Source organism: Actinokineospora sp. (assembly GCF_052390155.1).
GTDB lineage: Bacteria > Actinomycetota > Actinomycetes > Mycobacteriales > Pseudonocardiaceae > Actinokineospora.
Map to the genome: position 1 here is coordinate 1 of NZ_JBQTHF010000009.1, position 57671 is coordinate 57671.

Consider the following 57671-nt stretch of genomic DNA (forward strand, 5'->3'; position numbering starts at 1 on the left):
GACCGCGAGATGATCCTCATCATCTTCGGCGGGAGCGGCGGCGGCGCGGGGGGGGGCATCCATCAATACCAGTTCTCCAACGGGAACAACGCCCGCTCGGGCGCCTCCGGCGGCGGGGGCGGCGGCCCGGGGGGGGGGGGGGGGGGGGGGGGGCGGCCCGACCCCGGGCCCCCCCCCAGCGGGGGCGGGGGGCCCCCGCGCCCGGCGGGGGGGGGGCGGGGCGGGGCCCGCCCCGCCGTTCGCCGTGCCGATCAAGACCGCGAATCGCGCTATGTAACGGATTTGATGGGAATCGAGTACGGGGAGTGAGAGCGCGGACCTGTGTATTATGCGGGCCGGTCGGCGTGGCACCATCGGCGCACGCGCGGGTGGGTCCCGGAAGGAGCAACCGATGAACGATCGGACCGAACAGGTCGACGATCTCCATCTGGTCGCCCTGCCGAGCGCCATCGGCTGCACCGAGATGTTCGTGCGGTTCGCGCTCACCGAGTGGGCGCTGCGGGGCATGCGGGACGTGGCGGCGCAGGTGGCGCGGGCGTTGGCGGGCATCGTCGTGTCGACGGCCGATCCGGCGAAGCCGGGCATGATCACCGCGCGGGTGCGGCTCTCCGGCGGCGACCTGATCATCGAGATCGAGACCGCGCGCCCGGTGCCCCCGCCCCAGACCCCCCAGGGTGTCCGCACCGGAGCCATGGAACTCGAACCCGGTCGCCACGTCGTCTGGTGCACGCTGCCGTTGCCCGGTGGCATGAACGCCGCCGCCGTCCCGCTGCCGCGCCGCCAGCGCAGGCCGTCGGAGTTGACCGCGCAGGGCACCGGGCTCGACGACCCGATGACGATGGATCCTGAGGTCATGCAGCGAATCCTCTACGGACTCAACGGCACGCAGGACCGCCGCGACCACTAGCGGGACGTATCTGCGGCCCCCGCCGCGGCCTCCTCTTTCCATGGGCGCGAGAACTGGCAACGAAGTGAACGGCGAGTCCGTGACGCTTTGTAACGTGGCCGGGGTCTCAATCCGATGGAACCGAGTGACGGGGTCACGCATCCATAGTGGCAACAGAAACGAAGTAGAGATGTCTCCACAACAGGGGGAAACGATGTCCACCACGAGCGAACCGCATGAACTGAGTTACCGCGCGCTGGCGATGCTGCGCGCGGTCCAGGCCGGTCGCGCGCAGATGAGCTGTAGCCGCGAGCCCGACCTCTACATCGACGGCGTCCCGTGCTGCGACCAGTTCAGCGCCCACGTGCTCACCCACGACGGCCTGATCGCGGGCGCCCAGGGCTTGTTCGGCCAGTTGGTGGCCGCCACGCTCACCCCGGCGGGCCACGCCGCGCTGGCCTCGGTGGCCGTAGCCGCCTGACACGACTTCCGGTCCCCCGTTCGACGGCCTCCCAGCGCCATCGGGAGGCCGTCGGCATGTCCGAACAGCGCTACCGGGAGGCCGTCGGCACGTCCAGACCCGGAGAGCCGAACACCGCGCCCTGCGCCCGATCGGCGCCCGCGGCAGTCCACCAGGCCGCCTGCTCAGCCGTGTCGACGCCAGCCACGAGCACCGAGACCTCGCTCTCCCGCACGATCGGGACCAGGTCGCGCACCGCGCGGGCGAACAGCGACGACGGCTCGGGGTTGCCCGCGATCCGGCGCACCACGGCGTCGGCCATCCGCACCGTGTGCACCGGCAGGTCCTCCAGACAGGTCAGGTCGCCCCTGGTGCGGCCGAATCCGGTCAGCACCGACCGCAGGCCGAGGTCGACCAGCACGCCCAGGTTGTCCTCCGCGTGGCCGTCCGCGCCGCACAGGGCCTCGACCGGCATGCCGAACTCCAGCCGGTCGGCCGGAAGCCCGGTGTCGGTGAGCACCGCGTGCACGGCGGCCACGAGGTCGGGGTCGGCGGCCTGCTCCGCGGCCAGGTCGACGTAGAGCCGGGGCCCGTCGCCGAAGCAGGCCAGCCGTTCGGCGGCCCGCGCGAGCACCCAGTGTCCCAAGGGGACACTGAGCCCGGTGTCCAGCAGCACCTCCTGCGAGCGCGCGTGGCCGAGTTGCCCGTGGGTGGGGTGGTCCCAGTGCAGCCGCGCCTGCACGGCGACCACGCGCCGGTCGTGCAGGGTGACCACCGGCTGGTAGTCCAGCTCCAGTTCGCCGCTCTCCCAGGCGCCCGGGACGGACGCGGCAAGCCGGTAGTGCTCGCGGAAGTGGGCGTCCTGGTCGGCGTCGACCAGGCCCCATTGTCTGCGGCCCTGGCATTTGAGCCTGCGCAGGGTGATGTCGGTGGCCCGCAGCAGGTCGGCGGGGTCGGTGTTGCCCGCTGGCGTGCGGACCACCGCGACGGTCGCCGACGCCACCACCCCGTGTCCGTCCACATAGGTCGGTTCGGCCAGCGCCTCGTTGATCGCGGTGGCCACCGCTGCCACGTCCGGCGGGGTGGCGCCGTGGTGCAGCAGCAGTCCGAACTCGACACCCGACAGCCGTGCGATCGTGGCCTCGTGGCCCGCGGTGATCGCGGCCAGCCGGGACGCGGTCTCGCGCAGCAGGTGGTCGCCAGCGTGCCTGCCGATGCCGTCGTTGACGATCGCGAAGTCCTCCAGTCCCAAGTGGAACACCGAGAACTCGTGCCCGCCGCTGAGCGCCTCCTCCAGCCTGCCGATGAACGACTGCCGGTTGGGCAGGCCGGTGAGCACGTCGTGCGTGGCCTGGTGGCTGATCCGGTGTTCGAGCAGGTGCAGGTCGGTGATGTTCTCCACCATCGTGACGTGGTGGTCGGGCCTGCCGTCGGCGTCGCGCAGCACCGACACCGCCACCCGCACCCACGCGGTCTCGCCGTCGGCGTGCACGAACCTGGTGCGCTCGTGGAGTTGGTCGCCGTCGCCGCCGACCAGTTCGGCGTAGCGGCCCCGTAGATAGTCCGCTTCCTCGGGGTGGAACAGGTCGTCCAGGCGTTTGCGGAACAGGGTGCCGCGCTGGTGGCCGAGCATCTCCTCCAGCGCCTCGTTGGCCCGCGCGACGCCGCCGCCGAGGTCGCTGATCACCATGCCCAGCACGGATGTGGCGAACAGCTCCCGAAAACGCGCCTCGCTGGCCGCCAGGTCGCGTTCGACATTCTGCTTGGCCCGCACCAGAGCCTGGCGGATGTCCTCCTGGTCACCGAAGAGCCGCTCCCGGGTGGCCTCGGTGAACCCGGCGGCGACCGCGCCGAGCACCGTCCACATTCGACTGTCTACTCTGGAGAGTTCAGCACCGAGCAGGTCGAGCGTGGTCCGCAGGCAGTCCGGCTCGACGAACCCCGCGGCGACGAGCCGGGCGCCGATGTCGGTCGCGGTCGCCGGGTCGTCCCTGGCGAGCAGCGCGGCGGTGATCAGCTCGCCGAGTTCGGCCTCGACCTCGCCGTGCGCCCGCGGGACGTACGCGACCCGGCGCAGCGCCGCCGCCCACCGGCCCGCCAGCTCAGCACGATCCACGGGGACCGTCCGGATGGCGCGTCATCGTCGTCCTTGTCGGCTGCTCGATTCAGTCTTACGGGGTATCACTCTGCACCCGATCGGGTACCCAGCGCTACCCCGACAATCCACTCAGAGTAGACAAACCTCTCAGTCGACGGGGTGAAGTTCAGACCTTCGGGCGACTCCCGCGTAGAGATTCGAGCGCACGGCGTCGTCGGCGTCCTCCGGCCGCTCAGGGCGCCACTGCGGGGTGTAGACCAGCCCGGGCTCCACCAGGTCGAACCCGTCGAACATGCGCTGAATCTCCGCGCGGGTGCGCGGGAAGATCGGGTCCTGGCTGTTGCGGAACACCTCGACCGCGCCTGCCATCCCCGCGGGCGCGTTGTCCCAGGTGAACGCGGACAACGCGAGGTAGGAGCCGGGCGCGAGGGCCTCGCGGTAGCGGGCGGCGATCGCCCACGGGTCGTCGGCGTCGGGAATGAACTGCACCACACCCACCATGAGCAGCCCCAACGGCTTGTCCAGGTCGAGCAGGCCCAACGTGCGCGGGGACTGCAGGATCTTCTCAGGATCGCGCATGTCGGCCTGCAACACGGTCGCGTTGGCGTTGTCCCGCAACAGCAGTTCGCTGTGCGCCACGGCCACGGGCTCGTAGTCGACATACACCACGCGCGCGTCCGGGTCGGCGGCCTGGGCGACCTCGTGCACGTTGCCCACGGTCGGGATGCCCGAGCCGAGGTCGAGGAACTGGGTGATGCCCGCGTCGAGCAGGTGCAGCACCGCCCGGCGCAGGAACGCGCGGTTGAGCCGGGCCATGTCCCGCGCGGGGACCACGGTGACCAGCTTCTCGGCTAGCGCGCGGTCGCCCGCGAAGTTGTGGCCGCCGCCGAGCAGGTAGTCGTACACCCGCGCGGCACTGGGCAGTTCGGTGTTCACGCCTTCAGGCACCCAACTGGAGGAATCGGTCACGACCCACCTCGGACTCGACGGACAGGAGTCTGATCAGCGTACTGACTACCCCTATCGTCCGATCGGGTCATCCTCGCTAAAGGATCTTCACCGTCCGTCACGTCCGTTGTCGAAGACCACATGTTCCGGGCGAACCGGGACCCGGTCGAGTGCTTTGCCGGTGGCCGCGCGAATGGCGGCGACGATCGCGGGGGTGGCCGAGATCGTCGGCGGCTCCCCGACGCCGCGCAGGCCGTAGGGCGCGTGCGGGTCGGCGAGTTCGAGCACGTCGATCGGCATCGGCGGCATGTCGAGGATCGTCGGGATGAGGTAGTCGGTGAACGACGGGTTGCGCACTTTTCCGTCCACCACCTGGATTTCCTCCATCACCGCGAGGCCGAGCCCCTGCGCGGAGCCGCCCTGGATCTGGCCGACGACCGCCTGCGGGTTCATCGCCCGGCCGACGTCCTGCGCGCAGGCCAGCTCCACGACGCGCACCAGGCCCAGCTCGGTGTCGACGTCGACCACCGCGCGGTGCGCGGCGAAGGCGTACTGCACGTGCGCGGTGCCCTGCCCGGTCTCCGGGTCGATCGGCTCGGTGGGCCGGTGCCGCCACTCGACGGTGTGCTCGATCGCCTTGCCGCCCACCAGGTCCGCCACGTCGGCCACGGCCTCCCCGGTCGCGGAGATCACCTTGCCGCCGTCGAGGTGCAGCGCGCCGTCGACGGCGACCTTGGCCGCCGCCAGCGCCAGCAGGTCCGCGCGGACGGCCTCGCACGCGGCCCGCACGGCGCCCCCGGTGACGTAGCTCTGCCGCGACGCCGAACTGGACCCGGCGCTGCCCACGGCGGTGTCGGCGGGCAGCACGGTCACCTGGTGCACGCCGAGTTCGGTGCGCGCGATCTGCGCCTGGAGGGTGACCAGGCCCTGGCCGACCTCGGCGGCGGCGGTGTGCACCGACACCACGGGCTCCCCGGAGATCACCTCCAGCCGCACGCGCGCGGTCGAGTAGTCGTCGAACCCTTCGGAGAAGCCGACATTCTTGATGCCGACGCCGTAGCCGACACCGCGCACGACCCCTTCGCCGTGGGTGGTGTTGGACACACCGCCGGGCATCTCGCGCAGGTCGTCGGCCGCGGCGGCGGGCATCGGCTTGTCCCGCACCAGGCGCAGCAGTTCGGCGACGGGCGCGGCGGAGTCGATCACCTGGCCGGTCGGCAGGCTCGCGCCCTCGCTGACGGCGTTGCGGATGCGCAGCTCGACCGGGTCCATGCCGAGCCGCTCGGCCAGTCTGTCCATTTGCGACTCATAGCCGAAACATGCTTGTACAGCGCCGAATCCGCGCATCGCGCCGCACGGCGGGTTGTTGGTGTAGAGCCCGTAGGCGTCGATGTGCACGTTGGGCACCACGTACGGGCCGACGCCGAGGGTGGCGGCGTTGGCCACCACGGCGGTGGTGCTGGAGGCATAGGCGCCGCCGTCGAGCAGGATGCGGGCGCGGACGTAGACCAGGTCGCCGTCCTCGGTCGCGCCGTGCTCGTAGCGGATCACCGCGGGGTGGCGGTGCACGTGACCGAAGAACGATTCCTCGCGGCCGTAGACGAACTTCACCGGCTTCCCGGTGTGGCGCGCGAGCATGCAGGCGTGCACCTGCATCGACAGGTCCTCCCGCGCGCCGAAGGCGCCGCCCACGCCGGCGAGCGTGATCCGCACCTGGTCGGTGGGCAGCCCGAGCGCGGCGGCGACCTGCTGCTGGTCGACGTGCAACCATTGGGTGGCAACGAAAAGGTCGATGCCGCCGTCCTCGGCGGGCACCGCGAGGCCGGACTCCGGGCCGAGGAAAGCCTGGTCCTGCATGCCGACCGTGTACTCACCGGTCACCACGACGGGCGCGGTGGGCTCGGGCGCGCCGTGCCGGATGCGCACGTGCCGCACCACGTTGCCGCCCTGGTGGTCGGGGTGCAGCACCGGCGATTCGGTGCCCAGCGCCGCTTCCGGGTCGGTCACGGGGTCGAGCACCTCGTAGTCGACCTCGATGCGGGCGGCCGCGCGGCGGGCGGTCTCCGGGTGGTCGGCCGCCACGATCGCGACCGGTTCCCCTTCGTAGCGCACGACATCCTCGGCGAGCACCGGCTGGTCGGCGTGTTCCAGACCGAACCGGTTGCGGCCGGGCACATCGGTGTGCGTGAGCACCGCGTACACGCCGGGCAGGGTGAGCGCGGGGCCGATCCTGATCGCGCGGATGCGCGCGTAGGGGTGCGGGCTGCGCAGTGTCGCGCCCCACAGCATCTCGTCGGCCCACAGGTCCGAGGAGTACGCGAACTCGCCCTTGACCTTGAGCGCCGCGTCGGGCCGGATGGGACTGTCGCCGACGCCGCCGATGGCCGTGTCGATGCGTTCGGTGGACGATCTCGTCATCGGGTGATCCCCGCCTTCCTGGCCAGTCGGGCACTCGCGGTGCCCAGCGCGCGGGCCACATCGGACTCGGTGACCATGCTGGATTCGTCGTCCTCGATCACCGTGCGCCCGCCTGCGAGCAGCATCGCCAGCGGCGGCAGCGCGCCGAACACCAGCGCGGCCACCGGGTCGGCGATGCCGGCGTGCTCGATGCCGGTCAGCCGCCACAGCGCGACGTCGGCGAGCTTGCCCGACTCCAGCGAGCCGAGTTCCGCGTCGCGGCCGAGGCAGGCCGCGCCACCCATGGTGGCCAGCCACAACGCGCGCCGGGCGTCGCAGGCGCCTGCTCCGCCGCGCAGCCGGGCGAGGTACATCGCCTGGCGCAGCTCGATTCCGAGCCCACCATCCTCATTGGACGCCGCGCCGTCGGCGCCGAGACCGACCGGCGCGCCCGCGGCCAGCAGGTCGGCGACCGGGGCGATGCCCGCGCCGAGGCGGGCGTTGGACGTCGGGCAGTGCGCGACGCCCGTGCGCGTGGTGCCCAGGGTGCGGATGGCGTCGTCGGACAGGTGCACGCCGTGCGCGAGCCAGACGTCGGCGCCGGTCCAGCCGAGCCGCTCGGCGTAGTCGACCGGCGTGCAGCCGAATTCGGCCAGGCACTGCTTCTCCTCCTCGATCGTCTCCGCGAGGTGGGTGTGCAGCCGGACGCCCGCGCCGCGGGCGAGGTCGGCGGCGCCGGTCATCAACTCGGCGCTCACCGAGAACGGCGAGCACGGGCCGACCGCGATGCGCACGAAGGACTCCGGCGTCCGGTCGTGCCACCGGTCGATCGCGTCGGCGGTGCCGGCCAGCGCGGTGTCGGTGTCCTCGACCAGCGAATCGGGCGGGAGCCCGCCCGCGGCGGTGCCCCGGTCCATCGACCCGCGCACGGCGTGCAGCCGGATGCCGACCTCGGCGGCGGCGTCGATGGTGGCGCCGAGCAGGTCGCCGCCGTCGCTCGGGAACACGTAGTGGTGGTCGGCCGCGGTCGTGCACCCGGTGCGCGCCAGGCGAACCAGCCCGGCGGTGGCGGCGGCGCGGGTGATGTCCTCGTCCAGCCCGGCCCACACCGGGTACAGCTCCACGAGCCAGTTGAACAGGTCGGACTGCTGGGCGAAGCCGCGCGTGGCCCACTGGTAGAGGTGGTGGTGGGTGTTGACGAACCCGGGGGTGAGCAGGCAGCCGCGGCCGTCGACGCGCCGGTCGGCGGGCAGGTCGTCCGGGGCGGCGCCCGGTCCGACCGACTCGATGTGGCTGCCGTTCACCACCAGGTGGCCCTCGGCGTACTCGGTGCCCGCCGCGTCGACCGTCGCGATCGCCGCGCCCTCGATCACCGTCCTCACGAGACACCGTCCATCCGGGACGCCGCGAGCCGGACCGCGTCCAGGATCTTCTCGTATCCCGTGCAGCGGCACAGGTTTCCGGCCAGCGCCTCGCGGATCTCCGGGTCGGACGGGCGCGGGTTGTGCCGCACCAGGTCGTGCGCGGCGACGATCAGCCCGGGCGTGCAGAAGCCGCACTGCACCGCGCCGGTCTCCACGAACGCCTCCTGCATCGGGTCCAGATGGTCCTCTGTGGACAGTCCCTCGACGGTGCGCACCGTCCGGTCCTGCACCTGGCCCGCCGCGACCAGGCACGCGCACACCGCGACGTCGTCCAGGTACACCGTGCAGGAGCCGCATTCGCCCTGCTCGCAGGCGTTCTTCGCGCCGGGCAGGCCGAGCCGCTCGCGCAGTACGTAGAGCAGGCTCTCGCCCTCCCACACGTCGTCGGCGACCCGGTCCTCGCCGTTGATCTCCACCCTCACGCGCATCGCGACCAGCTCCCCGTCGAATAGTCCGCCCATGCCCACGCGAGCGTGCGACGGGCGAGCACGGCCAAGGCGTGCCGCCGGTACGCCGCGGTGCCGCGCACGTCGTCGATGGGGCTCGCCGCGGCCCCGACCAGCTCCCCGAACCGGCGCAACACGCTGTCCGGCAAAGTTTTCGGCGATTCCCAGCGGCCGGCCAGTTCGCCCGCCGCGAACTCCTGCGCGTCCGGCGCGCGCAGCGGCGTGGGCCCGGCCGAGCCGATCCCGGTGCCGACCGTGCCGGTCTCCGGGTGCAGCGCCAGGCCGAACGAGCACACCGCGATCACCATCGCGTTGCGGGTGCCCACTTTCGCGAACTGCTGCGGCCCGGTGGCCGCGGGCAGGTGCACGGCGGCGACCAGCTCGTCCGGCGCGAGCGCGGACTTCTTGGGCGCCAGGAAGAACTCCGCCGCCGGGATGCGGCGGGTGCCGCGCACGGAGGCGGCCTCCACGACCGCGCCCGCGGCCAGCAGCGGCGGGTGCGCGTCGCCCGCCGGGGACGCGGAGCCGAGGTTGCCGCCGACGGTGCCGCGGTTGCGGATCTGCGGCGACCCGACCGTGCGCGCGGCCATCGCCAGGCCGGGCAGCCGGTCGCCGAGTTCCTCGATGATCCTGGCATACGGCAGGCAGGCGCCCACCCGCACGCTCGTGCCTTCAGTGTCCCATTCGGACAGTTCGGCCAGCCCGCCGAGATCGAGCAGCGCGGCGGGTCGGCGCTTGTCGAAGTTCAGCTCCACCATGATGTCCGTGCCGCCCGCGATCGGCACGGCGTCGGGGTGTTCGGCCTTGAACCGCAGTGCTTCGGCGAATGACGCCGGTCGTAGAAACTCCATTGTGGACTCCTCCTACCACCAGGCCAGGCCGGCATCGGGCGCGTCGGCGCGGCGCACCGTGCCCTCGATGAGCCCGTAGGGCCGATCCGCCGCGAAGAACACCTCGCCCGGGTTGTCCATTCCGAACGGTGCCAGATCGACCAGGAAGTGGTGCTTGTTCGGCAGTGTCAGCCGAATCTCGGCCAAGTCGTCGGCGCCCGCGAGCACCCGCTCCCCCATCGCGTGCAGGGTTTGCTGCAGCGACAGGCTGTGCGTGTCGGCGAACGCGGTGAGCAGCCGCTCCCGGGCGCCCGCGAACGATGCCGCCCAGTCGCGGGCGTCGGTGCTCCGGTGCCGCCACAGCGCGGTGACGGCGGTGGCGAGAATCCGGTCGCGCGCCTCGGGCAGCGTCGTGTACTCGTCCACGTGGAACCCGTGGAACTCCGAACCGGTTGTGTTGAGCACCACCAGATCCGAGACACCGGACACGATCCACGCGCCGTCGCCGTCGCAGCAGGCGGTGGCCGTGCGGGTGCCCGCGGCGCGGGCGAAGGAGTGGCCGGTCGCGGCGATCCGGTCCCACGCGTACTGCTCGATCCGCACCCGCGCGCGGGTGATCGTCGGCGTCGTGTCCACGAAGTGCCTGGCCAGCCGCAGCGCGAAGTCCTCGATCTCCCCGACGCCGTCGCGCGCGAACGCGTAAACCGTGTTCTTCTGCGTGTCCGTGGGCAGCACGCCGCTGTTGTCGCCGGTCAGGTGCGTGGCGGTCAACTCGCCCGCGAGCGTGGTGGTGACGTTGAGGTCGGTGATCGTGTGCGCGTCCGCGCCGCGGTCGACCCGCACCAACCGGGTCTCCGCCTTGCCGTACTGGTTCTCGCCGAGCTCGATGTCCATCAACTTCCCCGGTAGGTGGAATAGCCGAACGGGTTGATCAGCAGCGGGACGTGATAATGCCCGTCCGACGCGCGGAACGCGACCACGACCTCGGGGTAGAACGCGTCCGGCCCCAGGTAGGCCCCGGTGTCGAAGACGAACCGGTGCTCGCCGGGTTCGGCGGCCCAGCCCGCGATCCGGCCGTCGTCGTCGGTGCGCTTGTCCCCGACTGGCCGCCATTCGCCGTCGCGGCGGGCTTCGTGGCGCACCGCGACACCGGCAGCGGGCTTGCCGCGGCTGGTGTCGAGCACGTGCGTGGACAGCGTCACGGTCACGATTCGGCCAGCTTCCCCAGTCGCAGCGCGACTATTCGACCCAGTTCCGCCCGCACCTCGTCGCGCTCGGCGACCGAGTCGTTGCCCAGTCTGCGGCGCAGGTTCGCGAGCACGGTCGCCGCGGACAACCCGGTGGCGCAGATGAGGAACACGTGCCCGAACTGCTCCTCGTAGCGGATGTTGCCCGCCACCAGGTCCGCGCGGACCCGGTCGTCGGCGGTGGCCGCCGCGGACTGCTCGGCCCGCGACCAGCCCGCCTCGCGGCCCGCCCCCGCGGCGCGGTCGCCGATGCGCGGGTGCGCGTCGAGGGCCTCGCGCACGTCGGTCCAGTCGAGCCCGGCGAGGGTCTTGGCCGAGACCTCGGCGAGCTGCCCGAAGTCGCGATAGGGCCGCCCGGCGACGATCTCGGCCGCCCAGCGGTGCGACGCGCAGCACGCCAGCAGGTCGGCGGTGGCGTCCGGCGGGGCGGCGGTGTTGAACGTGGTGAGGAAGCTGTCGCCCGGCATCCGCACAGTAGACACCGACCGGCCCCCGCCAGCAATACACAGGCACCGAAGGTGGCCTTCGTCGCGCGCGAAGGCCACCTTCGGAGACCGGGTGACTACCGAAGTCGGGCGATTACGCGAAGACCTCGCCCTTCTCGGCCTTCTCGACCAGCGACGCGGGCGGGGTGAACCGGGCGCCGTAGCGGTCGGCCAGTTCGCGGGCGCGGGCGACGAAGCCCGCGATCCCGCCAGGGTAGCCGTTGATGTACTGGATCACGCCGCCGGTCCAGGCCGGGAACCCGATGCCGAAGATGGAGCCGATGTTGGCGTCCGGCACCGTGCGCAGGACGTCTTCGTCGAAGCACTTGACGGTTTCCAGCGCCTCGGCGAAGAGCATGCGCTCCTGCATGTCCTGGAACGGGATCTCGGTGCCGCCCGAGCCGAACGCGGCCTTGAGGCCCGGCCACAGCCCGGTGCGCTTGCCGTCCTCGTCGTACTCGTAGAACCCGGCGCCCGACGAGCGGCCCTTGCGGTCGAACTCGTCGATCAGCCGGTCGAGCACGGTCTCCGACGGGTGCGTGTCCCACGTGCCGCCCGCGGCCAGGATCGCTGCCTTGGTCTCCTCGCGGATCTTGCGCGGCAGCGTGAAAGTCAGCTCGTCCAGCAGTTGCAGCGGCGGCGCGGGGTAGCCCGCCTGGGCGCCCGCCTGCTCGATCGAGGACGGCACCACGCCCTCGCCGACCATCGCGACGGCCTCGTTGATGAACGTGCCGATCACCCGGCTGGTGAAGAAACCGCGGCTGTCGTTGACCACGATCGGGGTCTTCTTGATCTGCAGCGCGTAGTCGAATGCCTTGGCCAGCGCCACATCCCCGGTCTTCTCGCCGACGACGATCTCCAGCAGCGGCATCTTGTCGACCGGGGAGAAGAAGTGCAGGCCGATGAAGTCCTCCTGCCGCTGCACCCCCTCCGACAGCAGCGTGATCGGCAGTGTGGAGGTGTTCGAGCCGAGCAGCGCGTCCGGCGCGACCAGGTTCTCGATCTCGCCGAAGACCTTCTTCTTCAGCTCCGGGCTCTCGAACACGGCCTCGATCACCAGGTCCGCACCGGCCACATCGGACGGATCGGCGGTCGGGGTGATCCGGGCCAGCACCTCGTCGCGCTTCTCCGCGGTGAGCTTGCCCCGGGACACGGCCTTGTCGAGGATCTTGCGCGAGTACTCCTTGCCCTTCTCCGCCGACTCCAGGGTGACGTCCTTGAGCACGACCTCGATTCCCGCGCGGGCACTGGAATACGCGATGCCCGCGCCCATCATCCCGGCGCCGAGCACGGCGACCTTGCGCGCGGTGTACTTCGGCTGGCCCTGCGGGCGGCTGTTGCCCTTGGTGATGGCCTGCAGGTCGAAGAAGAACGCCTTGATCATGTTCTTCGCGACCTGCCCGGTGACCAGGTCCACGAAGTACTGCGTCTCGATCTTCGTCGCGGTGTCCAGGTCGACCTGCGCGCCTTCGACGGCGGCGGCGAGGATGTTGCGCGGCGCGGGCATCGGCGCGCCCTTGAGCTGCTTGCGCAGGTTCGCCGGGAACGCGGGCAGGTTCGCCGCGAACGCCGGGTGCGCCGGGGTGCCGCCGGGGATCTTGTACCCCTTGGCGTCCCACGGCTGCTGCGCCTCGGGGTTGGCCTTGATCCACGCCTTGGCGGCGGCCATCATCTCGTCCTGAGTGGACGCCAGCTCGTGGATCAGGCCGAGTTCCTTGGCCTGCGCGGGCTTGTGCCGCTGGCCTTGCAGCAGCACGCTGAGCAGCGCGCCCTGGATGCCCAGCAGCCGCACTGTCCGGGCGACGCCGCCGCCGCCGGGGAGCAGGCCGAGGGTGACCTCGGGCAGGCCGATCTCGCTGCCCTTGACGTCGAGCGCGATCCGGTGGTGGCAGGCCAGCGCGATCTCGTAGCCGCCGCCGAGCGCGGCGCCGTTGATGGCCGCCACGACCGGCTTGCCCAGCGTCTCCAGGGACCGGAGGTGGCGCTTCATGGTGTCGACGGTCTCGGTGATGGCGGCGGCGTCGGTCGGGCCCGCCGTGCTCATCAGCTTGAGGTCGCCACCGGCGAAGAAGGTCTTCTTCGCCGAGGTGACGACGACTCCGGTGATGGAGTCCTTTTCGGACACCAGCCGCTCGACCGTCGCGGCGAACGAGTCGCGGAAGGTCCCGTTCATGGTGTTGGCCGACTGGGCCGGGTCGTCCATCGTCAGCACGACGATGCCGTCGGCGTCCGACTCCCAGGTGATCATGTTCTCAGTCATGTGTCGCGTTTCTCTTCCGGGGTCAGACTCGCTCGATGATGGTCGCGACGCCCATGCCGCCGCCGATGCACAGGGTGACGAGCGCGCGCCTGGCCTGCCGCCGCTCCAGCTCGTCCACCATGGTGCCCATGATCATCGCGCCGGTCGCGCCCAGCGGGTGGCCCATGGCGATGGCACCGCCGTTGACGTTGATCTTCTCGTGCGGGATGTCCAGGTCCTTCATGAACTTCAGCACCACCGCGGCGAACGCCTCGTTCAGTTCCCACAGGTCGATGTCGTCCGGGGTGAGCCCGGCCAGCGCCAGCGCCTTGTGCGCGGCGGGCGTGGGACCGGTGAGCATGATGGTCGGCTCGGCCCCGGTCACCGCGGCGGCGACGATGCGCGCCCGCGGCGTGAGACCCGAGTCGCGGCCCGCCCGCTCGTTGCCGATGAGCACCAGCGACGCGCCGTCCACGATGCCCGAGGAGTTCGCGGCGGTGTGCACGTGGTCGATTTTCTCGACCCAGTGGTACTTCTGTAGCGCCACCGCGTCGAAGCCGCCCATCTCGCCGATGCCCGCGAAGGACGGCTGCAACTTCGCCAGACCCTCCACAGTGGACTCCGGGCGCATGTGCTCGTCGTGGTCGAGGATCGTCACGCCGTTGCGGTCGCGCACCGGCACCACGGACTTGGCGAAGTAGCCCGCCGACCACGCCGCCGCCGCGCGCTTCTGCGACTCGACCGCGAAGGTGTCGATGTCCTCGCGGGAGAAGCCCTCGATGGTGGCGATCAGGTCGGCGCTGACGCCCTGCGGGACGAAGTAGCTGTCGTAGTTCGTCTCCGGGTCGTTGAACCACGCGCCGCCGTCGGAGCCCATCGGCACCCGCGACATCGACTCGACGCCGCCCGCGACCATGAGCTGGTTCCAGCCGGAGCGGACCTTCTCCGCGGCGGTGTTGACCGCCTCCAGGCCGGACGCGCAGAACCGGTCGATCTGCAGGCCGGCAACGGAGTCGGGCAGGCCCGCGGCGATGGCCGCGCTGCGCGGGATGACCGAGCCCTGGTCGCCGACCGGGGACACCACGCCGAGCACGATGTCGTCGATCTGCCCCGGGTCGAGGTCGGGGTTGCGGGTCTTGAGCTCGTCGATCAGCCCCACGACGAGCGAGATGGGCTTGACACCGTAGAGCGACCCGCTCTTCTTGCCGCGGCCGCGCGGCGTGCGGATCGCCTCGTAGATGAAGGCTTCGGTACTCACGCTCGTCCGATCCTCTCAGGGGATGTGAAAACGGCGGAACTGGCGCTAATGTCCATTAACATACTGCCGGGTATCCGCTGCTTGTCAACGTCCGGCGGCTCATCTAGCGTTGTTAAACCTGTCTCACTAGCAAGGGGGCGCCCGGTGACCGCCGAGACCGGCCGCGCGCCCGCCCGCAGGCCGCGCAACCGCAAGGCGCAGCTCGCCGGGGCGGCGGCCGAACTGTTCGGCAGGCACGGCTTCCACGCGGTCGGCGTCAACGACATCGCCGCCGCCGCGGGCATCACCGGCCCGGCGCTCTACCGGCACTTCCAGCACAAGCAGGACGTGCTCGGCTACGTGCTGCTCACCGGGGTCGACCGGCTCGCCGAACGGGTGCACCCGTGGGTCGCCGCCGCCGCGTGCGACCCCGAGCGCGGGCTGGCGCCCCTGCTGCTGGCCGCCGCCGAGGTGTCCATCGAGCAGCGCGAGCTGACCGCGCTGTGGCGCTGGCAGGGGCGGCATCTGACTCCGGGCGACCAGAAGGAGATCCGCGGGCGGGCGGGCGCGCTGCTGGGCCAGTGGGTGGGCGGGCTGCGCGGGCTGCGGCCCGAGTTGGACGCGGGCGCGGCCAACCTGCTCTGCTTCGCCGCGCTGAGCGTGTTCGGCAGCGTCGGCGACCACCACGCGACGCCGCCGCGCGAGCCGTTCGAGCGGCTGTTGGCCCGGCTCGGCGAGGCGGTGGTGCGCGCGGACATCGCCTCGGGCCCGCCCGCCGCCGCGTGGCGCGCCCGGCCACAGGCCCCGCCCACCCGGCGCGAGGAGCTGCTCTCGGCGGCCACCGGGCTCTTCCGCGAGCACGGGTTCCACGCGGTGAGCATGGAGGACATCGGCGCGGCGGCCGGGATCGCGGGGCCGAGCATCTACCGGCACTTCGCGGGCAAGTCCGACATCCTGCTGGCCGCGAGCAGGCGGATGGCCGACCGGCTCGCCCTCGGCGTGGCCGACTCGCTGGCCACCGCCGTCGACGCGGAGGACGCGCTGCACCGGCTCGCCCGGTCCTATGTGGACACCGTGCTGCGGTCGGACGACCTGATCGCGGTGCACACCAGCGAGGTGATCAACCTGCCCGAGCGCGACGGCAAGGAGTTGCGCCGGTTGCAGCGCGGGTATGTGGCCGAGTGGGTGCGGCTGCTGCGCGAGGTGGCGCCCGCGCTCGCCGAACCCGAAGCCCGTGTCGCGGTGCACGCCGCGCTCACGATCGTCAACGATCTGCCGCGCACTGGTCGGATCCGCACCCGCCCGGCACTCGGCGCGGAGCTGGCGGGCCTGGCGGTGGCGGTACTGCGGGAAGCGGCGCACGGCAAGGAATAACTCGATCGGGGAGGCACGATGTCGACGGTGGCGAGGCTCGACCGATGGCTCACGGACCGGCCGTGGCCGGTGTCCGACTTCGCGGCGCCGCCGCCGGGCAGCGACCTGCGACCCGTGGTCGGCGACGGCGGCCTGCCGCTGCTCGGCCACACACTCGGCATCCTGCGTCAGGGCGTCGACTTCGGAATGCGCCGCTACCAACGGTTCGGGCCGGTCTCGTGGGTGCGGGCGTTCGGCGTGCGGATGGTGTCGGCGACCGGACCCGAGGCCACGCAAGAGGTGTTGGCGAACAGGGACAAGGCGTACTCCCAGTTGGGCTGGACGTACTTCATCGGCCCGTTCTTCCACCGCGGCCTGATGTTGCTCGACTTCGAGGAGCACCTGTTCCAGCGCAGGCTCATGCAGCAGGCGTTCACCGCGGAGCGCGTCAGCGGCTACACCGCGCGGGTGGCCGCAATCGCCGAGCGCGAGATTCCGCGCTGGGCACCGGATTCCGCGTTCGAGATGTACCCGGCGCTGAAGAAGCTGACCCTCGACGTGGCCTCCGATGTGTTCATGGCCGCCGAGCTCGGCCCCGACGCCGACAAGCTCACCAAGGCGTTCATCGCCACCGTGCGCGCGGGCACGGCGGTCGTGCGCATGCCGGTGCCCGGCAGCCGGTGGGCCGCGGGCCTGCGCGGGCGCCGCGTGCTGGAGGAGTTCTTCCGCCGCGGCCTGCCTGCCAAGCGCGCCGGTGATTCGGCCGACCTGTTCGCCGCCCTGTGCCACGCCCGCGCCGACGACGGCGCCGAGTTCTCCGACGACGACGTGGTCAACCACATGATCTTCCTGATGATGGCCGCCCACGACACGTCGACCATCACGACCACGGCGGCGGTGCACTATCTGGGCCTGCACCCGGACTGGCAGGAGAAGGCCCGCGCCGAGTCGATGGCCATCGGCCCGGTCACCACGTCCACTTTGGACGAACTGGGCACGCTGGACCTGGTGATCAGGGAGTCGATGCGGTTGGTGGCACCCGTGCCGTCCCTGGCCCGCAAGACTGTCCGCGACACCTCGCTGCTGGGACACTTTGTCCCCGCCGGGACAATGGTGTACGTCTCGCCGTGGATCAACCACCTGCTGCCGGAGTACTGGTCCGATCCGTCCACTTTCGACCCGCTGCGCTTCGCCGAGGGCCGCCGGGAGGACAAGTCGCACCGCTACGCCTGGATGCCCTTCGGCGGTGGTGTGCACAAGTGTCTCGGGATGCATTTCGGGATGTACGAGGTGAAAACCCTGCTGCACGAGCTGTTGCGGACGTATCGGTGGTCCCATCCCGAGGGGTACGCGGCGCGGTGGGACCAGACCGCGCTCCCGGTGCCGAAGGACAACCTTCCTGTTCGCCTGGAACGGTTGTAGGGCCTTGGCTGCCCGGCGTCAGTCCTGAAGTCGGGCAGCGATCCAGTCCGTGACAGCGGAGTTGAAGTTCGGGGGCTGGCCCGGCAGCGTGTTGACAGCGCCTGCGAACTGCGTGGGGGTGTGCAGGTCGCAGGCCAGGCCGGGTGTGCTCGGTTTGTCGACGCACAGCCGCATGGTCTTCGACTTGCTCGCACCGCCCTGGGCCGCGATCGCCGCGCGCAGCGGTTCGTGCAGGCAGTCGACCGCACCCATCGTGGGGGTGGAGCCGTTCCGCAACGGGCAGCTCATCGGTCGCGAACCGCACAGGACCTGATCGTTGATCGACCACAGAGCGAGGATCGGCACCGTGAGCCTGCCGGTCGAGACGAGTTGGTCAGGATCGTTCCCCTCGGCATCGATGTCCGGGTGCATCCGGCGCTTGATGATCGCCTGCGCCTCGGCGGACTGACCGCACAGGCCCAGATCGACCTGGGCCTGTAGCCACGCCTTGTTGAGCACTCCCGAGTCGGCGACCAGGCCGGCGGGCCGCAAACCCTGCTGCTGCAACCCCCACGCGACATGGAAGGTGCCGAAGGCGCCCGCGCTGGTGCCATACAGGAAGTAGTCTCCGGTGGGGAACCTCGTGTGGGCGAACTGGACCGCCGCCTTGGTCGCGAAGAACCCGTTCACGGTGCGGATCTTGCCGTCGGGCGTGGTGTTGCGGTTGTTCGGGTCCGCGATGTCCGGGCCGGCATAGATGTCGCGGTTGCACATCGACACCGCCAACAGTCGGAATCCGTCGCTCGACCGCGCGATGTCCTGGGTGAGTGCACCGGTTTGCAGCTTGGTGCGCTGATAGTCCGCGGGTTCTTCGGTCATGTGCTTGGTGTTGGGTTGCGGGCTACCCGACGGGTCGAAGTACCCGATCCCGCCGCCGTGCAGGTACACCCACAGCGGTTTGCGGGCAGTCGGCGACGAGCCGACCTTGGTCCCCAGGGTGAACGTCTGGTAGCCGGTGATGCTGCACGGATACGCGGTGTTGCGGTAATAGTCGTACTTCCAACCGTCCGCCACGGTCGAACTGATCAGCGTGATCTTGGTGGTGTCGCCGGGCGTCCGCATCGGCGCCACGGCGGTTGGTGCCTGTTCCGAAGGTTGTCCAACGGCGACCGCCGACCCGACGAACGCGAGTGCGATCGCCATGATCGGCGGCAATATCTTCCAGGCTCGGCGCATAGTCTCTCCAGGTGGGAGCCGGTGTAGCGGCGGGAGGCCGCTTCGGACCGCCCATGGTGTCCGCACCCGACCCGCCGATCAAGCCTGCCCGCGATGATCTGATCTTCCTCGAACATTCGCCGATACCCACCACCCGTCAGCTCGGTCAGCGGTGGTTGGAGTACCGGAGGAACGCCGTCAAGGCTGAGCGGTAGCCGACAGGATGGCTACTGTCCTTTCATCGCAAGGAATCGACCGCTGGTCGCACGGCGTGGCTTGCCCGGCCTGGGGCCCGGTCACTGGGCCGGAATTGTCGGTGGCCTGGTCGATACTGGTGTCATGTCGGACTTCGAGATCCACCACAACGACCCGGACAGGTTCTGGTCGTCGCGTGGCCCGGAGCTGGCCGACGCCCTGGTCGCCAAGGTCCGCGAGATCCGGCTGCTCACCGGGCAGGTGCTCGACCTGGTCGGCGAGCTGGACCGCGACGAAGTCCACCGGCTGGCCGGTTATGGTTCGCTGCCTCAGTTTCTCGCCGCACTGGTGCGGGTGAGCCCGCGACAGGCACGGCAGTTGATCGGACAGGCCGCGCAGGTGTGCCAGACCCCGACGCCGACCGGACACCGCACTCCGCCACCGTTGGCGGCGACCCGCGCGGCCCTGCTCGACGGAGTCATCGACGGCGAGCACATCGACATCATCGGCAAGGCGATGCACGAGATCCCCCACTGGGTCGACGCACCCGCCCGAGCCGAGTTCGAGTCCGCGCTCGCCGAGTCGGCCCGCGCCGCGAACCCCACCGAACTCCGCGCCCGCGCCGACCGGATGCTCGCCGTACTGGACCAGGACGGTCCCGAACCCGACGACACGGTCCGACCGAAACCGCACAACACCCTTTCCTGGCAACGCAAACGTGACGGTCGGGTGCACGGCCGGTTCGAGTTGGGCCCCGGCGACGGCGCCGCGTTCGACACCCTGATGCACGCCATGGCCTGCCCCCGACCCGACGACCCGCGCGGCCAGGCCGAGCGCAACGGCGACGCCCTCGCCGAGGTCTGTGCCCTCGCCCTCGCCGACCCGAGTCTGCCGACCGAAGCGGGCGACCGGGTCCACCTGCACCTAACCGCCGACATCGAGACCCTGCGCACTGGCGTCGGCCACGCCACCCTCGACAGTGGCGTGGCCCTGTCCGCCGCCGAGGTGCGCGTCCTGGCGTGCGACAGCGCGGTGATCCCCTATGTGCTCGACGGCGGATCACGGCCGCTGGACGTCGGCCGACTGCGCTACACCATCCCCACGCACCTGCGCCGCGCGCTCATCTTGCGCGACAAGGGATGTGCGTTCCCGCACTGCGACCGGCGACCGCGATCCTGCCACGGTCACCACGTGCGGCACTGGGCCAACGGCGGTCCGACCTCTTTGGACAACCTGGTCCTGGTCTGCGCCCGCCACCACCGACTCGTGCACAACAGCGACTGGCAGGTGGCGATAGTCGGCGGGCTGCCCGAGTTCACTCCACCGTCCTATCTGGACTTGCGCCGAAGACCATGGCGAAACACGCTGCACACCAACACGTCTCGCACCAGAACCGCGTGACGCGTCAGGCGACCTTGTTCGCGGCGTCGGGGGTGTAGGTGGCCTCGTCCTCGGGGTCCACCCACGCCTCGGCGTCCGCGATCGCCGCCGTGGCCAGGGCGACGAAGCGCCCAAGACTCTTGGTGTTGAAGGCGAACTCGAACCCGAGATGCCGTTGCCCCAGGGTGAAGAAGATGTCGTCGGGGCAGTTGACGCGGTAGGTCATGGGGCAGTTCTCCTCGACGGTCAACCAGGCCCCGAGGTCGAGTGTGCGGTCCATCATTTCTCCTTCGATCGTGTACCTCCGGCGCCCGCGCGCCGCCGGTACTGTTCTGGTGATCGCGGCTCTTCCCGCTGATGCCAACCGAACGTAATCCGTTGACCGCAGTGACAGAAAGTCCGACTTGGAGGAAAAGCACAGATGGGTGGGAAACACCGGCCCGGAACACCGCGAGACCGTGCGCTCGGCGCCGAGTTGCGGGCCATTCGCGAGCAGGCAGGGCTGAGCCTCACGCAGGTGGGCGACGCGATCCAGTGGAACAACTCGACCCTGAGCCGCCTGGAGCGCGGCCAGCGGCACATCTCACCCGAAGCGGTGATGGGCCTGTCCGTGGTCTACCAGTTGCCCGCCGAGCGAAGGGACGAACTGGTCGCCCGCGCCAAGGAACCCGCCACCCTGGGCTGGTGGGACCGCCCCCCGGCAGGCGTCCCCAGCGAACTCGGCGCCCTCGCCTCCTACGAACACGAGGCCGTCCGCATGGCCAACTGGAGCCCTGGAATCATCCCCGGTCTGCTCCAAACCGCCCAATACGCCGAGGCGATCTTGCGGGAGCGGGAGGTACCCGAGCACGACATACACCCACGACTCCGAGCCCGGCGGCAGCGACAGGAACTGCTGAACCGCAGGCACGTTGACTACACGGCGCTGATCGGCATGGCGGCCATCCAGAATCAGCTCTGCGGCGCTCAAGACTTTGGCGCCCAACTGCGCCACCTGGCGCGCATGTCGCGGCACGAGGGAGTGACCGTGCGCATCGTGGAGGAACCTACCGCGCTTGCCATGAGTGGTTGGTATCTCATGGACTTTGAGAACACGGGCTCCGTGGTCCTCGTTGAGCACTACGACTCGTCGACCTTCCTGTTCGACGAGGAAACTGACCCCTACGTGGCGGCCAAACGTCGGCTCCAAGCCCGTGCTCTGTCAGTGCGGGCAACACAGGATAGGCTCGAAGCCGAGATCGAACGAGTCATCATCGGAGGTTGACCATGCACCCGGAGCCCTTGCGGTTCAAGAAGTCACGCCGCTCCGGCGCGAACTCCGACTGTGTCGAGGTGGCCCACACGCTCGCTCACCTGCGGGACAGCAAGAACCCCGCAGGGCCGCTGCTCAGCGCGGACGCCGATCGGCTGATCCGGTTCGTTCAGCGCGGCCGTTGACCAACGACGCGCCAAGCATCGCGGCCCACTCGGTGAGCACCCGGTTGCGGCGCTTGGTGTCGTCGGTCAACAAGTTCGCCAAACCCAGGCCCCGCGCCATGTCCAGCGTCGCCTGCACCGCCTCGCGCACCCCCGGCCGCGACTCGTCCACGCCGAGCGCCGCCACCGTCAGCCGGTGGGCCTCGCGGCCCACGTGTGCCTCCAGCGGCACCACCTGCGCCCGAAGCTGATCATCCGAGCTGGCCGCCACCCAGAGCTGGAGCGCGGCCCGGAACAGCTTGCCCGCGTACATCTCGCCAATGGTGTGCACCACGAACTCCGTGCGGTCGCGACCGGGCGGCAGGTCCGGCAGCCCCTCGCGCAGACCGGCCAGCCGGACCTCCGTCACGTACTCGATCGCGGCGGTGAACAGATCCTCGCGGGTCGGGAAATGGTGCTGCGCCGCGCCCCGCGAGACACCCGCGCGCTCGGCGACCACCGCCACCGTGCTGCCTGTCCACCCGACCTCGGCGAGGCACTCGATGGCCGCCGCCAGCAGCCGCTGCCGGGTGACCCGACTGCGGTACTGCTGCGGCTGCCGGACTGCCTCGCTGCTCACATCACTCCTGGTAGGACGTGGGACTCCTAATAGGACTTGGGCAGTCCCAACGAGAACTGCGCCACGAAGTTCAGGATCATCTCACGGCTCACCGGCGCGATCCGCGTCAGCCGGGACGCCGCGACGAGCGCGCCGAGGCCGTACTCGCTGGCCAAACCGTTGCCGCCGTGGGTCTGCACGGCCGCGTCGACCGCCTTGACCACCGCCTCGCCCGCCGCGAACTTCGCCATGTTCGCGGCCTCGCCCGCCGCCATGTCGTCGCCCGCGTCGTAGAGCGCGGCGGCCTTCTGCGTCATCAGCTTGGCCAGTTCCAGCTCGATCTTGGCCTGTGCCAGCGGATGCGCCACCGCCTGGTGCGCGCCGATCGGCTCCTTCCACACCGTGCGGGTCTTGGCGTACTCGACCGCCTTGTCCAGCGCGAACCGGCCCATGCCGATGGCGAACGCGGAGGCCATGATGCGCTCCGGGTTCAGGCCGGCGAACAACTGCATCAGCGCCGCGTCCTCGGACCCGACCAGCGCGTCGGCGGGCAGCCGGACGTCATCGATGAAGACCGAGAACTGGTAGTCCGGCGAGACCACGTCCATCTCGATCCGCTGGAACTCCAGGCCGGGCGCGTCGGTGGGCACGATGAACAGCGCGGGCTTGAGCTTGCCGGTCTTGGCGTCCTCGGTGCGCCCGACCACCAGCACGGCCTGCGACTCGTCCATGCACGAGATGTAGACCTTGCGGCCGTTGAGAATCCAGCCCTCGCCGTCGCGGCGGGCGGTGGTGGTCAACTTGTGCGCGTTGGACCCGGCGTCGGGCTCGGTGATGGCGAACGCCATCCGCACGGAGCCGTCCGCGAAACCGGGCAGCCAGCGCTGTTTCTGGTCGTCCGTACCGAATCTGGCCATGATCGTCGCACAGATCGCGGGCGAGACGACCATCTGGAGCAGGCCGGTGCCGGTGGCGCCCAGCTCTTCGCACACCGCCGCGAGGTCGCCGATTCCGCCGCCACCGCCGCCGAACTCCTCCGGCACGTTGACCCCGAGGTAGCCGAGCTTGCCCGCCTCGTTCCACAGTTCGGTGGTGTGCCCGCCGGAGCGGGCCGCCTTGAGGGTGTACTCGTGGCCGTACTTGCGGCCCAGTTCGGTGACCGCCTTGCGCAATGCCTGGCGTTCTTCGGTTTCGGTGAAGCTCATGACTCCTCCTCGGACTGCACGACAGCGAGCACGCGGCCTAGGTCTACCTGGTCCCCAGCGGATACAGTGAGTTCGGTGACGACGCCGTCGACGGGCGCGTCGATCCGGTGTTCCATCTTCATCGCCTCCAGCCACAGCAGCGGCGTTCCGGCGCGCACCCGCTCCCCCGCCGCGACCGCGACCCGCACCACGGTGCCGGGCATCGGCGCGAGCAGCGACCCGGCCGCGACCTGCGATGCCGGGTCGGGGAACCGGTCCACCACGGTCAACGCCACCGAGCCGAGCGGCGAATCCACACACGACAGTCCCGAATAGACAGAGATGTCGAAGCGCCGCAGCACACCGGAGACTTCCAACTCGACCACGGTCGGCGTGGCCGACACGAGCCGGACACCCTCGATTCCCTCGGCGACCAGGCCGTCCCGGGTGACCCGGTAGCGCACCTCGTGCTCGCCGTAGCGCTTCACCTGCGGCTGCGACACGACATTGCGCCACCCACCCGGGACACGGCCGAGCACCCGCGCCGATGCCCGATTGGCCGCCGCGTCCGCGAGCGCCGCCGCCAGCGCGGACAACTTCTCAGATTCCTTGTCCACCAAGGGTTCCGCGAGGATCGACAGGCCGTGTCGGTCGAAGAACGCGGTGTCGGTCTCGCCCGCGAGGAACGCCGGGTGGCGCAGGACGCGGACGAGCAGGTCGCGGTTGGTGCGCACGCCGTGGATTCGCGCGCGGGTGAGCGCCCCCGCCAGCGCGCGGGCGGCCGTGGTCCGCTCGGGCGCCCACGCGATGACCTTGGCCAGCATCGGGTCGTAGTGCACGCCGACCACGGAACCGTTCTCCACACCGGAGTCCAGCCGCAATCCGGCCTCGCCCGCGCCCGCGAACCGGTGGGTCACGCCGGGAATGTCCACGCGGTGCAGGGTGCCGCTCTGCGGGCGCCAGTCGTGCGCGGGATCTTCGGCGTAGAGCCGGACCTCGATGGCGTGGCCCTGGCTCGCGGGCGGCTGGGCGGGCAGCGTCGCGCCCTCGGCGATGGTGAGTTGCAGCCGCACGAGGTCGAGGCCGGTGACGCATTCGGTGACCGGGTGCTCGACCTGGAGCCGCGTGTTCATCTCCAGGAAGTAGAACCGCCCGGACTCGTCGGCGAGGAACTCGACGGTGCCCGCGCCCGCGTAGCCGATCGCGGCGGCGGCCGTGCGGGCGGCGGCGAACAGCTTGTCCCGCATGCCTTCCGTGCGCTGGACCAGCGGCGAGGGTGCTTCCTCCACGACTTTCTGGTGCCTGCGCTGGATCGAGCACTCGCGCTCGCCGACCGCCCAGACCGTGCCGTGTCCGTCGGCCATGATCTGCACCTCGATGTGCCGCCCGGCCTCCAGGTACGGCTCACAGAACACCGTCGAGTCGCCGAACGCCGACGCCGCCTCCGACCGCGCCGCCTCGATTTCGCCCGCGAGATCCGCCAACGCGCGAACGACGCGCATCCCCCGTCCGCCGCCACCCGCCGATGCCTTGATCAGCACCGGCAGGTCGGCTTCCACCACAGCGTCCAGTTCGGACAGTACGGGCACGCCCGCCTCGGCCATCAGCTTCTTGGCCTCGATTTTGGAGCCCATCCGCTCGATCGCCTCGACCGGCGGCCCGACCCACGTCAAACCGGCGTCGAGCACGGCGCGGGCGAACGCGGCGTTCTCCGACAGGAAGCCGTAACCGGGGTGGATCGCGTCGGCTCCCGCGTCGATCGCCGCCTGGACAAGCAGTTCCGGCCGCAGATACGTCTCGGCCGCAGTGTTGCCCGGCAGCCGCACCGCCGCGTCGGCGTCGCCAACATGCGGCGAATCGGCGTCCGCGTCGGAGTACACCGCGACGGTCCCGAGCCCGAGTTCGCGCGCGGTGCGGAACACGCGGCGGGCGATCTCGCCCCGGTTGGCCACCAGCACTGTTGTGATCATCGGGCTCACATTCGGAAGACGCCGAAGCCCCCGGCGCCCTCGATCGGTCCACTGTGGATCGCGGACAGCGAGATACCGAGCACCGTGCGGGTGTCCCGGGGGTCGATGATGCCGTCGTCGTAGACCATGCCGGAGAGGAACATCGGCAGCGACTCGGCCTCGATCTGTCCCTCCACCATCGCCCGCATCGCGGCGTCGTGCTCCTCGTTGTAGGTCTGGCCACGGCCTTGCGCCCCTTGCCGCATGACGATCGACAGCACCCCGGCGAGCTGCTGCGGCCCCATGACGGCGGATTTCGCGCTGGGCCAGGCGAACAGGAATCGCGGGTCGTAGGCCCGGCCGCACATGCCGTAGTACCCGGCGCCGTAGGAGGCGCCCATCAGGATGGAGATGTGCGGGACCTTCGAGTTGGACACCGCGTTGATCATCATCGCGCCGTGCTTGATGATGCCGCCCTGCTCGTACTCCCGGCCCACCATGTAGCCGGTGGTGTTGTGCAGGAACAGCAGCGGGATGTTCGTCTGGTTGGCGAGCTGGATGAACTGGGTCGCCTTCTGCGATTCGGCGCTGAACAACACCCCGCGCGCGTTGGCGAGGATGCCCACCGGGTAGCCGTGCACCTGCGCCCACCCGGTGACCAGACTGGTGCCGTACAACGGTTTGAACTCGTCGAAGTCGGACCCGTCGACCACCCGCGCGATCACCTCACGCGGGTCGAACGGCACTTTGAGATCGGTCGGCACGATGCCCAACAGGTCTTCAGGATCGTGCTCCGGTTCCGCGTAGTCGGCGGCGGGCGCGGGCCCGAGCTTGCGCCAGTTGAGCCGGGCGATGATGCGTCGACCGAGCCGGATCGCGTCTTCCTCATCCACCGCGAGGTAGTCGGCCAGCCCCGACACCCGGGCGTGCATCTCCGCGCCACCAAGGGATTCGTCGTCGGATTCTTCCCCGGTGGCCATCTTCACCAGCGGCGGCCCACCCAGGAACACCTTGGCGCGGTCTTTGACCATCACCACATGGTCGGACATCCCCGGCAGATAGGCCCCACCCGCCGTCGAGTTGCCGAACACCACCGCGACGGTGGGGATTCCCGCCGCCGATGCCCGGGTGAGGTCGCGGAAAGTGCGCCCACCCGGGATGAAAATCTCTTTCTGAGTCGGCAGATCCGCCCCACCCGACTCGACCAGGTTCACGGTGGGCAGCCGATTCTGCGCCGCGATATCAGCGGCCCGGAATCCCTTCCTCATCCCCCACGGATTGATCGCCCCACCTTTGACGGTCGGGTCGCTGGCGTTGACCATGCACTCGACACCCTCGACGACCCCGATCCCCGTGACCAGACTCCCCCCGACCTGATAGTCGGTCCCCCACGCGGTCAGCGGCGACAGTTCGAGGAACGGCGAATCCGGGTCGAGCAGCAACTCGATCCGCTCCCGCGCGAGCAACTTCCCCCGCCCCCGATGCCGGGCGACATACTTCTCCCCACCCCCCGCCACCGCCTTGGCGTGCTCCCCCGCCAACTCGACCAACTTCGCCAGCATGCCCTCACGATTGGCCCGAAACTCGACCCCACTCGCGTCCACTGTGGACCGCAGGACACTCACGAGGTGTACCCCAATCGCTTGGCGGCCAGGCCGGTCATGATCTCGTTGGTGCCGCCGCCGATACCGAGAATCCGCATGTCGCGGTAGTGGCGTTCGACTTCGGACTCGCGCATGTACCCGAGCCCGCCGTGCAATTGCACCGCCTGGTGCGCCACCCACTCCCCCGCCTCCACCGCCGTGTTCTTCGCGAAACACACCTGCGCGACGACCTCCTCCCCCGCGAGGTGCCGCAGCGCCACATCCCGGGTGTAGGTCCGGGCGACGTCGATCTTGCGGGCCATCTCCGTCACGGTCGTCTGCACCGACTGCCGAGAGATCAGCGGCCGCCCGAACGTCTCCCGCAGCCTGCACCACGCCAGCGTCAGATCGAGCGCCCGCTGCGCGGCGGCGTACGCCTGCACAGCCAACGTAAGCCGCTCGGCGACGAAGTTCGTCGCTATCTGCACGAAACCGGTGTTCTCCGCGCCAACCAGATTGGCCGACGGCACCCGGCAGTCCATAAAGGACAACTCGGCCGTATCCGAGCAGTGCCAACCCATTTTCTCCAGCTTGCGACCGACGATGAACCCGGGCGTGTCCCGCTCCACCACCAGCAGCGAAATCCCGTGCGCACCCGCGTCGCCCGTGCGAACCGCCGTGGTGACGAAGTCGGCCCGCACGCCCGAGGTGATGAACGTCTTGGCGCCGTTGACCACGAACTCGGCACCGTTACGCTTGGCCGACGTGCGCAGACCGGCGACATCCGACCCGCCATCGGGCTCGGTAATCGCCAATGAGCCGATCAATTCGCCGGCCAAGGTGGGGCGTACCCATTTGTCGATCTGCGCCGGATCACCCGCCATCGCCAGGTGCGGCACCGCGATCCCGCACGTCATGAGTGAGGCGATCAGACCGCCGGACGCGCCCGCGTAGTGCATCTCCTCGACCACGACCATCGCGTCGATCAGGTCGCCGCCACCGCCGCCGACCGACTCCGGGAAGCCGACGCCGAGCAGGCCGAGCGCGCCTGCCGCGCGGTGCAGGGAGCGCGGGAGTTCGCCCGCACGCTCCCAGGAATCCAAGTGCGGCAACACTTCAGCAGCCATGAACCGGCGCACGGTGGCCCGCAGCTCGCGCCGCTCGGGAGTGTCGAACGGGCTCACCGGAACACCTCCGGGAGGTCGACGTGCCGGGAGCGCAGCCATTCGCCGAGGGCCTTGGCCTGTGGGTCGAACCGGGTCGCGGCGGCGACGCCCTCGCCGAGCAGGCCGTGCACGACGAAGTTGAGCGCGTGCAGGTTCGGCAGCAGGTGGCGGTCGATGTCGAGATCCTTGGTCTCCGGCAGCAGTTCGCGCAGTCGGTCGACGGTCAGTTCGCGCGCCAGCCAGCCGAACGCGTCGGGTCGGCGGACCCAGACGCCGAGGTTGGCGTTGCCGCCCTTGTCACCAGACCGTGCGCCGACGATCGTGCCGAGCGGGCCGCGCCGGGTCGGCCCGAAGTCGGTGTCCGGTTCGGTCCAGCGGACCGACCAGTGCGCGGCCTCGTCGATATCCGGCCACGGGATCACGCGGCGTTCCCCGTCGGGCAGTACCGCCGTGTGCTCGACGGCAGCGCGGTCGACGTACTCGGGCCGGTAGACGCCGATCGGGGTGCCGTCGGCGGGCGGCGCCGTGAGGGTGAATCCGGGGTAGCCTGCGAGCGCGAGTTCGACCGTCGCGCGCGAGAATGCCTTGGCACGCAAGGGATCAGCCACCTTGATCGTGGCGTGCAACAGTGCGCTGGCCGCTTCCTCGGTGTCGGCGTCCGCGTGGTCGGTGCGCGCCAGTGTCCACGTGAGACCGTCCACACCGATCGCGCGTTCGAGCTGACGCCGGACCAGCGCGGCCTTGGCCTCGATGTCGAGTCCACAAAGGACAAAGGTGGCGCTGTTGCGGAACCCGGCGAGGGTGTTCACACACACCTTGACCGTCGCGGGCGGCGGACCGCCCCGCACGCCGCTGATCAGCACCCGGTCCGGGCCATCGTCCGCGAGGGCGATCGAGTCGAACCGGGCGGTGACGTCGGGACCGAGGTAGTCCGGGCCCTGGATCTCGTAGAGTAGTTGCGCCGTAACGGTTTCCGTGGTCACCGCGCCACCCGTGCCGGGATGCTTGGTGATGACCGACGAGCCGTCCGCGTGGATCTCGGCGATCGGGAAGCCCAGGTGGTCGAGGCTGTCCAACTCGGTGAAGAACGCGTAGTTGCCGCCCGTGGCCTGGGGTCCGCACTCGATGACGTGCCCGGCGACGGTGGCGCCCGCGAGCGCGTCGTAATCCCCTGGCCCCCAACCGAAGTGCGCGGCGGCGGGGCCGACGACCAGCGAGGCATCGGTGACCCGGCCGGTGACCACGATGTCGGCGCCCGCCCGCAGGCACGCCGCGATCCCCCACGCGCCAAGGTAGGCGTTGGCGGTGAGCGCGCCGCCGAACCCGAGATCGGCGGCACGCGGCAGCAGGTCGTCACCCTCCACATGCGCCACTCGCACGGCGATGCCGAGCTTGTCGGCCAGCGCGCGGATCGCGTCGGCGAGCCCGGCCGGGTTGAGCCCGCCCGCGTTGGCGACGATCTTGACCTGCCGGTCGACCGCCACCCCGAGACACTGTTCGAGCTGACGCAGAAACGTCTTGGCGTAGCCGCCCACCGGGTCTTTCAACCGTTGGCGACCGAGGATCAGCATGGTCAACTCGGCCAGGTAGTCGCCGGTCAGGACGTCGAGTTCGCCGCCGGTCAGCATCTCGTGCATGGCCGAGATCCGGTCGCCGTAGAAGCCGGACGCGTTGCCGACGCGGATCATGCGGTCTTCGCCCGCCCCGCGCCCGGCAGCCCGGCGAACGCCTGCGCGATACCCAGCCACTCCCGCGCGTCGGCCCCGGTGGTCGTCAGCGCGGTGTCGTCGCGGTGCACGCGCTGCGTGACCAGCAGGCAGAAATCCGCTGCGGGCCCGACGATCCGCTGCGCGGCGTCGTCCGGCCCCCAGGTCCACAGCTCCCCGTCCGGCGCGGTCAACTCCACCCGGAACGGCTCGGCGGGCGCGGTGAGACCCCTTACCAGATAAGCGAAATCGCGGGTGCGCACACCGATGTGCGCCACGTGCCTGATCCGCGCGGTCGGCTCACGCCGGACACCGAGCGCGGCAGCCACGTCGCCGGCGTGCGCCCACGTCTCCATGATCCGCGCCGTCGCCATCGACGCCGGACTCATCGGCGGCCCGTACCAGGGAAGCTTGGTCCCCGGCGGCACGGCGGCGAGCGCGTACTCCAGGTCCGCGCGCAGACCGCGCCAGTGCGCCAGCAGCTCGCCGGGCGATCGCGCGGCACCGCGCTCGGCCCCCTCGTCGACGTAGCGCTGCGGGTCGCCGCCGGACAGCGCCTGCGTCATCTCGGCGGTGAACCGCTCGGCGTCGGTGGCCGCGAGCAGCGACTGTTCGTCGGTCCACGCCAGGTGCGCGATCTGGTGCGCGACCGTCCATCCGGGCGCGGGCGTCGGCCGCCCCCACCCCGCATCGGTCAGCCCGGCAACCCACGCGTCGAGTTCGGCGCCTTCGGCCCGCAGGTCGGCGAGCAGCGAGGTCAGGTCGATCACGGCTCAACCGTGGCACGACCCGGCCCGCTTTTCAAGCATTCGTGCTTGATTGTTTCAGCGACGACACATCGGTTCGGGACCGATCCCGAGCAGACCGCCTAGGGTTGCCGTATGAGGTTTGGCAAGCGGGCGAAGGCTGAACGGGCGACTCGGCAGGCCGCCGAAGCCGGTGACCCCCAAGCGATGTACGACCTGGCCAAAGCCCTGCTGAGCAGCCGGTCGACCACTGCCGAGGCCGACGCATGGTGTCGTCGGGCCGCGGACAGCGGCCATGTCGAAGCCATGAACAGTCTCGGGCTGACCCTGCACGCGCGCGGGGAACTGGCCGAGGCCGAGACATGGTTCCGAAAGGCTGCCGCGCATGGCCATGTCGAGGCCATGCACAACGTGCCACTCCTCCTCCAGCTCCGTGGGGAGTTCGCCGAGGCCAAGTCGTGGTTCCGGCGTGCGGCGGCCAACGACCATCCGCGAGCGATGTACAACCTTGGCGTTCTCCTTCGCGACGAAGGAAGTACCGAGGCCCAGACGTGGTTCCGGCGGGCTGCCGACCGGGGCAACGTCGATGCCATGTTCAACCTCGGCGCCCTGCTGTTCGACCGCGGGGACTACGCACAGGCCGAGGTCTGGCTGCAGAAGGCCGCGGACAACGGCGACGCGGACGCCAAACACAACCTCGGGGTCGTTCGGATGGCCCAACTCGACAACATGCAGGTGATCGACCTCCGGCACGTGCGGCCCGACGAAGGCTGATCAGGCCCGGAGGTCGCCCCTGGTGCGCTGCCAGTCGGTGACGGCGTCCAGGCCCGCGTTCAACTCCTCCCCCAGCATCGCCTCCCGGTGCTCCACCACCGCGTCGCCCAGCATGGCTCGGGCGGGTTTGGAGGCGGAGAGCCGGGCGAGCGCGTCCCACGGGGTGCGGGCCAGGTCGCCGACGACCTTGCCCTCGGCGGGCAGCGGCAGCCGCTCGTGCACGCCGGACAGGCCGGACGCGAGCAGCGCGGCGACCACCAGGTGCGGCTGCGCGTCGGCGCCCGCGAACCGGGCCTCCATGCGCAGCGACGGGCCGCGGCCGACGAGGCGGAGGGCGGCGGTGCGGTCGTCGGTGCCCCACCGCAGGGTGCGCGGCGAGAACGGCGCGGTGCGCAGCCGCACGTAGGAATTCCAGGTGGGCGCCCAGAATGCGGTCAGGTCCGGGGCGGCGCGCAGGATGCCCGCCAGGAAGTGACCGAACAAAGTGGACGGTTCGGTCGGCCGGGCCCCCGCGACCAGTGGCGCGCCGACCGGGTCCGACAGGGACAGATGCACGTGGCACGAGCCGCCCGTGCCGGTGCTCTCGGCGGCGAGGTAGCCCGCGCGGACGCCGTGGGCGGCGGCGACCCGGCGGATGGCGAGCTGGTGCAGCATGGCGTCGTCGCAGGCGGCTAGGGCATCGCGGTGGCGCAGCACGATTTCGTACTGTCCAGGGTGGACTTCGCCCCTGGCCGACTCCGTGCCGAGGCCGAGCTGATCGACGGCTTCGGTCACGGCCGAGAGCAGGCCCGACAGCGGAGACAACGCACCGACGGCGTAGTCGAGCCCGGCAGACGCGAGCGGAGTGCCGTCGGTGCCGGTGAAGGTGACCTCGTGTTCGAGGCCGATCGACGGCACCAGGCCGAGCTGTTCGGCGGCGGCCAACTGCTCCCGCAACGCCGTGCGCGGCGCCTCGGCGACCGGGCGGCCGTCCGGCCACTCGACATCGCAGACGACGAGCCAGGTATCAGGTTCACCCGGCGACGGCGCGAGGGTGGCGAGGTCGGGTCGCAGCCGCAGATCGCCGTAACCGCCGAGGAACTGGTCCACCGCCGAGGCGTTCACCGATTCCCGCGCGGGGTTCCAGCCGAACACGTACGCGCACAGGCCGTAGCCCGCCGCCAGCACAGTGTCCACAAAGTACTCCGCGCCCAGCTCGACGGCGGCGAACCGGGCGTGTGGATCGGGAACCAGACACACCACCCGCCGGACCGCGCCGCCCGCGACCGCGCCGCGCAGGGCGCCGGAGTGGGCCGACGCGGCCTGCGCGCGGGCGGCGAGGGTGCGAGCGCCGACCGGGCGGCGGTGCTCAAGCATGCTCACCAGGCACCGCCCGGGTCCGGTGCGGCGAGCGGATTGAGCGCCCGCCCGAACCGGACGTCGAACTCGTCGTCGCGGTCGATCTTGTCGAAACCCTGGCCCGCCAGGTGTTCCCGGTTGAGGCAGACGCGCTCGACGTCGGGCGCGAACAGCCCGCACGCGTCGAACCGGGTCGCGGTCTCGGGGTGGCTGTCCCGGTAGGCGCCGACGATTTCCCTTACCAGCGACCACAACCGGGGACGGGCGAACCCCAGCTCGTCGTCCAGGATCTCGGCGAGGAAGCGGAGCTGACCGGCGAACACCGAGCTGAACAGCGACTGTGCCAGCAGATACGCGGGCCACCGCAGCATGTCCGCGCGCGCGGCGGCGCCGAGCAGGTCGTAGCCGGGCAGGTGTTCGTCCAGCAGGTCGACGCCCTGGGCGAAGTCCTTGATGGCCACCCGCAGCGGGGTTCCGTGGTCGTCGGTGATCAGGATGAGGTTCTGTCCGTGCGGGCAGAACCCGACGCCGTGCGCGAGCAGCCAGTGCAGCAGCGGCGTGAGCAGCAGGTCGAGCGTCCGGCGCAGCCATGCCTCGGTGTCCATTCCAGACTGTCCGATGAGGTGGGCCACGACCGAGCCGTCCGTGCCGCGATAAGGCAGGGCGGCGAACGAGATGGCGCGCTCTCCCGGCGCCAGCCGAGTGCGGATCGGTTCGCGCCAGAGCGCGCCCAAGGTCTCGTGGAACCGGTAGGGCAACTCGTCGATCGCGCCGAACAGCGGATGTCGCACCGAGACGCTGGCGACCTCGCCGAGCAGGTCGAACCGGTAGCGGTCGCGCAGCAGGTCGTCGCTGTCGTGCACCTGCCGCAGCCAGGTGGTGACCTCCGGCGCGGCCAGCGTGGCGGCGGCAGCGAGTCCTCTGTAGACAAGCGTGTTACGCACCGATACAGCGGTCTTCACGTCGCGGCGGGTCGGATGGTCGGCGTTGGCCAGCGTGCGGACTGTCTGATGTGGACGGTACTGGTCGCGGCTCGCGCCAACGTGGACGACCAAGCCGGTGGCGAGTTCGGCGGCGTAGAGGGTGCCGACGATCTCGTCCGACTGCCACGGGTGCACGGGCACCAGCGCGTAACTGTCAGGATCGGACAGGCCGGACCGGAACTCGGCCAGCAGCTCAGGACCCAACTCCTCGGTGAGCAGCCGGTCCTCGGTGAGGTCGGCGGTGCAGCGGAACGACGCGAGATCGCGGTGCACCGCAAGCCACGGCAGGGCGAACGTGGTGCCCGCCTCTGGGGCGTAGCGGGCGCGGTCGGCGGCGGCGAAACCGACCCGGCCCTTGTTGAGCACCAGCCGTGGATGGCCGGTGAGCCTGCCATCGGCCGTGTCGTAGTCCACTGTGGTCAGTTCGGCGGCGGTCGTGGCGTGCGCGAGTCGGGCGGCCTCGTTGGCCACCGTGGCGGTCAGCTCGGCCAGCACGTCCGCGAGACGCAGCCCGGTGAGACCGAGTTCGCCGCGCGCGTCGACCACGAGAACACGCGGGTCGTCGGCAGGCGTGCCGTCGCGGGTGGCGGTGCCGGGGCGCACGGCCCACGACTCGAAGGCGCCGCGTCGTGCGGAGAACCGGTATGTCGCGCCGCCGACCAACTCCAGCCGCCATCCCTGGTAGCCGTCCTCGGCGGCAGTGTCCGGTTCCGGGCGGAGCAGGCCCTCGTAGCTCAGCTCGCCGAGCATCTTGTGCACCACCAACGCGCCCGCGTCGCGCCACGCAGCCGTCACGTCGACCCCCACCCTTCTCCGCCGGTCGGCAATCCGAACGTCGTGAACGCCGTGCGCTTGGCCAGTCGGTGGATTTCCCGGCCGCACACGGCGTTGAGGATGGTGGCCGACCGCCACGCCGCCAGGCCCAGGTCGGGCGCGCCGACGCCGTGCGTGTGCCGCTCGGCGTTCTGCGCGAACACCGCGCCCCGGATGTCCGCGCGCAGGCCGACCCGGAAGTCGGCGTCGACCGCGATCCGACCGGCGGTGTCGCGCTCGATCGCGTCGGAAATGGGGCCCAGCAAGCTTTCCAGGTTGCGCTCGGCGTACCCGGTCGCGCAGACCACGGCGTCCGTGCGCAGCGTCGCCACCGCGTCCTGCTGCTCGTGGCGCAGCGTCAGCTCGACGCGGCCAGCGTCGGCGCGGGCTGCCGTGACCGCGACACCCGGGGCGAGGGTGACCTCGGGCCAGCCGCCGCCGATGGTCCGCCGGTACAGCTCGTCCTGGATGGCGTCGATGGTGTCGGTGCTGATTCCCTTGTAGAGTTGCCATTGCGCGGGCACCAGTCGGTCGCGGGTGGGCTCGGCGAGGTCGTGGAAGAAGCGCACATAGTCGGGGGTGAACTGCTCCAGACCGAGTCTGGAGTACTCCATCGGCGCGAACGCCGGGGTCCGGGCGAGCCACCGCAGCCCGCCGGAATGTCTGCGCCGCAACAGGTCCAGGAACACTTCGGCGCCGGACTGCCCGGATCCGACCACTGTCACGTCGCCCGCCGCGACCAGGCCGTCGCGCGCGGCGAGGTAGTCGGCGGAATGCAGCACGCGCACGGCGGGGTCGGCGGCGAGCGGGCGCAGCGGCTCGGGCAGCACCGGGGCGGTGCCCACCCCGAGCACCACGTTGCGGCTGAGCACCCGACCGGCTGGGGCGACGTCCAGCTCGAACGCGCCGTCCTCGGCCGACCAGCGCACCTCGCGCACATCGTGTCCGAAGTGGACAGAGGGAAGCCGCTCGCTCGCCCAGCGGCAGTAGTCGTCGTACTCGGCGCGCGGGATGTGGAAGCGCTCGGCGAAGTAGAACGGGAACAGCCGGTCGCGGTCGCGCAGATAACTCAGAAACGACAGGGGATGCGTGGGTTCGACCAAGGAAACCAGATCGGCGAGGAAAGGCACCTGCACCGTGGTGCCGTCGATCATCAGGCCGGGGTGCCAGCGGAACTCGGGGCCGCGCTCGAAGAACCGGGCGCGCAGGCCGACGACCGACGAGGCGAGCGCGGCGAGCGACAGGTTGAACGGCCCGACCCCCACGCCCGCGAGGTCTAATGCGGGGCTCACCACGGGGCCGCCGCCACGGCCGGGAGTTCGCTCCGCGCGCGGCGGGCGACGAGGTCGAGCAGCGGCAGATAGTCGGCGATCTGGGCGTGTGGGTGCAACAGGGTCAGCTTGAGCCACAACCGGTCGCGGCCGTCCCAACCCTCCGAAGTGGACGATCCGAGGGTCGCCCGACCCAGCACCGCGGCGCCGTCGTCGAGCAGACCGCGGCGCACCCGAGCCACCAGCGCGTCACCCGCCGCGAGCCCGAGTTCGGTCTCCAGCTCATCGGCCGCCAACGGTCGCAGAAGGACAGTGGACAGCGTCGGCGCGGCCCACAGCCGCAGATCGGCGTGCGCCTTGACCGCGGCGGCGACCCGCGCTGCGGTGTCGCAGCACCGGTCGACCAACTCGCCGAGCCCGGCCCGGCCGAGCGCGCGCACGGTGACCGCGATCTTGAAGGCGTCCGGGCGGCGGGACGTGCGCAGCGAGCGGCCGAGCAGGTCGGGCAGCCCGGCCTCGGTGTCGTCGTCGGCGTTGAGGTAGTCCGCGCGCACGTCGAGCGAGCGCAGCACGTCGGCGTCGCGGCAGGCGAGCAGCCCGGCGGCGATCGGCTGCCAGCCGAATTTGTGCAGGTCGATGGCCACGGAGTCGGCCCGGTCGAGGCCGGCGAGCAGGCCGCGGCGGCGGTCGCTGAACAGCAGCGCGCCACCGTAGGCCGCGTCGACGTGCAGCCAGGCGCCCGCGCGGGCGGCGATGTCGGCGATGGCGTCGAGCGGGTCGAGGGCGCCGCTGTTGGTGGTGCCAGCCGTGGCGACCACGACGGCCGGGCCGTCGAGCCCGGCGAAGGTGGCGGCCAGCGTGGCGGGGTCGATCCGGTCGCCGACGCAGTCCACCGCGATCGGCGCCGGCAATCCCAGCACCCATGCGGCACGCGCCACGCTGTGGTGGGAATTGCGGCCGCACACCGGCACGACGCGCCCGAGCGCCTGCCGGGCGAGCAGCAGACCGTACAGATTGGACTCCGTGCCGCCGGTCGTGACCAGTGCGTCCGGCCGCGCGGCCGCGGGAAAGCAGAGCCTGCCGACCTCGTCGGTCAGCTTCCGCTCGATCGCGCTCGCGGCGGGCGCCTGATCCCACGAGTCCATCGATGGATTGAGCGCACTGGCAACGAGATCGGCCGCCGCGGCCACCGCCAGCGGCGGACAGTGCAGGTGCGCGGCACACCACGGGTCCACCGGATCGGCCGACCCCGCCGCCAACACCCGAGTCAACTCCGCGACGGCGGCCTCGGCCCCGATCCCCTCGGCCTGCCACCCCGCGACATCCCCCAACACCGCCTCGACGCCCGCCGGACCGCCCGCGGGCACCGGCCCGCCGCGCGCCCGAACCCCCTCGTCGAGGGCATCGAGCGCGACCGAGACGAGTTCGCGCACCGCACGCGCACCGGCCAGCGCCGCCGTCCCCGGACCGCGCCCAGCGGACGGACCAGGCGCGGTCTCGCCGCCGCGGTGGTCTGTGTCCTGCGAAGCCGTCATCGGTGCAGCCCCTTCTTAGGTGTGCCTATCCTCGGCAGGATAGGAGCGGTCACCCACCCGCCACCAACGGGTGACCCGCTACCCCGTCGGCGCCAGCCCGCGCACCAACTCCGCCGGGTCCGCCCCGGTCGGCAGGACCGCGATCACGGGCGTCGTGAGCCCGGCGTCCACATAGGACGCGATGTGCTCGCGGCACTCGGCCAGGCTGCCGTGCACGATCAGGTCGTCCACCACCTTGTCCGGGATCGCCGCGTTCGCCGCGGCCCGGTCGCCCGCCGCCCATGCCTGGTGCATCGGGGCCAGCAGGTCGCCCCGGCCGAGCCAGTCGTGGAAGGCGGCGTAGACCGGGACGGTCAGATAACTGCTGATCAGCAGCCTGCCCAGGCCGCGCGCGGCGTCGGCGTCCTCGGTCGGGCAGACGAAGATCCGCCCCACCAGCTCGGTGTCCGTACCGACCTCCGCGCGCACCGTCGGCACGTCGGACGAGGCCAGCCAGTTGGTGATCGCGCCGTCGGCCTCGCGGGCGGCGAGGCGCAGCATGCCCGGGCGCAGGGCGGCAAGCATGATCTCCGGCGGCGGGGTGGGCGGGCGCTCCAGGCGGAACTTCGAGATCGAGAACGTGTCGTAGCTCTGGGTGATCTTCTCCCCCGCCAACGCCGCCCGAAGGAACCGCAGCGTGTCCCGGGTCCGCTTGACCGGCTCCGCGAAGTCACCGCCGTTCCAGCCCGCCACGATCGTCGGCGACGACGTGCCGATGCCCAACACGAACCGGCCCGGCGCCAGCTCGGCGATGGTCGCCGCGCTCATCGCCAGCAGGCCCGCGCCGCGGGTGTAGACCGGCACGATCGCCGTGCCGAGCCGCAGGCTCGGCGCCCACTCCGCGACCAACGCCAGCGGGGTGAACGCGTCGGTGCCCGCGGCCTCGGCCGACCACACGTCGGTGTACCCGAGGTCGGGCAGTTCGCGGACCAGTTCCCGGTGTGCCGCCAGGGGAACCCCGGTCAACGGCAGCGTGATGCCCCACCTCGACATACGTCCTCCTCGATCTTCGTCCGCGAAATCTAGCCGATATCCAGTGCGGACCTGAGCCAGCGCACCTGCATCAACATGAAGTTCTCCGCAACGTCATCGTCCTGCGGCGTCATGTGCGTGACCCCCGGCAGCGGCAGCAACGCGTGCGGGCGACCGGCCGCCACCAGCGCGCTGGACAACCGAATGGAGTGTGCGACCACAACGTTGTCGTCGGCGAGGCCGTGGATGATCAGCAGCGGCCGGTCGAGCTTCGGTGCGTCATCGATCAGCGAGTTGCGGTCGTAGACCTCCGGCCGCTCGTCCGGGTGACCCAGGTAGCGCTCGGTGTAGTGGGTGTCGTAGAGCCGCCAGTCGGTGACCGGGGCGCCCGCGATGGCGGCGTGGAAGACCTCCGGCGCGCGCAGCACGGCGAGCGCGGACAGGTAGCCGCCGTAGGACCAGCCGCGGATGGCCACCTTGGCGAGGTCGAGGTCGGGGTGGTCGGCGGCGACCGCGTGCAGCGCGTCGACCTGGTCGGCGAGGGTGGCGCCCGCGAAGTCGAACGCGATCTCCCGCTCCCACACCGGCCCGCGCCCGGGGGTGCCGCGGCCATCGGCGATCAGCACGGCGAAACCCTGGTCGGCCAGCCATTGCGGGCCGAGGTAGGCGTTGCGGGTGGACAGCACGCGCTGCGCGTGCGGGCCGCCGTAGGGGTCCAGGAGCACCGGGAGCCTGGCGCTGCCCGGCACGTGGCCGGTCGGGTAGAGCAGGGCGACCCGCAGGTCGCGTTCGCCGACGGTCAGCAGCGTGACCCGCGGCTCGATCGGCGGCTCGACGGCCAGGCTCGCGACCTCGCCGATCGGCGCGCCGCCGCGCAGCACCTGGACCCTCGGACCGGACCAGTCCAGCGACCACGAGGTGAGCACCGTCACGTCCCCGCCGCGCGCGGCCGAGTGCACACCATCCACAGTGGACAATCGACGGACGTCTTCGCCCGCAACGTAGATGTGCACCTGCGTCGGGTCGTCGGCGGACGCGCTGAACAGCACGTCGTCTCCGACGTCGAGCACCGCGCGCACCTGTAGGCCGTCGCCGGTCACCACGTCGTCGCCGACCACGAGCCGGTTCGCGCCGTCGACCGCGGCGATCCGCACGAGCCGCCCGTCCGGGGTCCACGCGGGGACGCCGGGGGCGATCTCGACCCACGTGTCGTCGGTCTCGGTGTGCAGCAGCTCGGTGGTACCGGTGTCCGGGTCGATCGAGCGGACCTGCACGGTGCGCTGGTCGCGCGACTGCACCGCGATCAGCGGCGGACCGCCGGTCGACCAGTGCGCGGTGACCAGGTACGGCAGGTCGACCCCGTCCCAGTCGACGTCGATACGCGAGCCGTCGAGCCCGACCACGGCCACCGAGACGTACACGTTCGGCGTCCCCGCGGCCGGGTAGGCGACGGTCTTCGGCGGCGTGCCCGGGTTCGCCGGGTCGGCAATGTGCCAACGCTGGACCTCGCGTCGGTCGGTGCACGCGACGAGCAGGCGGGTGCCGTCCGGCGACCACCAGTAGCCGCGCGAGCGGTCCATCTCCTCGGCCGCGATGAACTCGGCCACGCCGCACGCCCGGTCCTCGCCCGCGGGCTCGGCCAGCGCCCGGTCACCCGTACCGTCGACCCCGACGACCCGCAGCGCGTCACCGGACACGTAGGCCACGTGGGTGCCCGTCGGGTCGGGTCGCGGGTCGACGATCGGCGTCGCGGTGGCCAGCTCGCGGGTCGCCCCCGTGTCCGCGTCGGCCACGAAAAGCTTGCCGGACAACGCGAACGCCGCGATCCGCGCCCGCCCGTCGGTGGCGTTGCCGATCACCCCGCCGCCCTGCTCGCGGCTCCGCTCGCGGCGCGCACGCTCCTCGGCGGACAGTTCCTCGGCACCGCCGAGCAGCGCCGCGGGGTCGCCGAGGCGGGTCTGCTCGCCGGTGGTCAGGTCCTGCTTCCACAGGATGTGCGTGCGGTCCTCGCCGGAGGCCGAGCGCAGGAACAGCAGGTGACTGCCGTCCGGTGCGATGCGGAACTCGCGGGGCGAGCCGAGGGTGAAGCGCTGGGTCCGGGCCTGGAGGCGCAGGAAGGAGGTCTCACTGGTCACCTCGCCAACCTAGCCCGGAAGCCGCCGCCGAGGCACCGCCGCACGAATCGGCGAGCAGTCGGTCGACAGCGAGCCGCAGGACGTGGCTCCGGCTCTTGGCACCGTGGTCCGCCGCGATGAAGTAGCTGCCGATCGCCAGCGAGTAGGCCAGCATGCAGCGGATCTCGACGTCGTTCTCGTCGGCGCAGAACTGCCCGAACAGTGCGCGCAGGTATCCCATGCGTCGGTTGTCGACCCGGCGCACGCGCTCGGCGACGTCGGGGTCGCGCCGGGACCAGTCGCGAATCGCGAGATCCACGGCGAGCGACGGGATCAGCTTGAAAAGCTGCTCCAGCTTGGCTCGCGGGTCGCCCGGCTGACTCTCGACCCGGGCGATGAGGTCGTCGGTCCCGGCCTTCTCCCAGGTGTCGAGCATCTCGTCGAGCAGCCCCTGGCGATCGGTGAAATGCCAGTAGAAGCCGCCTTTGGACACCCCGAGGCCCGCGGCCAGCGCCTCGACGCGCACGGCGTCCGGGCCGCCGCCCGCCAGCGCCAGCAGCGCGGCGTCGACCCAGGTGCCGCGCGGAGTCCTGACTTTGGCCACCGGCACATCTATACGGCACCGTATTGACAGCCGCAAGCTGTCCGCCTAATATCCATACGACGCCGTATGGATCGAGGATCAGCATGAGGCTGCCGAACGTCGCACACGAGGCTCGCCCCTGGCGGATACGCGACATCGCGCCGGACTTCACGCTGGAGGACGTGTGGGCCCTGCCCGTGCACGGCGGCGCGGACGATTTTCCCACCCTCCTCGAACTGATGGCCTCCGCCGATCCGACCGACACGAAGTCCCTGCCGACGCGCGTGCTGTGGCAGGCCCGCGATCTCCTCGGCCGCTGGTTCGACCTCGGCCGGATCTCGGCCCCCGGTCGCGCGGACGACCTGCCGATTCCCGGCACGACCGAAACCTCGCTGGCCGACCGACTGCCCGCCGACCTGCGTGACACCGCCGCCGACGTGCGTTTCCACTCTGTGCCGTTCATCCCCCTCTTCCGCACCGACGACGAATTCGCCGCGGAACTGTCGAACCAGACCGTGCACGGCGTGCTGCACCTGGCCTGGGTCGATCAGGGCGACGGCCGCTACCAGGGGCAGATGGCCGTCTACGTCAAGCCGCGCGGTCCGCTCGGCAACGGGTACATGGCGCTCATCAAGCCATTCCGGCATTGGATCGTCTACCCGGCGCTCATGCGCCAGATCGAGCGGACGTGGAATACCCGCGGTCCCGATCCGCTGCCGCCCGGCCAGCGCGTGATCGGCGGATTTCCGCGGTTCGGCACCCATTTGTCGCGACCCGCGCCCGCCGTTCCCACCGATCCCGTCATTGCGATCCGCGGGGCGGTGACGCTCGATCTGCCCCTCACCACCGTGTCGACGCTTCCCAGACAGGAGCGCGTCGCCGACTTCCACTGCGTGGCGGGCTGGTCCGCCACCGGCCTGCGCTGGGCGGGCGTCTCCTTCGAGACCGTGTACCGGACCTTGATCGAACCGGCACTCCCGCCCGGGACGGCGGTCACCCACCTCGTGTTCCGCGGCCTCGACGGCCACCGGTCGACCGTGGTGATCGAGGACGCCCTGGCCGACGAGGTGCTGATCGCCGACCACCTCGACGGCCGCCCGCTCGACGGCGACCACGGCGCGCCCGCGAGGCTGGTCAGCCCCAACCAGTACGGCTACATGAGCACGAAGCACCTCTGCCGGATCGACGTGCACACGTCCGCGCCGAAGCAGACCTACCGGTCCTTGATCGACCAGGTGTTCGCGCGGGTGATCCGTCGCCATCCGCGGGCGCGGGTCTGGCACGAGGAACGTCATCCCGACGTCCCGCCGCGGCCGCTGCGACCCGTCTATCGAGCCTTCATCGCCCCCGTCAGGCATCTCAGCGCCCGCCGGCCACGACGGTAAGTGCCTCGATGACGATCTCGGCGAACGCGGTGTCGCCGATGTGATGGTCGGCGGGCCACCACGTCAAGACTCATCGGCTTCAGCATCCCGATCGACGCCGCGAAGACCGCGATCGCCCGACTGACCTGAGTCACGTGTTGCGGGGGAACCCCAGGTTCACCCCACCGTGCGACGGATCGAGCCACCGGCTGGTGACCACCTTGGTGCGGGTGAAGAAGTGGATACCGTCCGGGCCGTAGGCGTGCGTATCGCCGAACAGGGAATCCTTCCAACCACCGAACGAGTAGTAACCCACCGGGACCGGGATCGGCACGTTCACCCCGACCATGCCGACCTCGACCTCGTTCTGGAACCGCCGAGCCGCGCCGCCGTCGTTGGTGAAAATGGCCGTGCCGTTGCCATACTGGTTGGCGTTGACCATTTCCAGAGCGTCCGCATAGGACTCGACGCGCACCACCGACAGCACCGGACCGAAGATCTCGTCGGTATAGAGCGACATTGCGGGCTCCACCCGATCGAACAGCGTCGGGCCGAGCCAGAAGCCGTCCGGCTCCCCGTCGATCTCGTGGCCGCGGCCGTCGACCACCAGGTCGGCGCCCGCGTCGACTCCAGCGTCCACATAGGACGTGACCTTGTCCCGGTGGGCGCCGGTGACCAGCGGGCCCATCTCGCAGCCGGGCCTGCGGCCGTCGCCGACCTTGAGGTTCGCGATCCGCTCCCGGATGCGGGCCACCAGGTCGTCGCCGATCGGGTCGACCGCGACGACGACCGACACCGCCATGCAGCGCTCCCCCGCCGAGCCGAACCCGGCCGACACCGCGGCGTCGGCGGCGAGGTCGAGGTCGGAGTCGGGCAGCACCACCATGTGGTTCTTGGCCCCGCCCAACGCCTGCACGCGCTTACCGTGCCGCGTACCGGTTTCGTAGACGTACCTGGCGATCGGGGTCGAGCCGACGAACGAGATCGACCGCACATCCGGGTGTTCGAGCAGGCCGTCGACCGCGACCTTGTCGCCGTGCAGCACGTTGAGCACGCCGTCAGGCAGCCCGGCCTCGGCGAACAGCTCCGCGATGAACACCGACGCCGACGGGTCCTTCTCACTCGGCTTGAGCACCACCGCGTTGCCGCACGCGATCGCGTTCGGCACGAACCACAGCGGCACCATGGCCGGGAAGTTGAACGGCGAGATCACCCCGACCACGCCGAGCGGCTGGCGGATCGAGTACACGTCGACCCGGCTGGACACGTTCTCGCTGAACCCGCCCTTGAGCAGCGCGGGCACCGCGCAGGCGAACTCGACCGCCTCCAGCGCGCGCTGCACCTCGCCCGCCGCGTCGTCGAGCACCTTGCCGTGTTCGGCGGTGACCAGCTCGACCAGCTCGCCCTTGCGGGCGTTGAGCAGTTCGCGGAATCCGAACAGGACAGTCGAGCGCTTCGCCAGGGAGGCGTCGCGCCAGCCGGGGAACGCCGCGCGGGCGGCGGCCACGGCGGCCTCGATCTCCTTGGTACCGGCGAAATCGACGTGCGCGGCGACCTGGCCGGTGGCCGGGTCGAACACGTCGCCGGTCCGCTCGGCCAGGCCGCTCCAGGGCTTGCCGTCGATCCAGTGGCTGATCGCGCGCATCAGCGGGCCTCGCCGTCGGCCGCGGCGATCGCGTGGCCGAGCGCGTCGAGCGCCTCGTCCACCTCGCCCTCGGTGAGCGTCATCGGCGGTGCGAGCCGAATGACGTTGTTGTGCATGCCGCCCTTGCCCACGAGCAGGCCGTGCGCGCGGGTCTGCTCCAACACGGTCATCGCTGCCTTCGCGTTCGGCGTCCTACCACCGGGTTCGACCAGTTCCACGCCGATCATGAGCCCCTTGCCGCGCACGTCGCCGACGACCGGGTGGCGCGCGGCGATGTCGTGCAGTCCCTCGGTGAGCCGGACGCCGAGCTTGGCCGCGTTGCCCTGCAAGTCGTTGTCCAGCAAGAAGTCCAGCGCGGCGTTGGCGCCCGCGGTCGCGACCGGGTTGCCGCCGAAGGTGGAGATCGAGTTCGCGGTCAGACAGTCCATGACGTCGGCCCGGGCCACGAGACCGCCGATGGCCAGCCCGTTGCCGAGGCCCTTGGCGAAGGTCATGATGTCGGCGGTGACGCCGTGGCTGTCCATGCCCCAGAAGTGTTCGCCGGTACGGCCCCAGCCGGTCTGCACCTCGTCGGACACCAGCAGGATGCCGTACTCGTCGAGGACGTCCTTGAACGCGGCGAACAGTCCGTCCGGCGGCGTGCAGAACCCGCCGACACCCTGGATCGGCTCGGCGATCATGCAGGCGACGTCGCCGGAGGTGGTGGTCTGCAGGATCTCGCGCAAGTCGTCGGTGCACGCCCGGATGTAGTCCACATCGGACAGATGGCCGAACGGGCTGCGGTAGGGGTAGCCGCCGTGCACGTAGCTGACCTTCACCGGGGACAGCGAACTCGCCGACCAGCCGCGGTTGCCGGTGATGGCGACGGTGCCGAACGCGCGGCCGTGGTAGGAGTTGCGCAGCGCGAGAACCTGGTTGCTGCGCCGGAACTGCGTGCACAGCATGAGCGCGGTCTCGTTGGCCTCGGTGCCGGAGTTGGTGAAGAACACCTTGGCGTCCGGGATGTTCGAGAGCTTCGCGATCTTCTCGGCCAACTCCACCTGCCCGCGGATCAGGTACAGCGTGGAGGTGTGCAGCACGCCCGTGTCGAGCTGGCGCCGGATGGCGTCGCTGATCTCGGCGACGTCGTAGCCGATGGCGTTGGTGAGGATGCCCGCGAAGAAGTCGAGGTAGGTGGTGCCGGTCGAGTCGGTGACGTGCCTGCCCTCGGCGCTGACGATCTCGATCGGGTCGGCGTAGTACAGGGCGAGCCAGCTCGGCAGCACGGCCCGGTGGCGATCGACTAGCGGCGTCTGGTTGTCGTCCATGTCCGCGAGTCTGGTCGCCCGCGGCCATGCCCGCCAATGGACAAGGTGTATCGGTAGTACTCGGCGAGGCTTACAGTGTGTCGATGTATCCCACGGTCTCGGAGATCCTGGCGCTGCCCGTCGTCCGGCAGGGCGCGCCCCGGGTGGTGGCAGGCGCGGCCGGGCTGGGCGGGCGGGTGCGCTGGGTGCACGCGGCCGAGGTCGCCGACATCGCGCACCTGCTGCGCGGCGGCGAACTCGTGCTCACCACGGGAATCGCGCTGGCCGACGACGCCGAGTCGCTGACCAGGTATGTGGACGAGCTGGCCGGGATCGGGGCCGCCGGGCTGGTCGTGGAGCTGGTCCGGCACTGGAGCGAGGCCCTGCCGTCCGCGCTGGCCGCCGCCGCCGAGCGGCACGGTATGCCGCTCATCACGCTGTCCCGCGAGACGCGGTTCGTCGCGGTGACCGAGGCGGTCGTCGGGCTGATCGTCGAGGCGCAGGTCGCGGAGCTGCGGGCGGCCGAACAGATCCACGAGACGTTCACCGCGCTCACCGTGGCGGGGGCCGAGCCCGCCGAGGTGCTGCGCGAGGTGGCGCGGACCTCGGGGCTGCCGGTGGTGCTGGAGACCCTCGCGCACGACGTGCTCGCCTACGACACGGCGGGCGGCCCGCCCGGCGAGCTGCTGACCGACTGGGCGCGGCGCTCGCGCGGGGTGGCCGTGGCCGAGCGGACCGCCTACCACGCGGTGGCGGGCTGGCTGGTCACCGTGGTCGGCGCGCGCGGCAACGACTGGGGTCGGCTGGTGCTGCTGTGCCCCGAGCCGCCCGCGCACCGGCACGTGGTGATCGCCGAGCGGGCGGCGTCCGTGCTGGCCGTGCACCGGCTCGCGGCCCGCGAGCGCGAGGGCCTGGAGCGGCACGCGCACCGCACGCTGCTGACCGAGCTGCTCGCCTCCCCCACGCCGCCGAGCGATCTGGTGGCCCGGGCGACCGGGCTCGGGGTGCCGTTGGAGAACCGGCAGCTCGTCGGCGTGTCGGTGCGGCCCGGGGCGGCGGTGCCCCTCGTGCCCGCGATGGCCACCCAGGAGGTGCTGCGCGACCTCGCCGAGGCCACCGCGCTCGCCGCGCGCCGGGCGCGGGTGGCGGCCCTGGTCGGCATCGTGGACGACACGAGTGTGCGGGCGCTGCTGTCGATCACCCCGCAGGCCGACACCACGGGCATCCTGCGCCGCCTGGCCCGCGAGATCCACCAGGCGCCGCCGCGCGCGGTGCCGGTGGTGCTGGCCGTGGGCACGACCGTCGACACCGTCACCCAGGCGCGGCGCAGCCTGGTCGAGGCGGCGCACGTGGCGCAGGCCGCGCTGCGCTCGCCGACGGTGAAACCCTTCCACCGCTTGGCCGACGTCCGCCTGCGCGGCCTGCTCCACCTGCTGGCCGACGACGACCGGGTGACCGCCTTCGCCGACCGCGAACTGAGCACCCTGCGCTCCCGCGACGCCGCGCACGGCAGCAGGCTGATGGACACGCTGCGCCAGTTCGTCGACCACGGCGGCAACAAGTCCGCCGCGGCGGCGGCGGCCCACATGTCGCGCACGGCGTACTACCAGCAGCTCGCCCGGATCGAGCAGATCCTCGGGGTTTCCTTGGCGGACCCGGAATCCGTGCTGTCCCTGCACGTCGCGCTGCTGGCACTGGACGTGCGGCCCACCTGACCGGCACCCGGACTGTTCACCAGGTGGCCATCCAGCCGTGTGCGGGGTTCCGGTTGATCGTTCGGTCTGGTATCGAAGGGTGGAGGTCCAGCACGCACAACTGAACCAGGGAAGGCTTCGACAATGCCCAGTCGTAAAGCCAAAGCCGCCGGAGCACTGGCAGGCGCGGTGATCACGGCGGCGACCGTGATCGCCGTCGTCGGGTCCGCGCCATCCGCTTCAGCGGCAACCAGCACGTTCGCCCCCGTCGCCGACACCTACGTCGACAGCGGCGCCACCGGGTCCAACTACGGCACGTCCGGCCAGCTCGGGGTGGACAACTCGCCGGTCAAGCGGATGTTCCTCCGGTTCGACGTCAGCGGCCTCACCAGCCCGGTGACGAACGCCAAGCTGCGCATCCACACCGACAACGTCCTCGGCGCAACCAGCCCCAACGGCGGCACCTTCAAGGCGATGTCGAACACCACCTGGTCGGAGACCGGGGTGACCTGGAACAACCAGCCCGCCATCGACGGCGCCACCCTCGGCTCGCTCGGCGCGGTCAGCCGCAACACCTGGTACGAGGTGACCGTGACCTCGGCGGTGACCGGCAACGGCATTCTCGGCATCGGCGTGACCTCGTCCAGCGGCGACGGCGCCGACTACGACTCGCGCGAGAGCGGGGCGGCCACCGCGCCGCAGTTGGTGATCACCACCGGCAGCCCGACAACAACGACCCCACCAACGACGACCCCGCCGCCCCCGGGTGACCCGGTGCTGGTCGGCGCGGGCGACATCGCCGCGTCCGGGACCGGCGACAACCAGACCGCCGACCTGCTCGACGGCATCCCGGGCACCGTGTTTACCACCGGCGACAACGTCTACAACAATGGCACCGCCTCGGAGTTCACCACCTACTACAACCCGACCTGGGGCAGGCACAAGTCCCGCACCCGGCCCTCGCCGGGCAACCACGACTACAACACCTCCGGCGCCACCGGGTACTACAACTACTTCGGCGCCAACGCGGGTCCGTCCGGCCAGGGCTACTACTCCTACGACCTCGGCAACTGGCACGTCGTCTCGCTCAACAGCGAGGTGAGCAAGTCGGTCGGCTCGCCGCAGGAGCAGTGGCTGCGCGCGGACCTCGCCGCGACCACCAAGCCGTGCACCATCGCCTACTGGCACAAGCCCCGGTTCACCTCCGGCCTCAACCACGCGCCGGACACCTCGACCGGCCCGCTCGTGCAGGCGCTCTACGACTTCAACGCCGAGGTGATCGTCACCGGGCACAACCACCACTACGAGCGGTTCGCCCCGATGACGCCGAACGGTTCGCCGGACACCGCGCGCGGCATCCGGCACTTCGTCGCGGGCATGGGCGGCGTGGGCTTCTACGGCTTCGGCACCATCGCCCCGAACAGCGAGGCGCGCAACAACAACACCTTCGGCGTCCTCAAGTTCACCTTGCACGCCAACGCTTACGACTGGCAGTTCGTCCCGGTCGCGGGCAAGACCTACTCCGACAGCGGCACGACCGCCTGCCACTGATCGGATCGCCGGTGCCGGGTCCCGCGCGGACCCGGCACCCCCTTGCTCGCCCGGAGGCGGGATGTACCTTTCCACGATCAGCACACCGGAGACCCCCGAGCCGCGCGACCGTCGCAAGTGGATGGTCGGCGGCAACGTGGTCGCGCTCGGCTCGGTCAGCCTGATCACCGACATCTCCTCGGAGATGGTCACCGCGATCCTGCCGCTGTACCTGGTGATCGGGCTGAACATGAGCCCGCTGGCCTACGGCGCCATAGACGGCGTCTACACCGGCGCCACCGCGCTGCTGCGCCTGGTCGGCGGCTATGTCGCCGACCGGACGAGCAGGCGGAAAACGGTGGCGGGGCTGGGTTACAGCCTGTCCGCGCTGGCCAAACTGGGGTTGATCGCGGCGGGCAACTCGGCCGCCGCGATCGGCGTGGCGATCACCGCCGACCGGGCGGGCAAAGGTTTGCGCACGGCACCGCGCGACGCGCTGATCGCCCTGTCGACCCCGCGGGACCGGCTCGGCCGCGCGTTCGGCGTGCACCGGTCGATGGACGCCATGGGGGCGTTCGCCGGGCCGCTGATGGCGTTGGCGGTCCTGGCCTTCGCGGGCAGCCAGGCGTTCGACGCGGTGTTCTTCACCAGCTTCGTCATCGCCGCGTTCGGCGTGGTCGTGCTGCTGCTGTTCGTCCGCGACAAGCGCGCGGCGCGGGCGCAGGTCGCGGTGTCTCCCCGCGCGGCGGCCGGTCTGCTCAAGTCGAGCGGCGTCCGGCGGCTGTTGTTCGCGGCGAGTCTGCTCGGGTTGGTGACCGTCGGCGACGGCTTCGTCTACCTGCTGCTGCAACGCCGGGGCGAGCTGGCGCTGGGCTGGTTCCCGCTGCTCGCCGTGGGCACCAGCCTGGTGTACCTGCTGCTCGCCGCACCGCTGGGCGCCCTGGCCGACCGGATCGGCCGGGCCCGGATCATGCTCACCGGCTACGGCGCGCTGGCGGGTGTGTACCTCGCCCTGCTCGGCCCGGTGGGCGGCTGGCCGCTGATCGTCGCGGTGCTCGTCCTCTACGGCGTGTTCTACGCCGCCACGGACGGGGTGCTGATGGCCCTGGCCGCGAAGGTGCTGCCGGAACCGTTGCGCGCCACCGGAATGGCGTTGATCCAGACCGGCCAGGCGCTGGCGTACCTGGGCTCGTCGGTCCTCTTCGGACTCTCCTGGCAGCTCTGGGGCCCGACCGCCGCGTGCGCCGCCGCCGCGATCGCGGTGCTGGTCGCGATCGTCGTCACAGCGCTGCTGTTCGCCAGGATGACCCACTCGACCGAGGAGCCGCGATGACGCTGCGGGCCCGCATCCTGATCGCCGTCGCGGCGGCCGCGCTGCTCGGCGGCGCGGCCGTCCTCTACGTGGCCCGCTCCGCACCCGCCGTCAGCACGCCGGAAAGCACCGGCACGGTCCGGCCCGGGCCACGGCTGCAAGTGCTCACCAACGGCGTTCTGTCGACGGTGTCCCTGGCCGATCCGCGCGGCCCGCGCGCCGTCACCGACCGCAGGTGCGACCGCGCCTACGCCGCGAACGGCATGCTCGCCTGCCTGCTCCCGGTCGACGCCCTCACCGCGACCCGGCTCGTCGTGCTCGGTCCCGACCTGCGGGAACGCCATTCCGTCGCGCTCACCGGGTTTCCCAACCGGCTGCGGGTGTCGGCGAGCGGCCGGATGGTCTCGTGGACCGTGTTCATCGACGGCCACTCCTATGCCACGACCGGGTTCTCCACCCGCACCGGCATCCTCGACACCCGCACGGGCGCCCAGGTCGAGTCGCTGGAGGAGTTCACCGCGACCATCGACGGCCGCCCCCATCGGGCGGTGGACACCAACTTCTGGGGCGTGACCTTCGCCGCCGACGACACCCGGTTCTACGCCACGATGTCGACCGGCGGAAAGCGCTACCTGGTCGAGGGCGATCTCGCGGCCAAGACGGTGCGCACCCTCGCCGAGAACGTCGAATGCCCGTCCCTGTCGCCGGACGGCACGCGCATCGCCTACAAGGCGGCCGTCGACGGCGACCCCCAGCGCGGCTGGCGCCTGTCGGTCCTGGACCTGCCCACCCTGCGCGTCACCCCGTTGGCCGAGCCGACCAGCGTCGACGACCAACCGGCTTGGCTGGACGACACCACCGTCGCCTACGCCCTGCAACGCGACGACGGCACCAACAACGTGTGGTCGGTCGCGGCGGACGGCACCGGGGAGCCGCGCCTGCTCGTCGAGGGCGCCAACTCGCCTGCGGTAGTGCCTAGTTGAACTATAAAAAGAAGGACTGCACCGCGCAGCCTGCACGCGGAACAGCCCTTCTCTTGACCTACGGCGATGCCGTCAACCGTGCTTGCCGGGTTCGTCGTCGCCGAGCGGGACGACATCGCCGGCAGCTTCGGAATAGATCAGACACCGGGGCGACTTGTCACGCGCCCATGCGATTGCTTCCGTACGCGTCCCATCGAATTCGCCGAGAGCTTCACGCTCTCCCTGCCACACCGCGTGCCACACATCTTGACCCCGAAGCCTCCCGATGACGACCGAGTCCTCAAATGGACGATCGTCATGCACATGATCTTCGCGATGGACGCTCCCCTGCGGATCCAAATCCCCCGGGGAAGACAAGTAGTCGCGATAGCGCGGAGGAAATTCATTCATGAACGCCAGCCTGCTCCGTATGCGTTAGCCGGAAGCTGATTGACCGAATAAAACCTGTAGGTCACCTTGTCCGACGTGCGGGTACAGATACTCTTGATATAAGCGTACCAGTAGCCGCTGTAACCGCTGGTCTTCCATGACCACTGATGCACCTGACTGTGATCCCACATGGTGTTGTCGTACGACTTATACCCGTTCGGACTCCACGATCGGGTGAGCCCGCCCGGCACGCTTCCCGCGTTGTAGATGCTCCACTTCCCCGGAACGGGGTTGCCCGTTGCACCAGGCGCAGAGTTGATCAAGTCGCCCGTGAAAACGACCTCCGTGGTCGATCTCGTATTCTTGTATTGGACAGGCTTGCTCCACGTTTGCGCACCGGTCAACTGGAAAGATGCGTACAGGTCAACGCGCCCCAACACCGAGCCGCCATAACCCCAATTGCCCGACACGGTAACATCCGATTGGAAGTCATTGTACCTGTTCCAACAGTTTCCACTGATGCAGTAGCTCGAGCTCACACCGTCCGGGCTGAGCGTCTGCTCAGGTTTACCCCCGGTATTGACGCAGAACCAGTTCCCCTTTCGCTTGGACGTTTCGAGGTCACACTGATCCGATCCAATGCCGGACACGACCGCCGTCGACCCCAGATAGTCTCGATACTTCCCAGCGGGTACTGATTGTGATCTATCTGCGGAAGCCTCACCGACAATCAGCAGAGGAACCGTTAAAGCGGCCAATACGGCCGCGAGGATTCGCGTGTGCAAGATTCGTCCCACGACGTCGCCTTTCCCCAGGTGTAGCGCGAGAACGTGTCAAAATAACCTTGCCAATCCCCGACAGGTTGACAGTGCCGGGGACACCAACCTTCAACAAGATTGTGTGACAGAAGTCACATTCGATCACCTCGACCACCACCGGGCGCAACGCAGCGCACGAACCGCACGAGACGAGTTCGTAGCGCACGAAACGGCCATGGGGTGGCTCACGGCGGGGCAACGCGATTTGCTGTCCGCTGTTGCTGCCGGCCCCGGAACAACCCGGCAACAGCACGCCGCGACCACGACGCGGACCGTGGCCGTGCTGACGCCGTCGTACGGACCCCTTGCGGCCGGTGTCGTGCACGTCGCTGCCGAGTTTCGGTGGGAAGCCAGACGTTGGATTAGCCACTCGCCTGCGGTACTGCCTGGTTGATCAGCGGGCGACCGCGAGGAGACCGGTCCACTGCCGGGGGGTGACGATCAGGGTGCCGCCGTCGCGGTTCTTGGAGTCACGGATCGCGGTCGAGGTGCCGACCAGGGCAATCTCGACGCAGTTGCCGCTTCCGTTGTCGCTGAAGCTACTCCTGCGCCACCGGGCACCGGACAAGTCGACGGTGCTCATCGGCGCGCCGCCGTCCGGCGGAAGGAGGCCCACTGGCGCCCACTGATTACCAGGGTGCCGCCGTCGCGGTTCTTGGAGTCGCGGATCGCGGTCGAGGCGCCGATCAAGGCAATCTCCACACAGTTGCCGTTGCCGTTGTCAGTGAAGCTACTCCTGCGCCACCGGGCACCGGTCAAGTTCGGAGCGGACATGCCGCACTCCCTTTCGCTTACAGGTCATCGGCGATCTCCTTGATCAGCGCGAGCGACCTGTTCTGGTCCAACGCGGCCTCCCGCAAGGCCGCGAAGTTCAGCGTATACACCTCGACGTCGGCTGGCTCCTCCACGTAGAGACCTTGAGTCAAGTTCTCCACGTAGGCGACCGTCTCGTAGTAATCCTGGTCGAAGGACAGGATCTGAAACGAGGCGCCCAGGCCGGGCAGCGCGCCGCAACCCAGCGGCAGCACCTGAATATCGATGTTCGGCAGTTCCGCTCGTTCGCGCACCCGATCAAGCTGCGCGGCCATCACCGTGGCCCCGCCGACGTTCTGCCGCAGGGCGGCCTCCCACACCACCACTTCGAGCTTGATGGGGTTGGCATCGACCAGCCGCGCCTGGCGGGTCGCGCGTGCCTGGGCACGCTGTCGGATCGACTCCTCGGAAGCCATCGGAATCGCGACCCTGCCCAACTCGGCGGCGTAGCGCTCGGTCTGGAGCAGGCCGGGGATCAGGTCCGGCTTGAAGGTCTGTAGCAGCGCGGCCTCGGATTCCAGCTCAACGAAGTCCTGCGCGACCGAGACGAGGGTGCCCTCGTCGTACTCGTGCCACCAGCCTCGGTCGAGCGCGGTCAAGGACGCCGTGAAGAGGCGGTTGCGTTCCTTCTCCTTGATGTCGTAGACGATGCCGAGGGCCAGCACGTCCACGCCCTGGATCGGCTGCTGAGCGTTCTCGATCTTGCTCAGCTTGCCCGGCGACCACCGCGCGCGGCGGGCCGCCTCCGCGTTCGTGATGCCGATCCGCTCCCGCCATCTGCGCAGCTCACGGCCGACCCGCCGCATCCGAACGCCTGCTCTGAACTCCTCCGGCACGGCTGCCCCTCTCGCTGGAAACGTGACCACGGAAGCCTATGAGACCACCGGAAACCAGCACAGTCGCCCGATCGGGTGAACACGAAACATTTCGTCAAAACATGACTTGCGCAACGGCGAATCTTTATCCAAGCTGGGAATCGCCCTCCCGACCAGGACGTGCCCGTACAGGTCCCGGTCGGGTTCCGGCGGGCGGCGCCGCGTCAGAGCCGACGCGACACCCGCCTCCACGGCTCCGCGACGCCGCCCGCCACTCCGCAGAGGGGGCGTGACCATGACCTGCCGCTATTGCGCGTCGGGCGAGCACGACTGCCACACCGACCACCCGCAGTACGACCAGCGCCATGCTGTCTGACCAGCAGACCGTCCTCATCGGACTCCTCGCCGAGCTGCGCGCCTGCGGCTGGACTTTCGTGGCCATCAACGCCGACGACACCACCGAGGTGGACGCCCTGTTCGGCGCCTACTTCCACCCGACCTGCGTGGACACCCTGCACGTCCGCTCCGAGTCCGAGTCCCACGCCGCCCGGCTGCGCGGCGGGCAGTCCGAACTGGTCAGCCGCAAGGACGTGCTGTGGACCTTCACCGGGCCGCTGGTCGACGCGATCGCGCACCTCGTGGACCTGCCAGAACCGGACACCCGGACCGCCCCGAACCTCGCCCGGTCCACCAGCGGACTTTGGCTGCCCTAAAGACCGTCGTCCGCAAGAGGCAGTGTGTTCACCGAGTGCGCCAACACTTGACACTGTGACACTGCCGGGTGATACCGCCTACCTCCACGATGCCGGGATGGAACTCTGATCCACGAGCATCGGAGTAGACGATGGCGATAGCGGAACAGTCCACTCAGTCGGACGGCCGGGTCGATCTGCCCGACCACGGCACGATCCGGGACAGCCCGTACTACAACGACGAGCTGGCGCCGGTGCCGGTCGAGAAGCGGACCTGGACGACCTACAACTACTTCGCGCTGTGGATGGGCATGGCGCACAACATCCCCAGCTACACCCTGGCCGCGTCGCTGATCGCGCTCGGGATGGACTGGCTGCAGGCATTCCTGACGATCACCATCGGCAACCTGATCGTGCTGGTCCCGATGCTGCTCAACAGCCACGCGGGCACCAAGTACGGCATCCCGTTCCCGGTGTTCGCCCGCGCCTTCTACGGCGTGCGCGGCGCGAACGTGGCGGCGCTGCTGCGCGGGTTCATCGCGTGCGGCTGGTTCGGCATCCAGACCTGGGTCGGCGGGCAGGCGCTCTACGTCATCGTCGGCAAGCTCACCGGCGACGGGTGGATCAACTCGACCGTCGTCCTCGGGCAGCACTGGACGCTGTGGCTGTGCTTCGCGGGGTTCTGGGTGGCGCAGATGCTCATCATCTGGCGCGGCATGGACGCGATCCGCCGGTTCGAGAACTGGACCGCGCCGCTGGTGTCGGTGGGCTTCCTGATCCTGCTGGGCTACGTGCTGGTCAAGGCGGGCGGCCTGGGCCCGATCCTGTCCGCGCCGTCCAAGCTGGGCTGGGGCGCGGAGTTCTGGGCGGTGTTCGCGCCGTCGCTGATGGCGATGATCGCGTTCTGGGCGACGCTGTCGCTGAACATGCCCGACTTCACCCGCTTCGGCGGCAGCCAGCGCAAGCAGATGCGCGGGCAGATCCTCGGCCTGCCCACCACGATGTCGTTCATCGCGATCGTGGCGATCCTGACCACCTCGGGCGGACAGGTGCTCTACGGCGAGGCGATCTGGGACCCGGCGCTGCTCGCGGCCCGGTTCGACAGCCCGATTGTCGTGGTGATCGCGCTCGTCGCGCTGGTGCTGGCCACGGTGTCGTGCAATCTCGCGGCGAACGTGGTGAGCCCGTCCTACGACTTCTCCAACGCCTTCCCCAAGCGGATCACCTTCGCGATGGGCGGGCTGATCACCGGGATCATCGGCGTGGCGGTGATGCCGTGGCGGCTGATCTCGGACCCGAGCATCTACATCTTCGCCTGGCTCAACTTCTACGGCGGCGTCCTCGCCGCGGTGGCGGGCGTGCTCGTGGCCGGGTACTGGTTCGTGGTGCGCACCGAGCTGAACGTCACCGAGCTGTACCAGGACCACGGCCGCTACTGGTTCAACGGCGGCTGGAACATCCGCGCGGTGGTGGCCACGCTGGTCGGCGCGGTGCTCGCGGTCGGCGGCGCGTACACCGCGGCGGGCACCCCCGGCCCATACCCCGCCGACGGCCTGATCCCGCTGCTGCGACCGCTCTACGACTATAGCTGGGTGGTCGGCGGCGTCAGCGCGTTCGTCATCTACCTCGTACTGTCCATTCAGGATCGCAAGACCGCGGCTGTGCACCACTCGGAGTCAGCTCACCAACCGGAAGGAGAGGCCCGTGCCTGAAGTCGTGAGGGCCGGCCTGGTCCAGCAGAAATGGACCGGCGACAAGGAGTCCATGATCGCCAACGCGGTGGCGGCGATCGGGACGGCGGCCTCGCAGGGCGCGCAGGTCGTCTGCTTGCAGGAGTTGTTCTACGGCCCGTACTTCTGCCAGGTGCAGGACGCGGACTACTACTCCTACACCGAGGGCATCCCGGACGGGCCGACCACCGAGTTGATGTGCGAGGTGGCCGCGCGGCACGGCGTGGTGCTGGTGGTACCGATGTACGAGCAGGAGCAGCCCGGGGTCTACTTCAACACCGCCGCCGTGATCGACGCGGACGGCACCTACCTCGGCAAGCACCGCAAGAACCACATCCCCCAGGTGAAGGGGTTCTGGGAGAAGTTCTACTTCCGGCCCGGGAACATGGGCTACCCGGTGTTCGACACCGCGGTCGGCCGCATCGGCGTCTATATCTGCTACGAGCGGCACTTCCCGGAGGGCTGGCGCGCGCTCGGCCTGGCGGGGGCGAAGATCGTGTTCAACCCCTCGGCCACCAGCCGCGGCCTCTCGGAGTACCTGTGGCGCCTTGAGCAGCCCGCGGCGGCCGTGGCCAACGAGTACTACGTCGGCACGATCAACCGGGTCGGCGTGGAACCGTTGGGCGAGAACGACTTCTACGGCCAATCGTACTTTGTGGACCCGCGTGGGCAGCTCATGGGCGACGCGGCGTCCGACACCGAGGAGGAGATCGTCATCCGCGATCTCGACATGGACATGCTCGCCGAGGTCCGCGACCTGTGGGCGTTCTACCGCGACCGCAGGCCCGACACCTACGAGTCGCTGACCAAGCCCTGAGAGGACCAGATGCGCACGCTCATTCGCAACGGGACGGTCGTCAACGCGACCGGCAGGCTGACCGCCGACGTCCTCGTCGACGGCGAGACCATCGCCGCGGTCGCCGCCCCGGGCCTGTTCACCGAGGCCGACAACATCATTGATGCCACCGGGAAATACGTGATCCCCGGCGGTATCGATGCGCACACGCACATGGAGATGCCCTTCGGCGGCACCTCCTCGAACGACACCTTCGCCACCGGCACCACCGCGGCGGCGTGGGGCGGCACCACCACGATCATCGACTTCGCCGTGCAGGCCAGGGGCACCTCCCTGCTGTCCACTTTGGACAAATGGCACGCGAAGGCAGGCGGGCACTGCGCGATCGACTACGCCTTCCACATGATCATCTCCGAGGTGGACGACAACTCGCTCAAGGAGATGGCGCCCTGCATCGACGCGGGGGTCAACAGCTTCAAGATGTTCATGGCCTACCCCGGGGTGTTCTACTCCACCGACGGGGAGATCCTGCGCGCGATGCAGCAGGCCACCGAGACCGGTTCGATGATCATGATGCACGCCGAGAACGGCATCGCGATCGACCAACTCGTCGCCCAGGCGCTCGCCGCGGGCTACGGGGACCCGGTGCACCACGGGCTGACCCGCCCGCCGGAGCTGGAGGGCGAGGCCACCTCGCGGGCGATCCAGCTCGCCAAGGTGACCCGGGCGCCGCTCTACATCGTGCACCTGTCGGCGCGGCACGCGCTGGCGGCGGTCGCGGAAGCTCGCAACGCCGGGCAGAACGTGTTCGCC

The 57671-nt window shown here is 70.3% G+C and carries 51 protein-coding genes (1 of these 51 running past the window's edge); 17 read left to right on the forward strand and 34 right to left on the reverse strand.

Annotated elements, in window-relative coordinates; genetic code table 11:
* The first annotated feature begins 391 nt into the window (after positions 1-391).
* Positions 392-907, forward strand: coding sequence for an ATP-binding protein (locus ACT4N7_RS04490; RefSeq protein ID WP_444827287.1), 516 nt, complete (start codon positions 392-394; stop codon positions 905-907).
* 193 nt (positions 908-1100) lie between these two features.
* Positions 1101-1367 (forward strand): hypothetical protein, encoded by a 267-nt coding sequence (locus tag ACT4N7_RS04495; protein ID WP_444827288.1) that lies wholly within the window; start codon positions 1101-1103, stop codon positions 1365-1367.
* A gap of 70 nt (positions 1368-1437) precedes the next feature.
* Here ACT4N7_RS04495 and ACT4N7_RS04500 read toward each other — a convergent pair whose 3' ends face one another.
* The 11 genes from ACT4N7_RS04500 to ACT4N7_RS04550 form a co-directional block, all read right to left on the reverse strand.
* Complete coding sequence (locus ACT4N7_RS04500) at positions 1438-3462, reverse strand: EAL domain-containing protein (protein WP_444827289.1); 2025 nt, start codon at positions 3460-3462, stop codon at positions 1438-1440.
* Positions 3463-3591: 129 nt separating this feature from the next.
* Entirely contained in the window at positions 3592-4413 is an 822-nt protein-coding gene (locus ACT4N7_RS04505; RefSeq protein ID WP_444827290.1) for an SAM-dependent methyltransferase, read from the reverse strand.
* A gap of 87 nt (positions 4414-4500) precedes the next feature.
* Positions 4501-6810, reverse strand: coding sequence for a xanthine dehydrogenase subunit D (pucD, locus tag ACT4N7_RS04510; protein ID WP_444827291.1), 2310 nt, complete (start codon positions 6808-6810; stop codon positions 4501-4503).
* A complete protein-coding gene (locus tag ACT4N7_RS04515; protein ID WP_444827292.1) occupies positions 6807-8171 on the reverse strand; it encodes an 8-oxoguanine deaminase in 1365 nt (454 codons plus the stop codon). Before ACT4N7_RS04515 ends, pucD begins: the two co-directional genes overlap by 4 nt.
* Positions 8168-8641, reverse strand: a complete 474-nt coding sequence (locus ACT4N7_RS04520) for a (2Fe-2S)-binding protein (protein ID WP_444827293.1) — start codon at positions 8639-8641, stop codon at positions 8168-8170. Before ACT4N7_RS04520 ends, ACT4N7_RS04515 begins: the two co-directional genes overlap by 4 nt.
* Entirely contained in the window at positions 8632-9510 is an 879-nt protein-coding gene (locus ACT4N7_RS04525) for an FAD binding domain-containing protein (protein ID WP_444827294.1), read from the reverse strand. The genes ACT4N7_RS04520 and ACT4N7_RS04525 overlap by 10 nt, the downstream gene beginning before the upstream one ends.
* Before the next feature lie 12 nt (positions 9511-9522).
* On the reverse strand, positions 9523-10383 hold the full coding sequence (gene pucL, locus ACT4N7_RS04530) for a factor-independent urate hydroxylase (protein WP_444827295.1): 861 nt from the start codon (positions 10381-10383) through the stop codon (positions 9523-9525).
* Positions 10383-10691 (reverse strand): hydroxyisourate hydrolase, encoded by a 309-nt coding sequence (gene uraH, locus ACT4N7_RS04535; protein ID WP_444827405.1) that lies wholly within the window; start codon positions 10689-10691, stop codon positions 10383-10385. Before uraH ends, pucL begins: the two co-directional genes overlap by 1 nt.
* Positions 10692-10693: 2 nt before the next feature.
* Positions 10694-11203, reverse strand: a complete 510-nt coding sequence (gene uraD / locus ACT4N7_RS04540; protein WP_444827296.1) for a 2-oxo-4-hydroxy-4-carboxy-5-ureidoimidazoline decarboxylase — start codon at positions 11201-11203, stop codon at positions 10694-10696.
* Positions 11204-11315: 112 nt separating this feature from the next.
* Complete coding sequence (locus tag ACT4N7_RS04545) at positions 11316-13481, reverse strand: 3-hydroxyacyl-CoA dehydrogenase NAD-binding domain-containing protein (RefSeq protein ID WP_444827297.1); 2166 nt, start codon at positions 13479-13481, stop codon at positions 11316-11318.
* A 22-nt stretch (positions 13482-13503) separates the two neighbouring features.
* The gene (locus ACT4N7_RS04550; protein WP_444827298.1) at positions 13504-14718 is read right to left on the reverse strand and encodes an acetyl-CoA C-acetyltransferase; all 1215 of its coding nucleotides are present in this window, start codon (positions 14716-14718) and stop codon (positions 13504-13506) included.
* 144 nt (positions 14719-14862) lie between these two features.
* Between ACT4N7_RS04550 and ACT4N7_RS04555 the strand changes: the two genes are divergently transcribed.
* A complete protein-coding gene (locus ACT4N7_RS04555; protein ID WP_444827299.1) occupies positions 14863-16071 on the forward strand; it encodes a TetR/AcrR family transcriptional regulator in 1209 nt (402 codons plus the stop codon).
* Positions 16072-16089: 18 nt separating this feature from the next.
* Positions 16090-17472, forward strand: a complete 1383-nt coding sequence (locus tag ACT4N7_RS04560; RefSeq protein WP_444827300.1) for a cytochrome P450 — start codon at positions 16090-16092, stop codon at positions 17470-17472.
* A gap of 18 nt (positions 17473-17490) precedes the next feature.
* On the opposite strand, the gene ACT4N7_RS04565 is transcribed toward ACT4N7_RS04560, so the two are convergent.
* The gene (locus ACT4N7_RS04565) at positions 17491-18654 is read right to left on the reverse strand and encodes a hypothetical protein (RefSeq protein WP_444827301.1); all 1164 of its coding nucleotides are present in this window, start codon (positions 18652-18654) and stop codon (positions 17491-17493) included.
* 351 nt (positions 18655-19005) lie between these two features.
* On the opposite strand from ACT4N7_RS04565, the gene ACT4N7_RS04570 reads away from it, so the two are divergent.
* Complete coding sequence (locus ACT4N7_RS04570; protein WP_444827302.1) at positions 19006-20262, forward strand: DUF222 domain-containing protein; 1257 nt, start codon at positions 19006-19008, stop codon at positions 20260-20262.
* A gap of 4 nt (positions 20263-20266) precedes the next feature.
* On the opposite strand, the gene ACT4N7_RS04575 is transcribed toward ACT4N7_RS04570, so the two are convergent.
* A complete protein-coding gene (locus ACT4N7_RS04575; protein ID WP_444827303.1) occupies positions 20267-20521 on the reverse strand; it encodes a hypothetical protein in 255 nt (84 codons plus the stop codon).
* Between the two features lie 141 nt (positions 20522-20662).
* Between ACT4N7_RS04575 and ACT4N7_RS04580 the strand changes: the two genes are divergently transcribed.
* Positions 20663-21505 (forward strand): helix-turn-helix domain-containing protein, encoded by an 843-nt coding sequence (locus tag ACT4N7_RS04580; RefSeq protein WP_444827304.1) that lies wholly within the window; start codon positions 20663-20665, stop codon positions 21503-21505.
* Between the two features lie 2 nt (positions 21506-21507).
* The gene (locus ACT4N7_RS04585) at positions 21508-21678 is read left to right on the forward strand and encodes a DUF397 domain-containing protein (protein WP_444827406.1); all 171 of its coding nucleotides are present in this window, start codon (positions 21508-21510) and stop codon (positions 21676-21678) included.
* Here the strand turns inward: ACT4N7_RS04585 and ACT4N7_RS04590 are convergent.
* The 7 genes from ACT4N7_RS04590 to ACT4N7_RS04620 are packed head-to-tail and all read right to left on the reverse strand — an operon-like array spanning position 21629 to position 30613.
* Positions 21629-22276, reverse strand: a complete 648-nt coding sequence (locus tag ACT4N7_RS04590) for a TetR/AcrR family transcriptional regulator (protein ID WP_444827305.1) — start codon at positions 22274-22276, stop codon at positions 21629-21631. The two genes, ACT4N7_RS04585 and ACT4N7_RS04590, sit on opposite strands and share 50 nt — an antisense overlap.
* Before the next feature lie 26 nt (positions 22277-22302).
* Complete coding sequence (locus tag ACT4N7_RS04595; RefSeq protein ID WP_444827306.1) at positions 22303-23460, reverse strand: acyl-CoA dehydrogenase family protein; 1158 nt, start codon at positions 23458-23460, stop codon at positions 22303-22305.
* Positions 23457-25409 (reverse strand): ATP-binding protein, encoded by a 1953-nt coding sequence (locus ACT4N7_RS04600; RefSeq protein ID WP_444827307.1) that lies wholly within the window; start codon positions 25407-25409, stop codon positions 23457-23459. The genes ACT4N7_RS04595 and ACT4N7_RS04600 overlap by 4 nt, the downstream gene beginning before the upstream one ends.
* 5 nt (positions 25410-25414) lie before the next feature.
* On the reverse strand, positions 25415-27013 hold the full coding sequence (locus tag ACT4N7_RS04605; RefSeq protein WP_444827308.1) for an acyl-CoA carboxylase subunit beta: 1599 nt from the start codon (positions 27011-27013) through the stop codon (positions 25415-25417).
* Complete coding sequence (locus tag ACT4N7_RS04610; protein ID WP_444827309.1) at positions 27010-28155, reverse strand: acyl-CoA dehydrogenase family protein; 1146 nt, start codon at positions 28153-28155, stop codon at positions 27010-27012. The genes ACT4N7_RS04605 and ACT4N7_RS04610 overlap by 4 nt, the downstream gene beginning before the upstream one ends.
* The gene (locus tag ACT4N7_RS04615; protein ID WP_444827310.1) at positions 28152-29825 is read right to left on the reverse strand and encodes an acyclic terpene utilization AtuA family protein; all 1674 of its coding nucleotides are present in this window, start codon (positions 29823-29825) and stop codon (positions 28152-28154) included. Before ACT4N7_RS04615 ends, ACT4N7_RS04610 begins: the two co-directional genes overlap by 4 nt.
* Positions 29822-30613 (reverse strand): TIGR03084 family metal-binding protein, encoded by a 792-nt coding sequence (locus tag ACT4N7_RS04620; RefSeq protein ID WP_444827311.1) that lies wholly within the window; start codon positions 30611-30613, stop codon positions 29822-29824. The genes ACT4N7_RS04615 and ACT4N7_RS04620 overlap by 4 nt, the downstream gene beginning before the upstream one ends.
* A gap of 111 nt (positions 30614-30724) precedes the next feature.
* On the opposite strand from ACT4N7_RS04620, the gene ACT4N7_RS04625 reads away from it, so the two are divergent.
* Positions 30725-31363, forward strand: coding sequence for a tetratricopeptide repeat protein (locus tag ACT4N7_RS04625; protein WP_444827312.1), 639 nt, complete (start codon positions 30725-30727; stop codon positions 31361-31363).
* On the opposite strand, the gene ACT4N7_RS04630 is transcribed toward ACT4N7_RS04625, so the two are convergent.
* The 7 genes from ACT4N7_RS04630 to ACT4N7_RS04660 all read right to left on the reverse strand — a co-directional run bounded on the left by ACT4N7_RS04630 (position 31364) and on the right by ACT4N7_RS04660 (position 41032).
* Positions 31364-32719, reverse strand: coding sequence for a glutamine synthetase (locus ACT4N7_RS04630; protein WP_444827407.1), 1356 nt, complete (start codon positions 32717-32719; stop codon positions 31364-31366).
* Between the two features lie 2 nt (positions 32720-32721).
* Positions 32722-34491 (reverse strand): IucA/IucC family protein, encoded by a 1770-nt coding sequence (locus ACT4N7_RS04635; protein WP_444827313.1) that lies wholly within the window; start codon positions 34489-34491, stop codon positions 32722-32724.
* A complete protein-coding gene (locus tag ACT4N7_RS04640; RefSeq protein WP_444827314.1) occupies positions 34476-35789 on the reverse strand; it encodes a lysine N(6)-hydroxylase/L-ornithine N(5)-oxygenase family protein in 1314 nt (437 codons plus the stop codon). Before ACT4N7_RS04640 ends, ACT4N7_RS04635 begins: the two co-directional genes overlap by 16 nt.
* A complete protein-coding gene (locus ACT4N7_RS04645; protein ID WP_444827315.1) occupies positions 35786-37303 on the reverse strand; it encodes a pyridoxal phosphate-dependent decarboxylase family protein in 1518 nt (505 codons plus the stop codon). The genes ACT4N7_RS04640 and ACT4N7_RS04645 overlap by 4 nt, the downstream gene beginning before the upstream one ends.
* A 78-nt stretch (positions 37304-37381) precedes the next feature.
* A complete protein-coding gene (locus tag ACT4N7_RS04650; protein WP_444827316.1) occupies positions 37382-38335 on the reverse strand; it encodes an LLM class F420-dependent oxidoreductase in 954 nt (317 codons plus the stop codon).
* 29 nt (positions 38336-38364) lie between these two features.
* Complete coding sequence (locus ACT4N7_RS04655; RefSeq protein WP_444827317.1) at positions 38365-40449, reverse strand: prolyl oligopeptidase family serine peptidase; 2085 nt, start codon at positions 40447-40449, stop codon at positions 38365-38367.
* The gene (locus tag ACT4N7_RS04660; RefSeq protein ID WP_444827318.1) at positions 40439-41032 is read right to left on the reverse strand and encodes a TetR/AcrR family transcriptional regulator; all 594 of its coding nucleotides are present in this window, start codon (positions 41030-41032) and stop codon (positions 40439-40441) included. The genes ACT4N7_RS04655 and ACT4N7_RS04660 overlap by 11 nt, the downstream gene beginning before the upstream one ends.
* A 23-nt stretch (positions 41033-41055) precedes the next feature.
* On the opposite strand from ACT4N7_RS04660, the gene ACT4N7_RS04665 reads away from it, so the two are divergent.
* On the forward strand, positions 41056-42396 hold the full coding sequence (locus ACT4N7_RS04665) for a DUF2867 domain-containing protein (RefSeq protein WP_444827319.1): 1341 nt from the start codon (positions 41056-41058) through the stop codon (positions 42394-42396).
* Positions 42397-42526: 130 nt separating this feature from the next.
* Here ACT4N7_RS04665 and ACT4N7_RS04670 read toward each other — a convergent pair whose 3' ends face one another.
* Together ACT4N7_RS04670 and ACT4N7_RS04675 are read right to left on the reverse strand one after the other, a co-directional pair.
* Positions 42527-44020, reverse strand: coding sequence for a CoA-acylating methylmalonate-semialdehyde dehydrogenase (locus ACT4N7_RS04670; protein ID WP_444827320.1), 1494 nt, complete (start codon positions 44018-44020; stop codon positions 42527-42529).
* Positions 44020-45327 (reverse strand): aspartate aminotransferase family protein, encoded by a 1308-nt coding sequence (locus ACT4N7_RS04675; protein ID WP_444827321.1) that lies wholly within the window; start codon positions 45325-45327, stop codon positions 44020-44022. Before ACT4N7_RS04675 ends, ACT4N7_RS04670 begins: the two co-directional genes overlap by 1 nt.
* A gap of 83 nt (positions 45328-45410) precedes the next feature.
* Here ACT4N7_RS04675 and ACT4N7_RS04680 point away from each other — a divergent pair, with 83 nt between their 5' ends.
* The 4 genes from ACT4N7_RS04680 to ACT4N7_RS04695 all read left to right on the forward strand — a co-directional run bounded on the left by ACT4N7_RS04680 (position 45411) and on the right by ACT4N7_RS04695 (position 50825).
* The gene (locus ACT4N7_RS04680; RefSeq protein WP_444827322.1) at positions 45411-47021 is read left to right on the forward strand and encodes a PucR family transcriptional regulator; all 1611 of its coding nucleotides are present in this window, start codon (positions 45411-45413) and stop codon (positions 47019-47021) included.
* A 123-nt stretch (positions 47022-47144) separates the two neighbouring features.
* Complete coding sequence (locus ACT4N7_RS04685; RefSeq protein WP_444827323.1) at positions 47145-48551, forward strand: CBM96 family carbohydrate-binding protein; 1407 nt, start codon at positions 47145-47147, stop codon at positions 48549-48551.
* Positions 48552-48612: 61 nt separating this feature from the next.
* A complete protein-coding gene (locus ACT4N7_RS04690; RefSeq protein WP_444827324.1) occupies positions 48613-49863 on the forward strand; it encodes an MFS transporter in 1251 nt (416 codons plus the stop codon).
* Positions 49860-50825 carry a TolB family protein gene (locus ACT4N7_RS04695; RefSeq protein WP_444827325.1) on the forward strand — a complete coding sequence of 322 codons (966 nt, stop codon included), beginning with the start codon at positions 49860-49862 and terminating at the stop codon, positions 50823-50825. The genes ACT4N7_RS04690 and ACT4N7_RS04695 overlap by 4 nt, the downstream gene beginning before the upstream one ends.
* A gap of 72 nt (positions 50826-50897) precedes the next feature.
* On the opposite strand, the gene ACT4N7_RS04700 is transcribed toward ACT4N7_RS04695, so the two are convergent.
* The 5 genes from ACT4N7_RS04700 to ACT4N7_RS04720 all read right to left on the reverse strand — a co-directional run bounded on the left by ACT4N7_RS04700 (position 50898) and on the right by ACT4N7_RS04720 (position 53631).
* Positions 50898-51215 carry a hypothetical protein gene (locus ACT4N7_RS04700; RefSeq protein WP_444827326.1) on the reverse strand — a complete coding sequence of 106 codons (318 nt, stop codon included), beginning with the start codon at positions 51213-51215 and terminating at the stop codon, positions 50898-50900.
* On the reverse strand, positions 51212-51664 hold the full coding sequence (locus ACT4N7_RS04705) for a hypothetical protein (RefSeq protein ID WP_444827327.1): 453 nt from the start codon (positions 51662-51664) through the stop codon (positions 51212-51214). Before ACT4N7_RS04705 ends, ACT4N7_RS04700 begins: the two co-directional genes overlap by 4 nt.
* Positions 51665-52406: 742 nt before the next feature.
* The gene (locus ACT4N7_RS04710; protein ID WP_444827328.1) at positions 52407-52595 is read right to left on the reverse strand and encodes a DUF397 domain-containing protein; all 189 of its coding nucleotides are present in this window, start codon (positions 52593-52595) and stop codon (positions 52407-52409) included.
* Positions 52592-52786: a DUF397 domain-containing protein gene (locus ACT4N7_RS04715; RefSeq protein WP_444827329.1), complete on the reverse strand. Its 195-nt coding sequence runs from the start codon at positions 52784-52786 to the stop codon at positions 52592-52594. The genes ACT4N7_RS04710 and ACT4N7_RS04715 overlap by 4 nt, the downstream gene beginning before the upstream one ends.
* A 17-nt stretch (positions 52787-52803) precedes the next feature.
* Positions 52804-53631, reverse strand: coding sequence for a helix-turn-helix domain-containing protein (locus ACT4N7_RS04720; protein WP_444827330.1), 828 nt, complete (start codon positions 53629-53631; stop codon positions 52804-52806).
* Between the two features lie 374 nt (positions 53632-54005).
* Between ACT4N7_RS04720 and ACT4N7_RS04725 the strand changes: the two genes are divergently transcribed.
* The 4 genes from ACT4N7_RS04725 to hydA all read left to right on the forward strand — a co-directional run.
* Positions 54006-54353: a hypothetical protein gene (locus ACT4N7_RS04725; protein ID WP_444827331.1), complete on the forward strand. Its 348-nt coding sequence runs from the start codon at positions 54006-54008 to the stop codon at positions 54351-54353.
* 131 nt (positions 54354-54484) lie between these two features.
* Complete coding sequence (locus tag ACT4N7_RS04730) at positions 54485-56044, forward strand: NCS1 family nucleobase:cation symporter-1 (protein ID WP_444827332.1); 1560 nt, start codon at positions 54485-54487, stop codon at positions 56042-56044.
* Entirely contained in the window at positions 56037-56879 is an 843-nt protein-coding gene (locus ACT4N7_RS04735) for a nitrilase-related carbon-nitrogen hydrolase (RefSeq protein WP_444827333.1), read from the forward strand. The genes ACT4N7_RS04730 and ACT4N7_RS04735 overlap by 8 nt, the downstream gene beginning before the upstream one ends.
* A gap of 9 nt (positions 56880-56888) precedes the next feature.
* Positions 56889-57671, forward strand: partial view of a dihydropyrimidinase gene (gene hydA, locus ACT4N7_RS04740; RefSeq protein ID WP_444827334.1) — the 5' portion only. It continues 603 nt past the right edge of the window; only the first 783 of its 1386 coding nucleotides appear in the window; the start codon lies at positions 56889-56891; its stop codon lies off the right edge, out of view.

Bases quoted from the DNA above. Each gene is read 5' to 3' on its own strand.
- ACT4N7_RS04700 (WP_444827326.1), bottom strand. From the start codon at position 51,215: ATGAATGAATTTCCTCCGCGCTATCGCGACTACTTGTCTTCCCCGGGG.
- ACT4N7_RS04615 (WP_444827310.1), bottom strand. From the start codon at position 29,825: ATGATCCGCGTCGGCAACGCGTCCGGCTTCTACGGCGACCGGATCTCG.
- ACT4N7_RS04495 (WP_444827288.1), top strand. From the start codon at position 1,101: ATGTCCACCACGAGCGAACCGCATGAACTGAGTTACCGCGCGCTGGCG.
- ACT4N7_RS04645 (WP_444827315.1), bottom strand. From the start codon at position 37,303: ATGACGGCTTCGCAGGACACAGACCACCGCGGCGGCGAGACCGCGCCT.
- ACT4N7_RS04670 (WP_444827320.1), bottom strand. From the start codon at position 44,020: ATGCGCGCGATCAGCCACTGGATCGACGGCAAGCCCTGGAGCGGCCTG.
- ACT4N7_RS04570 (WP_444827302.1), top strand. From the start codon at position 19,006: ATGTCGGACTTCGAGATCCACCACAACGACCCGGACAGGTTCTGGTCG.
- ACT4N7_RS04715 (WP_444827329.1), bottom strand. From the start codon at position 52,786: ATGTCCGCTCCGAACTTGACCGGTGCCCGGTGGCGCAGGAGTAGCTTC.
- ACT4N7_RS04680 (WP_444827322.1), top strand. From the start codon at position 45,411: ATGTATCCCACGGTCTCGGAGATCCTGGCGCTGCCCGTCGTCCGGCAG.
- ACT4N7_RS04675 (WP_444827321.1), bottom strand. From the start codon at position 45,327: ATGGACGACAACCAGACGCCGCTAGTCGATCGCCACCGGGCCGTGCTG.
- ACT4N7_RS04650 (WP_444827316.1), bottom strand. From the start codon at position 38,335: ATGTCGAGGTGGGGCATCACGCTGCCGTTGACCGGGGTTCCCCTGGCG.
- pucD (WP_444827291.1), bottom strand. From the start codon at position 6,810: ATGACGAGATCGTCCACCGAACGCATCGACACGGCCATCGGCGGCGTC.
- ACT4N7_RS04575 (WP_444827303.1), bottom strand. From the start codon at position 20,521: ATGGACCGCACACTCGACCTCGGGGCCTGGTTGACCGTCGAGGAGAAC.
- ACT4N7_RS04710 (WP_444827328.1), bottom strand. From the start codon at position 52,595: ATGAGCACCGTCGACTTGTCCGGTGCCCGGTGGCGCAGGAGTAGCTTC.
- ACT4N7_RS04690 (WP_444827324.1), top strand. From the start codon at position 48,613: ATGTACCTTTCCACGATCAGCACACCGGAGACCCCCGAGCCGCGCGAC.
- ACT4N7_RS04580 (WP_444827304.1), top strand. From the start codon at position 20,663: ATGGGTGGGAAACACCGGCCCGGAACACCGCGAGACCGTGCGCTCGGC.
- ACT4N7_RS04600 (WP_444827307.1), bottom strand. From the start codon at position 25,409: ATGATCACAACAGTGCTGGTGGCCAACCGGGGCGAGATCGCCCGCCGC.
- ACT4N7_RS04585 (WP_444827406.1), top strand. From the start codon at position 21,508: ATGCACCCGGAGCCCTTGCGGTTCAAGAAGTCACGCCGCTCCGGCGCG.
- pucL (WP_444827295.1), bottom strand. From the start codon at position 10,383: ATGGACATCGAGCTCGGCGAGAACCAGTACGGCAAGGCGGAGACCCGG.
- ACT4N7_RS04625 (WP_444827312.1), top strand. From the start codon at position 30,725: ATGAGGTTTGGCAAGCGGGCGAAGGCTGAACGGGCGACTCGGCAGGCC.
- ACT4N7_RS04595 (WP_444827306.1), bottom strand. From the start codon at position 23,460: ATGAGCTTCACCGAAACCGAAGAACGCCAGGCATTGCGCAAGGCGGTC.
- ACT4N7_RS04630 (WP_444827407.1), bottom strand. From the start codon at position 32,719: ATGCTTGAGCACCGCCGCCCGGTCGGCGCTCGCACCCTCGCCGCCCGC.
- ACT4N7_RS04685 (WP_444827323.1), top strand. From the start codon at position 47,145: ATGCCCAGTCGTAAAGCCAAAGCCGCCGGAGCACTGGCAGGCGCGGTG.
- ACT4N7_RS04560 (WP_444827300.1), top strand. From the start codon at position 16,090: ATGTCGACGGTGGCGAGGCTCGACCGATGGCTCACGGACCGGCCGTGG.
- ACT4N7_RS04725 (WP_444827331.1), top strand. From the start codon at position 54,006: ATGCTGTCTGACCAGCAGACCGTCCTCATCGGACTCCTCGCCGAGCTG.
- ACT4N7_RS04490 (WP_444827287.1), top strand. From the start codon at position 392: ATGAACGATCGGACCGAACAGGTCGACGATCTCCATCTGGTCGCCCTG.
- ACT4N7_RS04565 (WP_444827301.1), bottom strand. From the start codon at position 18,654: ATGGCGATCGCACTCGCGTTCGTCGGGTCGGCGGTCGCCGTTGGACAA.
- ACT4N7_RS04730 (WP_444827332.1), top strand. From the start codon at position 54,485: ATGGCGATAGCGGAACAGTCCACTCAGTCGGACGGCCGGGTCGATCTG.
- ACT4N7_RS04520 (WP_444827293.1), bottom strand. From the start codon at position 8,641: ATGCGCGTGAGGGTGGAGATCAACGGCGAGGACCGGGTCGCCGACGAC.
- ACT4N7_RS04545 (WP_444827297.1), bottom strand. From the start codon at position 13,481: ATGACTGAGAACATGATCACCTGGGAGTCGGACGCCGACGGCATCGTC.
- uraD (WP_444827296.1), bottom strand. From the start codon at position 11,203: ATGCCGGGCGACAGCTTCCTCACCACGTTCAACACCGCCGCCCCGCCG.
- ACT4N7_RS04695 (WP_444827325.1), top strand. From the start codon at position 49,860: ATGACGCTGCGGGCCCGCATCCTGATCGCCGTCGCGGCGGCCGCGCTG.
- ACT4N7_RS04525 (WP_444827294.1), bottom strand. From the start codon at position 9,510: ATGGAGTTTCTACGACCGGCGTCATTCGCCGAAGCACTGCGGTTCAAG.
- ACT4N7_RS04720 (WP_444827330.1), bottom strand. From the start codon at position 53,631: ATGCGGCGGGTCGGCCGTGAGCTGCGCAGATGGCGGGAGCGGATCGGC.